This window comes from Streptomyces sp. NPDC047971, from assembly GCF_040653355.1.
In the GTDB taxonomy this organism is placed as follows: Bacteria; Actinomycetota; Actinomycetes; order Streptomycetales; family Streptomycetaceae; genus Streptomyces.
In genome coordinates, this window is sequence record NZ_JBEZNW010000030.1 from 1 (window position 1) to 54417 (window position 54417).

58 protein-coding genes and 1 tRNA gene (1 of these 59 only partly in view) are annotated in these 54417 nt (G+C 71.4%); 29 read left to right on the forward strand and 30 right to left on the reverse strand.

The features are described from left to right. Positions 1-144 precede the first annotated feature (144 nt). On the reverse strand, positions 145-1563 hold the full coding sequence (locus AB0D99_RS25185) for a M1 family metallopeptidase (RefSeq protein ID WP_362366436.1): 1419 nt from the start codon (positions 1561-1563) through the stop codon (positions 145-147). 159 nt (positions 1564-1722) lie between these two features. After that, a complete protein-coding gene (locus tag AB0D99_RS25190) occupies positions 1723-2265 on the reverse strand; it encodes a heme-binding protein (protein ID WP_362366439.1) in 543 nt (180 codons plus the stop codon). A 249-nt stretch (positions 2266-2514) separates the two neighbouring features. Between AB0D99_RS25190 and AB0D99_RS25195 the strand changes: the two genes are divergently transcribed. The 4 genes from AB0D99_RS25195 to AB0D99_RS25210 all read left to right on the forward strand — a co-directional run bounded on the left by AB0D99_RS25195 (position 2515) and on the right by AB0D99_RS25210 (position 6430). Next, positions 2515-3696, forward strand: a complete 1182-nt coding sequence (locus AB0D99_RS25195) for a sensor histidine kinase (RefSeq protein ID WP_362366444.1) — start codon at positions 2515-2517, stop codon at positions 3694-3696. Further along, positions 3693-4319, forward strand: coding sequence for a response regulator transcription factor (locus AB0D99_RS25200; protein ID WP_362366447.1), 627 nt, complete (start codon positions 3693-3695; stop codon positions 4317-4319). The genes AB0D99_RS25195 and AB0D99_RS25200 overlap by 4 nt, the downstream gene beginning before the upstream one ends. Before the next feature lie 68 nt (positions 4320-4387). Next, on the forward strand, positions 4388-5602 hold the full coding sequence (locus tag AB0D99_RS25205) for an FAD-dependent monooxygenase (RefSeq protein ID WP_362366450.1): 1215 nt from the start codon (positions 4388-4390) through the stop codon (positions 5600-5602). Positions 5603-5929: 327 nt separating this feature from the next. After that, the gene (locus AB0D99_RS25210) at positions 5930-6430 is read left to right on the forward strand and encodes a hypothetical protein (RefSeq protein ID WP_362366453.1); all 501 of its coding nucleotides are present in this window, start codon (positions 5930-5932) and stop codon (positions 6428-6430) included. A 19-nt stretch (positions 6431-6449) separates the two neighbouring features. Here the strand turns inward: AB0D99_RS25210 and AB0D99_RS25215 are convergent, their stop codons facing one another. Further along, positions 6450-7115 (reverse strand): pentapeptide repeat-containing protein, encoded by a 666-nt coding sequence (locus AB0D99_RS25215; protein WP_362366456.1) that lies wholly within the window; start codon positions 7113-7115, stop codon positions 6450-6452. 97 nt (positions 7116-7212) lie between these two features. Between AB0D99_RS25215 and AB0D99_RS25220 the strand changes: the two genes are divergently transcribed. Together AB0D99_RS25220 and AB0D99_RS25225 are read left to right on the forward strand one after the other, a co-directional pair. Beyond that, positions 7213-8388: an FAD-dependent oxidoreductase gene (locus tag AB0D99_RS25220; protein ID WP_362366459.1), complete on the forward strand. Its 1176-nt coding sequence runs from the start codon at positions 7213-7215 to the stop codon at positions 8386-8388. A gap of 49 nt (positions 8389-8437) precedes the next feature. Continuing rightward, the gene (locus AB0D99_RS25225) at positions 8438-9436 is read left to right on the forward strand and encodes a zinc-binding dehydrogenase (RefSeq protein ID WP_362366463.1); all 999 of its coding nucleotides are present in this window, start codon (positions 8438-8440) and stop codon (positions 9434-9436) included. 181 nt (positions 9437-9617) lie between these two features. On the opposite strand, the gene AB0D99_RS25230 is transcribed toward AB0D99_RS25225, so the two are convergent. From AB0D99_RS25230 to AB0D99_RS25240, 3 genes are all read right to left on the reverse strand, one after another. After that, positions 9618-10028: a Rid family hydrolase gene (locus tag AB0D99_RS25230; RefSeq protein WP_362366466.1), complete on the reverse strand. Its 411-nt coding sequence runs from the start codon at positions 10026-10028 to the stop codon at positions 9618-9620. A gap of 123 nt (positions 10029-10151) precedes the next feature. Then, complete coding sequence (locus AB0D99_RS25235) at positions 10152-10628, reverse strand: GNAT family N-acetyltransferase (RefSeq protein ID WP_362366469.1); 477 nt, start codon at positions 10626-10628, stop codon at positions 10152-10154. A gap of 19 nt (positions 10629-10647) precedes the next feature. Further along, positions 10648-11544, reverse strand: a complete 897-nt coding sequence (locus AB0D99_RS25240; protein ID WP_362366472.1) for an aminoglycoside phosphotransferase family protein — start codon at positions 11542-11544, stop codon at positions 10648-10650. Between the two features lie 250 nt (positions 11545-11794). Here AB0D99_RS25240 and AB0D99_RS25245 point away from each other — a divergent pair, with 250 nt between their 5' ends. Next, positions 11795-13195 carry an FAD-binding oxidoreductase gene (locus AB0D99_RS25245; protein ID WP_362366475.1) on the forward strand — a complete coding sequence of 467 codons (1401 nt, stop codon included), beginning with the start codon at positions 11795-11797 and terminating at the stop codon, positions 13193-13195. Positions 13196-13326: 131 nt separating this feature from the next. Continuing rightward, positions 13327-13620 carry a hypothetical protein gene (locus AB0D99_RS25250; protein ID WP_362366478.1) on the forward strand — a complete coding sequence of 98 codons (294 nt, stop codon included), beginning with the start codon at positions 13327-13329 and terminating at the stop codon, positions 13618-13620. A 122-nt stretch (positions 13621-13742) separates the two neighbouring features. On the opposite strand, the gene AB0D99_RS25255 is transcribed toward AB0D99_RS25250, so the two are convergent. Further along, positions 13743-14048 (reverse strand): hypothetical protein, encoded by a 306-nt coding sequence (locus AB0D99_RS25255; protein WP_362366481.1) that lies wholly within the window; start codon positions 14046-14048, stop codon positions 13743-13745. Positions 14049-14111: 63 nt separating this feature from the next. On the opposite strand from AB0D99_RS25255, the gene AB0D99_RS25260 reads away from it, so the two are divergent. Continuing rightward, positions 14112-14381 (forward strand): hypothetical protein, encoded by a 270-nt coding sequence (locus AB0D99_RS25260; protein WP_362366484.1) that lies wholly within the window; start codon positions 14112-14114, stop codon positions 14379-14381. A 94-nt stretch (positions 14382-14475) separates the two neighbouring features. On the opposite strand, the gene AB0D99_RS25265 is transcribed toward AB0D99_RS25260, so the two are convergent. Both AB0D99_RS25265 and AB0D99_RS25270 read right to left on the reverse strand, forming a co-directional pair. Then, positions 14476-14733: a hypothetical protein gene (locus AB0D99_RS25265; protein WP_362366487.1), complete on the reverse strand. Its 258-nt coding sequence runs from the start codon at positions 14731-14733 to the stop codon at positions 14476-14478. Continuing rightward, positions 14730-14978 (reverse strand): hypothetical protein, encoded by a 249-nt coding sequence (locus tag AB0D99_RS25270; RefSeq protein WP_362366490.1) that lies wholly within the window; start codon positions 14976-14978, stop codon positions 14730-14732. Before AB0D99_RS25270 ends, AB0D99_RS25265 begins: the two co-directional genes overlap by 4 nt. 445 nt (positions 14979-15423) lie before the next feature. Between AB0D99_RS25270 and AB0D99_RS25275 the strand changes: the two genes are divergently transcribed. Continuing rightward, entirely contained in the window at positions 15424-17160 is a 1737-nt protein-coding gene (locus tag AB0D99_RS25275) for an HNH endonuclease (RefSeq protein WP_362366493.1), read from the forward strand. A gap of 89 nt (positions 17161-17249) precedes the next feature. Beyond that, entirely contained in the window at positions 17250-17639 is a 390-nt protein-coding gene (locus AB0D99_RS25280) for a VOC family protein (RefSeq protein WP_362366496.1), read from the forward strand. A gap of 332 nt (positions 17640-17971) precedes the next feature. Here AB0D99_RS25280 and AB0D99_RS25285 read toward each other — a convergent pair whose 3' ends face one another. Then, on the reverse strand, positions 17972-18439 hold the full coding sequence (locus AB0D99_RS25285; RefSeq protein WP_362366499.1) for a hypothetical protein: 468 nt from the start codon (positions 18437-18439) through the stop codon (positions 17972-17974). Between the two features lie 152 nt (positions 18440-18591). After that, positions 18592-18668: transfer RNA gene (locus AB0D99_RS25290), tRNA-Thr, on the reverse strand. 182 nt (positions 18669-18850) lie between these two features. On the opposite strand from AB0D99_RS25290, the gene ugpC reads away from it, so the two are divergent. The 3 genes from ugpC to AB0D99_RS25305 all read left to right on the forward strand — a co-directional run bounded on the left by ugpC (position 18851) and on the right by AB0D99_RS25305 (position 21345). Next, positions 18851-19948, forward strand: a complete 1098-nt coding sequence (gene ugpC, locus AB0D99_RS25295) for a sn-glycerol-3-phosphate ABC transporter ATP-binding protein UgpC (RefSeq protein ID WP_362366502.1) — start codon at positions 18851-18853, stop codon at positions 19946-19948. A gap of 205 nt (positions 19949-20153) precedes the next feature. After that, entirely contained in the window at positions 20154-20567 is a 414-nt protein-coding gene (locus tag AB0D99_RS25300) for a hypothetical protein (protein WP_362366505.1), read from the forward strand. A 61-nt stretch (positions 20568-20628) separates the two neighbouring features. Continuing rightward, positions 20629-21345 carry a nucleotidyltransferase family protein gene (locus tag AB0D99_RS25305; protein ID WP_362366508.1) on the forward strand — a complete coding sequence of 239 codons (717 nt, stop codon included), beginning with the start codon at positions 20629-20631 and terminating at the stop codon, positions 21343-21345. Between the two features lie 137 nt (positions 21346-21482). Here the strand turns inward: AB0D99_RS25305 and AB0D99_RS25310 are convergent, their stop codons facing one another. The 7 genes from AB0D99_RS25310 to AB0D99_RS25340 all read right to left on the reverse strand — a co-directional run bounded on the left by AB0D99_RS25310 (position 21483) and on the right by AB0D99_RS25340 (position 29363). After that, positions 21483-23048, reverse strand: a complete 1566-nt coding sequence (locus AB0D99_RS25310) for a DoxX family protein (protein WP_362366511.1) — start codon at positions 23046-23048, stop codon at positions 21483-21485. 187 nt (positions 23049-23235) lie between these two features. Further along, a complete protein-coding gene (locus tag AB0D99_RS25315) occupies positions 23236-24330 on the reverse strand; it encodes a dTDP-glucose 4,6-dehydratase (protein WP_362366514.1) in 1095 nt (364 codons plus the stop codon). 125 nt (positions 24331-24455) lie between these two features. Further along, positions 24456-25415 (reverse strand): 23S rRNA (guanosine(2251)-2'-O)-methyltransferase RlmB, encoded by a 960-nt coding sequence (gene rlmB / locus AB0D99_RS25320; RefSeq protein ID WP_362366517.1) that lies wholly within the window; start codon positions 25413-25415, stop codon positions 24456-24458. Between the two features lie 88 nt (positions 25416-25503). Beyond that, positions 25504-26904 (reverse strand): cysteine--tRNA ligase, encoded by a 1401-nt coding sequence (gene cysS / locus AB0D99_RS25325; RefSeq protein ID WP_362366520.1) that lies wholly within the window; start codon positions 26902-26904, stop codon positions 25504-25506. Positions 26905-27276: 372 nt separating this feature from the next. Then, entirely contained in the window at positions 27277-27774 is a 498-nt protein-coding gene (gene ispF, locus AB0D99_RS25330) for a 2-C-methyl-D-erythritol 2,4-cyclodiphosphate synthase (RefSeq protein ID WP_362366523.1), read from the reverse strand. Next, on the reverse strand, positions 27764-28513 hold the full coding sequence (gene ispD / locus AB0D99_RS25335; protein ID WP_362366526.1) for a 2-C-methyl-D-erythritol 4-phosphate cytidylyltransferase: 750 nt from the start codon (positions 28511-28513) through the stop codon (positions 27764-27766). The genes ispF and ispD overlap by 11 nt, the downstream gene beginning before the upstream one ends. 367 nt (positions 28514-28880) lie before the next feature. Continuing rightward, positions 28881-29363: a CarD family transcriptional regulator gene (locus AB0D99_RS25340; RefSeq protein WP_003953493.1), complete on the reverse strand. Its 483-nt coding sequence runs from the start codon at positions 29361-29363 to the stop codon at positions 28881-28883. Between the two features lie 661 nt (positions 29364-30024). Between AB0D99_RS25340 and AB0D99_RS25345 the strand changes: the two genes are divergently transcribed. Next, positions 30025-30684, forward strand: a complete 660-nt coding sequence (locus AB0D99_RS25345) for a DUF461 domain-containing protein (RefSeq protein WP_362366529.1) — start codon at positions 30025-30027, stop codon at positions 30682-30684. A gap of 182 nt (positions 30685-30866) precedes the next feature. Here AB0D99_RS25345 and AB0D99_RS25350 read toward each other — a convergent pair whose 3' ends face one another. Continuing rightward, on the reverse strand, positions 30867-31547 hold the full coding sequence (locus AB0D99_RS25350) for a response regulator transcription factor (RefSeq protein WP_017242433.1): 681 nt from the start codon (positions 31545-31547) through the stop codon (positions 30867-30869). Beyond that, complete coding sequence (locus AB0D99_RS25355) at positions 31544-32773, reverse strand: ATP-binding protein (RefSeq protein WP_362366534.1); 1230 nt, start codon at positions 32771-32773, stop codon at positions 31544-31546. Before AB0D99_RS25355 ends, AB0D99_RS25350 begins: the two co-directional genes overlap by 4 nt. Before the next feature lie 264 nt (positions 32774-33037). Between AB0D99_RS25355 and phoU the strand changes: the two genes are divergently transcribed. After that, entirely contained in the window at positions 33038-33718 is a 681-nt protein-coding gene (gene phoU / locus AB0D99_RS25360; protein ID WP_362366537.1) for a phosphate signaling complex protein PhoU, read from the forward strand. A 544-nt stretch (positions 33719-34262) separates the two neighbouring features. Further along, positions 34263-34412, forward strand: a complete 150-nt coding sequence (locus tag AB0D99_RS25365; protein ID WP_362366540.1) for a hypothetical protein — start codon at positions 34263-34265, stop codon at positions 34410-34412. A gap of 118 nt (positions 34413-34530) precedes the next feature. Here the strand turns inward: AB0D99_RS25365 and AB0D99_RS25370 are convergent, their stop codons facing one another. Beyond that, entirely contained in the window at positions 34531-34998 is a 468-nt protein-coding gene (locus AB0D99_RS25370; RefSeq protein WP_362366543.1) for a GNAT family N-acetyltransferase, read from the reverse strand. A 92-nt stretch (positions 34999-35090) separates the two neighbouring features. Here AB0D99_RS25370 and AB0D99_RS25375 point away from each other — a divergent pair, with 92 nt between their 5' ends. After that, the gene (locus tag AB0D99_RS25375) at positions 35091-35600 is read left to right on the forward strand and encodes a hypothetical protein (RefSeq protein WP_362366546.1); all 510 of its coding nucleotides are present in this window, start codon (positions 35091-35093) and stop codon (positions 35598-35600) included. A gap of 176 nt (positions 35601-35776) precedes the next feature. On the opposite strand, the gene AB0D99_RS25380 is transcribed toward AB0D99_RS25375, so the two are convergent. Beyond that, positions 35777-36211: a hypothetical protein gene (locus tag AB0D99_RS25380; protein WP_362366549.1), complete on the reverse strand. Its 435-nt coding sequence runs from the start codon at positions 36209-36211 to the stop codon at positions 35777-35779. 46 nt (positions 36212-36257) lie between these two features. Next, positions 36258-36431, reverse strand: coding sequence for a hypothetical protein (locus AB0D99_RS25385; RefSeq protein ID WP_362366552.1), 174 nt, complete (start codon positions 36429-36431; stop codon positions 36258-36260). Positions 36432-36582: 151 nt separating this feature from the next. Here AB0D99_RS25385 and AB0D99_RS25390 point away from each other — a divergent pair, with 151 nt between their 5' ends. The 3 genes from AB0D99_RS25390 to AB0D99_RS25400 all read left to right on the forward strand — a co-directional run bounded on the left by AB0D99_RS25390 (position 36583) and on the right by AB0D99_RS25400 (position 39182). Further along, the gene (locus AB0D99_RS25390) at positions 36583-36801 is read left to right on the forward strand and encodes a hypothetical protein (protein WP_362366555.1); all 219 of its coding nucleotides are present in this window, start codon (positions 36583-36585) and stop codon (positions 36799-36801) included. Between the two features lie 513 nt (positions 36802-37314). Continuing rightward, a complete protein-coding gene (locus tag AB0D99_RS25395) occupies positions 37315-37929 on the forward strand; it encodes a helix-turn-helix domain-containing protein (protein WP_362366558.1) in 615 nt (204 codons plus the stop codon). After that, positions 37926-39182: an MFS transporter gene (locus AB0D99_RS25400; protein WP_362366561.1), complete on the forward strand. Its 1257-nt coding sequence runs from the start codon at positions 37926-37928 to the stop codon at positions 39180-39182. Before AB0D99_RS25395 ends, AB0D99_RS25400 begins: the two co-directional genes overlap by 4 nt. Positions 39183-39395: 213 nt before the next feature. On the opposite strand, the gene AB0D99_RS25405 is transcribed toward AB0D99_RS25400, so the two are convergent. Further along, a complete protein-coding gene (locus AB0D99_RS25405; protein WP_362366564.1) occupies positions 39396-40154 on the reverse strand; it encodes a phosphoglyceromutase in 759 nt (252 codons plus the stop codon). Between the two features lie 124 nt (positions 40155-40278). On the opposite strand from AB0D99_RS25405, the gene AB0D99_RS25410 reads away from it, so the two are divergent. Next, positions 40279-41793, forward strand: a complete 1515-nt coding sequence (locus AB0D99_RS25410; RefSeq protein ID WP_362366568.1) for an MFS transporter — start codon at positions 40279-40281, stop codon at positions 41791-41793. Here the strand turns inward: AB0D99_RS25410 and AB0D99_RS25415 are convergent. From AB0D99_RS25415 to mshA, 3 genes are all read right to left on the reverse strand, one after another. Then, a complete protein-coding gene (locus tag AB0D99_RS25415; protein ID WP_362366571.1) occupies positions 41783-43480 on the reverse strand; it encodes a glycosyl hydrolase family 28-related protein in 1698 nt (565 codons plus the stop codon). The two genes, AB0D99_RS25410 and AB0D99_RS25415, sit on opposite strands and share 11 nt — an antisense overlap. Positions 43481-43618: 138 nt before the next feature. Next, complete coding sequence (locus tag AB0D99_RS25420; RefSeq protein WP_362366574.1) at positions 43619-44113, reverse strand: YbjN domain-containing protein; 495 nt, start codon at positions 44111-44113, stop codon at positions 43619-43621. Continuing rightward, positions 44106-45449 carry a D-inositol-3-phosphate glycosyltransferase gene (gene mshA / locus AB0D99_RS25425; protein WP_362366577.1) on the reverse strand — a complete coding sequence of 448 codons (1344 nt, stop codon included), beginning with the start codon at positions 45447-45449 and terminating at the stop codon, positions 44106-44108. Before mshA ends, AB0D99_RS25420 begins: the two co-directional genes overlap by 8 nt. A 302-nt stretch (positions 45450-45751) precedes the next feature. Between mshA and AB0D99_RS25430 the strand changes: the two genes are divergently transcribed. The 3 genes from AB0D99_RS25430 to AB0D99_RS25440 all read left to right on the forward strand — a co-directional run bounded on the left by AB0D99_RS25430 (position 45752) and on the right by AB0D99_RS25440 (position 49577). Beyond that, the gene (locus AB0D99_RS25430) at positions 45752-46543 is read left to right on the forward strand and encodes a class I SAM-dependent methyltransferase (RefSeq protein WP_362366580.1); all 792 of its coding nucleotides are present in this window, start codon (positions 45752-45754) and stop codon (positions 46541-46543) included. A gap of 336 nt (positions 46544-46879) precedes the next feature. Next, positions 46880-47956 carry a C40 family peptidase gene (locus tag AB0D99_RS25435; RefSeq protein WP_362366583.1) on the forward strand — a complete coding sequence of 359 codons (1077 nt, stop codon included), beginning with the start codon at positions 46880-46882 and terminating at the stop codon, positions 47954-47956. 349 nt (positions 47957-48305) lie between these two features. Then, on the forward strand, positions 48306-49577 hold the full coding sequence (locus AB0D99_RS25440) for a fused response regulator/phosphatase (protein ID WP_362366585.1): 1272 nt from the start codon (positions 48306-48308) through the stop codon (positions 49575-49577). Between the two features lie 34 nt (positions 49578-49611). On the opposite strand, the gene AB0D99_RS25445 is transcribed toward AB0D99_RS25440, so the two are convergent. The 3 genes from AB0D99_RS25445 to AB0D99_RS25455 form a co-directional block, all read right to left on the reverse strand. Further along, positions 49612-49953 carry a DUF2516 family protein gene (locus AB0D99_RS25445; RefSeq protein WP_362366588.1) on the reverse strand — a complete coding sequence of 114 codons (342 nt, stop codon included), beginning with the start codon at positions 49951-49953 and terminating at the stop codon, positions 49612-49614. A gap of 96 nt (positions 49954-50049) precedes the next feature. Beyond that, on the reverse strand, positions 50050-50607 hold the full coding sequence (locus AB0D99_RS25450; RefSeq protein WP_362366591.1) for a hypothetical protein: 558 nt from the start codon (positions 50605-50607) through the stop codon (positions 50050-50052). Between the two features lie 33 nt (positions 50608-50640). After that, a complete protein-coding gene (locus AB0D99_RS25455) occupies positions 50641-51057 on the reverse strand; it encodes a helix-turn-helix transcriptional regulator (protein ID WP_362366594.1) in 417 nt (138 codons plus the stop codon). Positions 51058-51381: 324 nt separating this feature from the next. On the opposite strand from AB0D99_RS25455, the gene AB0D99_RS25460 reads away from it, so the two are divergent. From AB0D99_RS25460 to AB0D99_RS25475, 4 genes are all read left to right on the forward strand, one after another. Further along, positions 51382-52365, forward strand: a complete 984-nt coding sequence (locus AB0D99_RS25460) for a DJ-1/PfpI family protein (protein WP_362366597.1) — start codon at positions 51382-51384, stop codon at positions 52363-52365. A 290-nt stretch (positions 52366-52655) separates the two neighbouring features. Then, the gene (locus AB0D99_RS25465; protein WP_362366600.1) at positions 52656-53264 is read left to right on the forward strand and encodes an isochorismatase family protein; all 609 of its coding nucleotides are present in this window, start codon (positions 52656-52658) and stop codon (positions 53262-53264) included. 101 nt (positions 53265-53365) lie between these two features. Then, positions 53366-53962, forward strand: coding sequence for a dihydrofolate reductase family protein (locus AB0D99_RS25470; RefSeq protein WP_362366603.1), 597 nt, complete (start codon positions 53366-53368; stop codon positions 53960-53962). 133 nt (positions 53963-54095) lie between these two features. Next, positions 54096-54417: the 5' portion of a MarR family winged helix-turn-helix transcriptional regulator gene (locus tag AB0D99_RS25475; protein WP_362366606.1), read on the forward strand. It continues 164 nt past the right edge of the window; 322 of the gene's 486 nt are visible here — the first part of the coding sequence; it begins with the start codon at positions 54096-54098; its stop codon lies off the right edge, out of view.

Consider the following 54417-nt stretch of genomic DNA (forward strand, 5'->3'; position numbering starts at 1 on the left):
AACACCGACCCCAAGCCCTACATCTGGACCAAGACCGCGGACGAGATCCTCGAACGCCTCGCCTCATATCTGAACAGAATTCCTGACTCAGAAGATTAGGGCGTGTATCGAAAGTCCCGCCTGCCCCGCGACGCCTGGCACGCCCTAGTTCGGGCTCTTCGGCTTCCCCTCGCCGTTCAGCCACACGTCCCACACCCGGTCGAGGTCCTCCCCCGTCGTCTCCTCCGCGTACGCCGTGAAGTCGTCGGTGGAGGCGTTCCCGTGCCGGTGCTCCGCCGCCCAGCCGGACAGCAGCCCGAAGAAGGCGTCGTCGCCGACCTGCTGCCGGATCTTGTGCAGCACCATCGCGCCCCGCTGGTACACCGGCGGGTCGAAGAGGTTCTCGGCTCCCGGCGGATCGGACGGCGGGAAGGCCCAGTTCGCGTCGGACGCGTAGGCCGCCTCGAAGTTCACCTGCGCCGGCGTGGCCTCGAAGTCCTCCGCGTACAACCACTCCGCGTACACCGCGAAGCCCTCGTTCAGCCACATGTCCTTCCAGGTCGCGGGCGTGACCGAGTTGCCGAACCACTGGTGCGCCAACTCGTGCACCAGGATCTCGGCGGTGAGGGAGTCCTGCGGGAAGACGGGCCGCGTCTGGGTCTCCAGCGCGTAGCCGGCGTCACCGGTCCGCTCGACGATCGCGCCGGTGGAGGAGAAGGGGTACGGCCCGAAGTTCTCCTCCTGCCAGGCGAGGAGCTCGGGAATCCGGGCGAGCAGCGGGGCGCTCTTCGCGGCGACCGTCGGATCGGCCGCGGTGAGCACGGGCAGCCCGGAGGGCGTGGCCGACACCTGCGTACGGAACTTCCCGACGGCCACGGTCGCGAGGTAGCTCGCCATCGGCTCCGCGGAGTGCCAGACGGAGGTGGTGCGGCCGTTGGCGGTCCGCTCCGAGGTCCGCACGCCGTTGGAGATCGCCTGCGTGCCCTGCGGCACGGTCAGCGTGATGTCGTAGGTCGCCTTGTCGGACGGGTGGTGGTTGCCGGGGAACCAGGCCATGGAACCGACCGGTTCGCCGAGTGCGAGCGCCCCGTCCGCGGTGGGCAGCCAGCCCTCCTGCGAGCCGTCCGCGTCGGTGATCGTCGCGGGCCGGCCGGAGTACACGACCGTCGTACGGAAGACCCCGCCCCGGTCGATGTCCTCGCGCGGGCGGAGCGTCAGCTCGTTCCCGGCCCGGTTGACGGAGGCCCGGTCGCCGTCGACCGTGGCGGAGTCGACGGTGAGACCGTCGAGGTCGAGGTTGAAGGCGCTCAGGTCCTGGGTGGCACGGGCCGTGATCATGGCGGTGCCGTCGAGACGGCCGCTCTTCGGGTCGTAGACGAGGTCGAGCGCGTAGTGCGTGACGTCGTAGCCGCCGTTGCCGAGCTTGGGGAAGTACGGATCGCGCAGCCCCGCCGCGCCGGGCGTGCCGCGCACCCCGCCGATGTCCACACCGCCACCACCGCCGTCCCCGCCGCCGGAACAGCCGGCGAGGACGAGCAGCGCGGCCACGGCTGTGGCCAGGGCGGCCCGGCTCCGTACATCCACCTTTCGATCTTAGGCAGGGGGACGCGGGGCCGCCGGGCGGGCGTACGGCATCGGTGGCGCCGGCGGGGGTCCGGGCGCCACCGACGGGGGTGACTCGCCGGGGGTGACCGGCGGACGGATCCCGTGACCGGGAGCCGTGCGCCGCACCGGCCCGTCGTCCTACTTGTCGAGCGCCGCGGCGCCCGCCTTGGCGAACTTCTCGTCCAGGTCGCCGCTCGGCGCGCCGGCGACACCGATGCCGGCGATCGGCGCGCCCTTGGCGGTGACCGGGACGCCGCCGCCGAGGAACAGGGTGCCGGGGATGTCCTTCAGGTTCGGGGTCTGGGCGAGGCGGCCCGCGAGGACGGACGTGGGGGCGTTCCAGGAGACCGCGGTGAACGCCTTGCGCTCGGCCGACTCGTAGGACTGCGGGCCGGCGCCGTCGCCACGCAGGGTGACGATGGTGTTGCCGTTGCGGTCGACGACCGCGACGCTGACGCGCTGGTTCTCGTCCTCGGCGGCGTCCAGGGTGGCCTGCGCGGCCTTGGTGGCGGCCTCGATCGTCAGGTGCGTGGTCTGCTGCAGGTTCTGGTTCGACGCGTCGGCCTTGGCGGCGACGGCCGGAGCGGCGGCAGGGGCGGAGGCGTTCGCGGAGACGGCGCCGAAGGTGCCGGCGGCGACGACGGCGGCGGTGGCGGCACCGAAGAGGATCTTCTTCTTCATGGAGGCTCCTTGAGGCAGGGACGGTCTGAGGCCGTGGCGGTGGTCGAGGCGAGTCGTTCGTTCGCTCTGCCATCGATCCTCCGGCCGTTTCCGGGCCCGTACGGTCCACGGACCGGCTGCCCCCGTCGCGCATGATGGACGACGGGGGTGTCAGCCGATCGGTTGATGCCCGCGTGGTCCTCTCGGGCCAGGATGGAAACGCAGACCCAGGTCAGAGCGGTGGCCGGGCGCCTGACGGAGAGGGACGCGATGGAGCAGGACCCGGACGCCCGCTGGCTGGCGCGGGTCATGCACATCGCCTTCTTCCTCCTCCTCGGCGCCTCGCTGGTCCGCTTCCTGCTGCGGCACCCGTGGGAGGACCGCAGCCCCTGGATCGTCGCCCTCTCCGGCGCCCTCGCGGCCCTCTACCTCCTCGGCCCCGTCCTCGGCACCCGCGCCACGCCCCGTCGGATCGCCTGGCTCTTCACGGTCGTCGCGGTCTGGATGCTCCTGGTGGTGCTCGCGCCGAGCTTCGCCTGGTGCGCGGTGCCGCTCTTCTACACCGGTCTGCGCACCCTCCCGCCGCGCGCCGCGCTCGTCCTGGTCGCGCTCCTCACCGTCTTCGTGGTCACGGCGCAGGTCCAGCTCTCGAACGGCGGCTTCGACCCGAACCTGATCGTCGCCCCGCCGGCCGTCGCCGCCATCGCGACCGCCGTCTTCGTCCACGCGCAACGGCAGGCGGAGCGGCAGCGGACGCTGATCGACGACCTGATCCGCACCCGCCGCGAACTCGCCGCCATCGAACGCCGCGAGGGCACCCTCGCCGAGCGCCAGCGGCTCTCCATGGAGATCCACGACACCCTGGCGCAGGGCCTGTCCAGCCAGCAGATGCTGCTCCAGGCGGCCGAGCGCACCTGGGACGCGGACCCGTCGACCGCCCGCCGCCACGTCCGTACCGCCGAGTCGATCGCCGAACGCAACCTCGCCGAGGCCCGCCGCTTCGTCCACGACCTGGCCCCGGCCGACCTCGCCGAGGGCGGCGGCCTGGAGGAGGCGCTGCGCATGCTGGCGGGGCGCGAGTCCGCCGTGTTCCGCGTCGACGGCGCCCCGGTCCCGCTGCCCGAGCGGGTGCAGTCGGCGCTGCTGCGCATCGCCCAGGGCGCCCTCGCCAACGTCCGCGAGCATGCCGCCGCCACCTCCGCCGCCCTGACCCTGACCTACCTCGACGACCAGGTCGTCCTCGACATCGCCGACGACGGCCGCGGCTTCGACGCCGGGCAGCGGGCCGGCGGCCCGGGCGGCGAACGCGGCGTGCGCGGCCACGGCCTGCCCGCGATGCGGGTGCGGGCGCAGCAGCTCGGCGGCACACTCACCGTGGAGTCCACCCCCGGCGAGGGCACGGTGCTCTCGGTCGCGATCCCCCTGTCGACGCCCCTGGAGGCCGGCGCATGACCGTACGGATCCTGCTCTGCGACGACCACGCCGTCGTCCGCGCGGGGCTGCTCGCCCTGCTCGGCAGCGCCCCCGACATCGAGGTCGTCGGCGAGGCCGGCAGCGGCGAGGAGGCCGTCGCGATGGCCGCCAAGCTGCGCCCCGACGTCGTCCTGATGGATCTTCAGCTCGGCCCCGGCATCGACGGCGTCGAGGCGACCCGGCGGATCGCGGGGTCCACGTCCGGCGTCCACGTCCTCGTCCTCACCACCTACGACACCGACGCGGACATCACCCGCGCCATCGAGGCGGGCGCCACCGGCTATCTGCTGAAGGCCGAGCGGCCCGAGGAGCTGTTCGCCGCGATCCACTCGGCCGCCCAGGGCCGTACGACCCTCTCCCCGCCGGTCGCCAGCCGGGTCATGGACCGGATGCGGGGTGCCGCGGGGCCCACCCTCACCGACCGGGAACGGGACATCCTCGGCCAGCTCGCGCACGGCCTCGGCAATCGCGAGATCGCCCGGGCGCTCTTCATCAGCGAGGCGACCGTGAAGACGCACCTCGGCCGGATCTACGCCAAGCTCGGCGTGGACACACGTGCGGGCGCGGTCGCCGTGGCGAAGGAACAGCGCCTGCTCCCTTGACGCTGCTACTCTGCGTTGCCTTTCTATCGCAGAGTGTCAGTTCGTCTCGTCTCGTTGTGGGAGCGCGTGTGAAGATCGCCTGCGTCGGCGGTGGGCCCGCCGGCCTGTACTTCTCGATCCTGATGAAGCGACAGGACCCGTCCCACGAGATCACCGTCTACGAACGGAACGCGGCCGGCTCCACCTACGGCTGGGGCGTGACCTACTGGGCCGGGCTCCTCGACAAGCTGCGGGCCGGCGACCCGGAGTCGGCGCGCGCCATCGACGAGGCGTCCGTCCGCTGGACCGACGGCGTCGCCATCGTCCGCGACGAACGGACCGTCCACCGCGGCGACAAGGGCTTCGGCATCGGCCGGCGCCGCATGCTGGGCCTCCTCGCCGAGCGGGCCGCATCGCTCGGGGTGCGTGTGGAGTTCGAGCACGGGATCGCCGGGCCCGACGCCCCCGAGCTCGCGGACGCCGATCTGGTCGTCGCCGCCGACGGGGTCAACAGCGTGCTGCGCGAGGCCCACGCCGCCGACTTCGGCGCCGAGCTCTCCCACGGCCGCAACCACTACATCTGGCTCGGCACCACCAAGGTCTTCGACTCCTTCAGCTTCGCCTTCAAGGAGACCGAGCACGGCTGGATCTGGTGCTACGCCTACGGCTTCAGCGGCGAGCAGTCCACCTGCGTCGTCGAGTGCTCCCCGCGGACCTGGACGGGGCTCGAGCTCGACACGATGAGCGAGGCGGACAGCCTGAACGCGCTGGAGAAGCTCTTCCACGACCTCCTGGACGGCCATCCGCTGATCGGCCGCGCACAGGACGACGGCGCCGCGCAGTGGCTGAACTTCCGCACCCTGACCACCCGCGCCTGGCACCGCGGCAACCTCGTGCTCCTCGGGGACGCCGCCCACACCACGCACTACTCGATCGGCGCCGGCACGACCCTGGCCCTGGAGGACGCCCTCGCCCTCGCCGACGCGCTGCGCGGGGGCGCCGGAGACCTCGACTCCGCCCTGACCCGCTACGGCCGACGGCGCCGCGCGGAGCTCCTCTCGGCCCAGAGCGCGGCGCGCTACAGCGCCCAGTGGTACGAGAACCTCCCCCGCTACATGCGTCTGGAGCCGCGCAAGATGTTCGCCCTCCTGGGCCAGCGGCACTCGCCTCTGCTCCCCCACGTCCCACCGCAGCTCTACTACCGGATCGACCGGGTGGCCGACGGCCTGGAACCCCTCCGCCGCCTGAAGCGCTGGCTGGGCCCCCGCCTGGCCCGCACCCTGCACGCCCGCTCACGGGCCTGAGCCGGGCGCGGGGCCCCGGGGCGCGAGGTCCCGGAGGGCGGGGTGCCGGGTCGGGGCGCTGGGTGCGGGGTCGGGCCCGTGGGCGCGGGCCCCGGGGCGCGGGGCCCGGAGGGCGGGGTGCGGGGTCGGGCCCGCAGGCGCGGGCCCCGGGGCGCGGGGCCCGGAGGGCGGGGCGCGGGGTCGGGCCCGCAGGCGCGGGCTCTGGGCCAAGGCACGTGGGCGCGGGCTCTGGGCCAAGGCACGTGGGCGCCTGGCCCCGGACCGCCGGGGGCTCCCGCCGCACCGCCCGTGCGCCCCCGGAGCCGGGCGCGTGGGAGCATCGTCTCCGTGCTCGACATCGGCTACTCCCTCTCCCGTCGCTTCCCCGACCCCCCGCAGACCGACTACCGCCGCGCGGACGTCCACGCCCTGCGCCACGACCTGTTCTGCGGGGACGTGTACCTCGCCGACCCCAAGGCCGACCGCGAGGTGTCCACAGCCTGGGGATGGGTGCCGGTGCTCGACTTCGCCTGGGCCCTGTGCGACATCGTCGAGCAGCTCGACCGCGACCCCCGTGGCAGCCGGTCCTCGCAGCCCCAGTACGCGGAGCTCGACTTCACCGAGTCCTCGGACCGGATGCTCTTCGAGCGCCGCTTCGGCTGGGTGGACGTGGAAGCCGACTGGATGCCCGGCGACGAGCCCCCGCTCACCTTCAACCACGGCGAACTGCGCCGCGAGGCCCGCGACTTCCTGCACGACCTGATCGCCGACCTCACCGACATGCACGAGGGCCTCGCCGACAACCCCGTGATCTGGGACCTCCAGGCCCGCTTCCCCCGCCTCCCGTAACCGCCCGACCCGCCGCCCCTCAGTCCTCCACCCGCACCCCCAGCTGCGCGGCGAACACCGGAGCCAGATCCAGCAGCTGCCCCGTGCTGATCACCGCCCCCGCCAGGGCGTCCACCCCGCGCGCGATCTCCAGACGCTCCACCGTCCGCAGATCGACGTCCTTCATCCGCGCCCCGCCGAAGTCCGCCCCCTTCAGCACGCAGTCCCGGAACTCGACCCGCTCCAGCACCGCGCCCCCGAAGTCGGGCTCGCTCAGCACACAGCCCTCGAAGACGACGTCCTTCAGCTTCGCCGTGCGCAGATTCAGATAGTCGATCTTCCCTCCCCTCACCAGGACCCTCTCGAACACCGCTCCGTGCAGCTGCGTCCCGCCGAGCCGCGCGTCCACGATCTCCACGTCCCGCAGCGTCGCCCCCGCCAGATCCGTCCCCACGCCCCGGATCCCGCTCAGCACGGAGTCCAGGAACCGCGCGGAGGTCAGCCGCGCCTCGTCCACCGCGCAGTCCCGCAGCGCACAGTCCAGGAACCGCGCCCCTCCCCCGTCCTGCCCGGCCAGATCGAGCCCCGCGAACTCCAGGCCGTCGTAGTCCCCGTCCGGATCGAGCCCCCCTTCGTACCCCTCCAGCGGCGGCAGCCGCACCTCCGGCCGACGCACGGCCGCCACCTTCTTCCTCGCTGTCGCCATGCACCCATGGTGACGTGCGCCACTGACAGCGCCCCGATGTCACAAACCGAGCGGCCCCCGCCGTCCCCTGTGCAAGACCGATACGAGGGAGCACGAGATGCAGGGGAACAGGAAGCACATCACCGTCGTCGGCGGCGGATTCGCCGGACTCACCGCCGCGATCACCGCGGCGGAGGCCGGGGCCGAGGTCACCCTCCACGAGGCCCACCGGACCCTCGGCGGCCGCGCCCGCACCGCCGACGGCCGCTACCGGACCAACGAGGGCCCGCACGCCATCTACAACGGCGGCCCCCACTGGACCTGGCTCACCCAGCGCGGCCTCCTCGGCCCCATCGCGTCCGTACCGCTGCGCGAAGCCGCCCGCTTCCGCTTCCACCGCGACGGGGCGCTGCGCCGCACCCCGCCCCTCGGCTTCCTCCGTCACGCCCTCCGCAAGGCCGCGGAGGCCCCCGTCGACACCGACTTCCTCACCTGGTCCACCCGCGTCGCCGGACCCGAGGCCGCCCGCCAGGCCGCCGCGTACAGCGCCGTCGCCCTCTTCCACCACGACCCCGGCTCCCTCTCGGCCCGCTTCGTCCAGGAACGGCTGCACCGGGCCGCCGCCCTGCCGCCCGAGGCACGCTTCATCCGCGGCGGCTGGGGCCGGCTGATCGACCGCATGGAGACCCACGCCCGGAACCTGGGGGTACGGATCGAGACCTCCTCCCGGCTCGACGAACTGCCGCTCGCCGACGGCCCGGTCGTCGTCGCCACCTCCCTCACCGCCGCCGCCCGGCTCCTCGGCGACCCCGGCCTGACCTGGGAGAGCGGCCGCACCGTCCTCTTCGACCTGGCGCTGCGCACCCGGAAGGGTGACCCGTACATCGTCTCCGACCTCGACGCCCCCGGCTGGGTCGAACGCTTCACCGCGCAGGACCCCTCCCTCGCCCCCGCCGGGGAGCAGCTGATCCAGGCCCAGCTCCCCATCGGCCCCGGCCGTTCCAAGGCCGACGGCATCGCCCACGCCGAGCGCCTGCTCGACCTCGGCTTCCCCGGCTGGCGCGAACGCACCGTCTGGCGGCGCGAGGCCGTCTCCACCGGCCGTACGGGAGCCGTCGACCTGCCCGGCACCACCTGGCGCGACCGCCCCGCGATCGACCGCGGCGACGGCGTCTACCTGGCCGGAGACCAGGTCGCCGCACCCGGAGTGCTGTCCGAGGTGTCCTTCACGAGCGCGGTCGAAGCGGTGTCCCTGGCGCTCCACACCAAGAGGCTTGACCTCAAGCACGCTTGAGGTCAGAGGCTGTCGTACGTCAAGGAGAACACCACCAGGGGAGCCCACCATGCGCGCCATCCGCCTCCACGCCTTCGGCCCGGCAGAGAACCTCACCTACGAGGAGACCCCGGACCCCGTCCCCGGCCCCGGCCAGGTCCGGATCGCGGTCACGGCGGCGGGCGTGCACCTCCTCGACACGTCCCTGCGCCTCGGGCAGTCCGGCCCCTTCCCCGCCCCCGCCGAACTCCCCACCATCCCCGGCCGCGAGGTCGCCGGCACGGTGGACGCGCTCGGCGAGGGCACCGACCCGAGCTGGCTCGGCAGACGCGTCGTCGCCCACCTGGGCATGGCCCCCGGCGGGTACGCCGAACTCGCCGTCGTCGACGCCGGCAAGCTCCACGCCCTGCCCGACACCCTCGGCGACGCCGAAGCCGTCGCCATGATCGGCACGGGCCGCACGACGCTGGGCATCCTCCAGTTCGCCGAACTCGGCCCCGACTCGATCGCCGTCGTCCCGGCCGCCGCCGGAGGCATCGGCACCCTCCTCGTCCAGTACGCGAAGAACGCCGGCGCGACCGTCATCGGCCTCGCCGGAGGGCCCGAGAAGACGGCCCTCGTACGGGAGAACGGCGCGGACCTGGCGGTCGACTACACGCAGCCGGAGTGGCCGCGGGAGGTCCGCGCCTTCCTCGGCTCCCGCACCGCCACGATCGTCTTCGACTCGGTGGGCGGGGACACCGGCCGCGCGGCCGTCGACCTCCTCGGAAAGGGCGGCCTGCACCTCGTCTTCGGCTGGTCCGGTGAGGGCATCCACAAGGGCGAACCGCTCACCTTCACCGCCGAGGAACTCTCCGACCGGGGCATCGGCTCCGAACAGGTCCTCGGCCCGGTCATGCTGCGGAAGGCCGGCGGCGACATCCGCAACCTCGAACTCGCCTCCCTGGCCGCGGCCGCCGAAGGCAGCCTCCGCCCGGCCGTCCACCGCTTCCCCCTCGCCGAAGCGGCGGCCGCCCACCACGCCCTGGAGACCCGGGGCACGATCGGCAAGGTGGTCCTGATCCCGTAGGCACGGGAACCGGGGCGGCGGTCCGGCCGCCCCGGCAGGTCCGGGCGGTGGTCCGGCCGCCCCGGCAGGTCCGGGCGGCGGTCCGGCCGCCCCGAAAGGTCCGCGAACGGCGCCCACCGGGGCAGTGGTCCGCCCGCCCCGGCACGTCCGCGAACGGCGCCGTGTGCCCGGCCCCGTGGGCCTACGAGTCGAGAACGGCGGCGACACCCTCGATCTCGACGAGCTGATCGTGGTAGCCGAGCACCGTGACCCCCATCAGCGTGCTGGGCACGTCGTGGTCGCCGAAGGCGTCCCGCACGACCTGCCAGGCGGTCACCAGATCCTCCTGGCGCGAGGACGCCACAAGGACCCGCGTACTGATGACGTCGTCCAACGACGCCCCGGCGGCGGCGAGAGCCACCCCCATGTTCTCGACGGCCTTCGCCGCCTGCCCCGCGTAGTCGCCCACCGCCGCCGTCGACCCGTCCTCGTTCAACGGACAGGCCCCGGCGAGAAACACGAGCCGGGCCTCGGCGGGCGCGGTCGCCGCATACGCGTACTCGGCCACATCGGACAGGGCGCTGGAGCGGATCAAGGTAATGGCACGGCCCACGGTCGTCACGTTCACGTTCCCCTCTGGCCTTCCGACCTTCCGGTCGTCACGGAAAGCGACCATCCTGCCGGCGCCCCCGAGGGCCTCGCCTCTCCTTAATCACCGCCGCCGTCCGGCCCGCTGTCACCCCTTCGCGCCCAGCACCGCGAGCGCGTCGTCCGTCAGCCGGTACACCGACCACTCGTCCTGCGGACGCGCGCCGAGCGACTCGTAGAAGTCGATGGACGGGGTGTTCCAGTTCAGGACCGACCACTCCAGACGCTCGTACCCCCGCTCCACGCAGATCCGCGCCAACTCCCGCAGCAACGCCTTCCCATGGCCGCCGCCCCGGCGCGCCGGCCGGACGTACAGATCCTCCAGGTAGATCCCGTGGACCCCGCGCCACGTCGAGAAGTTCAGGAACCACAGCGCGAAGCCCACCACCTCGCCCTCGTCCGACTCGGCGATGTGGGCGAACGCCGCGGGACGCTCCCCGAACAGCGCCTCGCGCAGCTGTTCCTCCGTCGCGCGGGCCTCCTCCAGCGCCTTCTCGTACTCGGCGAGCTCACGGACCATCGCGTGGATCACGGGGACATCGGCAGGTGTGGCGGTACGAATCATGGGGCCACCCTGCACCGGATCACCCCGCGCGGGCCAGCAGCGTCCGGGCGATGAGCACCTGTTCCTCGTCGAGCGCGGGCTCGCCGTCCTCCACGTCCCACAAGCCGTTCTGCAGCACCCGCCCGAACGTCCACGCCACCGCCCGGCCCCGGTCCAACCCCAGCGTCTCCGTCAACAGGTCGAAACGCCACAGCGTCTCCGCCGGATCCGGATCGAACGCGCTCGTCAGCGCCGGCAGCAGATCGAACCCCGGATCCCCCGCCAACGGCTTCGGGTCGATCGCGAGCCACGGCTCCCGCTCCCCCGCCAGGATGTTGTCGACGTGCAGATCCCAGTGGAGCAGCCGGTCCCCCGGCTCACCCACCACCTCCCGCACCGCCGCCGCGCAGTCCCGCAGCAGCCGCGCGTCCGACTCCCCCAGCCGCCCCGCCGCCTCCGGTACGGCCTCCAGCATCGCGGCCGCGATGTCCCCCAGCCCCCGCAGCCCCTCCGGCGCGGGGACCGCGACCAGCCGCGCGAGCAGATCCGCCAGGATCCGCGTCGCCTCCCGCGTGTCCTCGAGCGCCGACAGATGCCGGCCCTCGTCCAGCCGCTCCAGCAGCAGCGTCCCGGTCGCCGGATCGTCCGCGAGCAGGCGTACGGCCCCCTCGCCGTCCCACACCCGCAGCCCGACCGCCTCGCCCGCGCTCTCCTCGTCCAGGAGCTGCATCTTCAGCGCCGCCCGCGCCCCGTCGGACGCCCGCGCGACCGGCAGCACCAAGGACGCCATCCCGTACATCGAAGGCCCGGTCACCCGCAGCCCCCACCGGTCAAGGAACTCCTCCGCCCGCGCGGGCAACGCGGCGACGAACGCCCTCCCCGCCGCACCGTTGTACTTCGTCTGCGAGGCCACCAACTCCGCCGGAATCTCGATCACACGGCGACGCTATACACCCACAACCCACCGCACATCCGAAAAAAACCGGCCACCCCCGCGTACGGCCGCCCCTCACCCCGCACACCCCCGTGTCGCGGATCCAGGAGACGGTCCACGGGCAGGAAACGGTCCTTTCGGAACAACGAAATCCGCACCTCCGAACCCAGGTCGCACCCCTGCCCCGACCAGCCCGCCGAAAGACCCGGATCCGAGGGCGCAAGGCCCCCGGCCATCCAGTACCCTCCCGCCCATGGTCAGCAGGAGCAGCACCGTCAACGGCGGCATCTCGTTCTGGTACGCGCAGGAAGGCACCCCCGCGCCCCGCGAGCCGCTGCCCGGCGACACCACGGCCGACGTCTGCATCGTCGGCGGCGGCTACACCGGACTCTGGACCGCCTACTACCTCAAGAAGGCCGTCCCGTTCCTCAACATCACCCTCCTCGAAGCCAAGTTCTGCGGATACGGCGCCTCCGGACGCAACGGCGGCTGGCTCTACAACGGCATCGCCGGCCGCGACCGCTACGCCAAGATGCACGGCCACGACGCGGCCGTCCGCCTCCAGCAGGCGATGAACGCCTCCGTCGACGAGGTCATCACGGTCTGCGAGACGGAGAAGATCGACGCCGACATCCACCGCGGCGGCGTCCTCGAAGTCGCCCACTCCCCGGCCCAGCTCGCCCGCCTCAAGGACTTCCACACCGTCGAAGTCGCCTTCGGCGAGACGGACCGCGAACTCTACGGCGCCCGCGAGACCGCCGACCGCATCCGCGTCACCGGCGCCGTCGGCTCCAGCTGGACCCCCCACGGAGCCCGCCTCCATCCCGTGAAGCTGGTCAAGGGCCTCGCCGCGGCCGTCGAGGCGCTGGGCGTCACGATCCACGAGTCGACCCCCGTCACCGAGATCAAGCCGAAGCACGCGATCACCCCGTACGGCACCGTCCGCGCCCCCTACGTGCTGCGTTGCACCGAAGGCTTCACCGCGTCCCTCACCGGCCAGCGCCGCACCTGGCTCCCCATGAACTCCTCCATGATCGCCACCGAGCCCCTGACCGACGCCCAATGGGAGGCGATCGGCTGGAACGGCCTCGAAACCCTCGGCGACATGGCGCACGCCTACATGTACGCCCAGCGCACCGCCGACGGCCGCATCGCCCTCGGCGGCCGCGGGGTCCCGTACCGCTACGGCTCGAAGACCGACAACGACGGCCGCACCCAGCCCCAGACCATCGAGGCCCTCCGCGAGATCCTCATCCGCTTCTTCCCCTCCCTCGCCGGCCTCGGCATCGCGCACGCCTGGTCCGGCGTCCTCGGCGTCCCCCGCGACTGGTGCGCCACGGTGACCCTGGACCGCTCCACCGGCCTGGGCTGGGCGGGCGGCTACGTCGGCTCGGGGGTCACCACGACCAACCTCGCCGCCCGCACCCTCCGCGACCTCATCCAGCAGGACTCCGGCCAGTCCGGCCCCACGGACCTGACCACCCTGCCGTGGGTCAACCACAAGGTCCGCAAATGGGAGCCGGAGCCCCTGCGTTGGCTCGGCGTCCAGACCATGTACGCGGCCTACCGCGCGGCGGACCACCAGGAGTCCACCGCCCACACGGCGTCCACGTCCCCCATCGCCAACCTGGCCGACCGCCTCAGCGGCCGCTGAGGCGGTCGAGCCGGGCCTCCGTGTGCTCGATCGAGGGACCTTTCCTCACTCTGCGGAATCCCTCGATCACCCACGGCTAGGATCTCGGGCGTCGCCGCGGCCACGCGGCCAACCGAGACAGGGGCAATCGCATGGCCGTCATCGTCACCTTCGACCTCCCCGGCGCGGGGCAGGACCTCTACGACACGGTCATCGCGCGCGTGACCGACGGACAGGGCTTCACCCGGTTCGCGGACCTGCCGAACACGGGCCTCCTCTCGCATGCGGCGGGACCGGTCGACGGCGGGTTCCGCGTGACCGAGGTCTGGGAGAGCGTGGAGGCCCTCGAACACCACGCGAAGCTCTTCGGCCCGATCCTGGCCGACCTCGGCCACGCCGACCTGCGGCCCACGATCATCCCGGCGCACAACGTCGTCGTCCGATAGGTACTCGTCACACAGACGACCACCCGAGGGGCGACACGACCGACCGACACGGAACAGACCGACACCCGACGGCCGGACGCCCGACCGTCGGCGTCCCGCCCCATTCCCCCCACACATCCGACTCACTCACGATCGATCCACTCATTGAGCCGGATCCTCACCTGGTGGTTGTGATCGGTGTGCCAGACGACCTGACCACTCACGCGGTCTCCCAGCGCCGGAAGGCACGCGCCGGCCGGCATGGAACCGATGTCCGCGAGGCCGACGGCGTCGGGCACACCGTCGATACGCAGAAAGACCCCGAAGGGCCTGCAACCGACGACCCGCCCCTCGACCCGAGCCCCCACGGGCAACGCGGCCACCGTCGCCCCCCACGCCCGCCGAACCCCCTCAACGCTCGGCCCGTCAGCCCAGTCACCTTCACTCATGGGCCGATCCTCGCAGCGGAGCGACGGCGCTTCGGCGGGTTCGGTGGGGGCCATACTTCACCTGTGCGCATCGACGGACGCTCTCGACTGGCTCTCCGGGGCGGCATCTGGATCGGTGCCGTGCTCACCGCACCCTTGCTGCTCGTCGCCGGCGGCCCCATGTACGAGCGCTTCAAGCGCCACCTGTACCGCTCGGAGGGACGAGGGCTCCTGTCCAAGGAGGAGGGCTGGGTTCATCCGGGCTACTTCGTGGTGACGAACTCCCTGGTCCTGGCCCTGACCTGGCCGACCCGCCGCGACGGCCTGCTGCGAACGGTCCTACGGCGCTCATGAGTCACGACGGGGTTCGCTCAGCACTGTGGGACGCACCTGCCCTGAGCCGTGCTCGACGTTCATGAGAACCGGCAGCACCCGGTCTGGGCGCCCCTCAGCCCACTACTTCCATGCCCATGTGGCCCATGCGGCCCATGACGACGACGGAGCTGAGCTCTCCGCTCGCCGCACGGCCGAGCCAAGTCACGGAGAGCCCTTCAGCGGCGGAGAAGGTGATGAGGTGCGCGCCCCGTGCCTCATCACGGACCATCTCGAACTCGCCGTCTCCCAGGGCCTCTGTGACACGGGAAACGAGCGTGCCCGGGGCTGCCCTGCTTGGTTCATGTGGCGAGCGCACGAGATCCACGATCACTCGTACATGGTCGCCGCTTGAAGTGCTTGGGCGAAGAAGCGCCAGTCACCGTTCGTCGGCAGTTCGCGCCCGGTGATGCGGTGCCAGCCGTCCGCGTCTTCAACCCAGGCTGCCAACGCCTCCAGGAACCCGGCAAGGTCCGCGTTCTCCCACGAGTCACCGCCCTCGACACAGCTCTGGTGCAGGGAGCGGACGTAGGACGCCAGACCTTCTCTGCTGTCGACGTCATCAGGAGCAGGGGGCATGCGCGGCACCCTACTTGGCACGTCGTATCCCGCAGCGCACGGCAGCTGATTACCTCCGAGGGGCCTGCGCTCGGGCGGTACTACTCCTCGTCGCTGTGCTCCAGGACCAAGCCGACGGAGCCGTCCTCCAGGCCGTTGCTGTCCTCGAGGTGCAGGTGAGCCCCACCGGGGACGCCGTCGCCGGCCAACACGAGTAGATGCGAAACCGGCGTCTGAGGCCCGCGGTATTCGCTTCGATCTCCCCTGCGTCTCCGGCGGTCAGACGGATACAAGGCTGGTGCCCGCCCGTCTCTGTCCACGGATGGACCGCAATAGGTAACGGCGACAACCTGACGAAGCTGGCAGGATCGGGGGAACCAAAGCAGCGTCATCAGGGGGAATCTCGGTGGGAAGCCTGTTGCGTGTCGGCGACGTGTTTCGGTCCGCTCGAAACAGAGACCCCGCGGTGGCACTCATCGATGGATACCCGAACATCCATCACGTGACAGCCTCTGAGACTCTCGCTCAGATTCAACTCAGCAAGGGCATCAACCCGACTGCCAAGGTCACGACGCCTGACGGGCTTCGCCGTCCGTGCATCCTGATCCGTTCCAGTCCGTGGAAGGCCGGAACGGCGGAAACTCCCTGGCACGACGTGTTCGACCTGGACAACGGCCGCATACGCTACTTCGGAGACCACCGGGTCGACCACACGGTGCAGGTGGGATCCACCCAGGGCAATGCGGTACTGCTGGAGGCACTGGCGGAACATCAGGCAATCACTGCAGAACAGCGCTCGTCGGCCGTACCGCTGTTGGTGTTTGCCACGGTCACACGCAACAGAACACCCAAGGGGTACGTCGAGTTCTGCGGTGTGGCGGTCATCGACCACGCGGAGCAGATCGAGCAGCAGGCGGAGGGCGGGACGTTCCCCAACTACCGCTACGAACTTTCTGTTTTGGATCTCAGCGCGCATGACGATCGGGTCGACTGGGCCTGGATCGAGGCCCGAGGCAACCCCGACCTCTCGGCTGCCGACACGCTCGAGCTCGCTCCCCGTTCCTGGCGTCAGTGGGTGGAGCAAGGGCATACGGCGTTGCCCCAGGTCCGACGCCAGGTTCTCCAACCTGCCGGAGACGCGGGGTCGAGCCGGCGTCCGACCGAGAGCGGCCACAAGCCCGCGACGCAGCTCCCCACTCCACGCGGACCGGGCGGCTCTGGATCAGAGGCTCCTACACCGACCTGGTCGTCTGCTGAGCTCACGGTGAGCGTGCTCATGGACAGGTTGAGAAGCCTCAAGGTCCACAAGAGGAACGGTAAGCAGAGCAGGCACAAGCCGCTGGCCCTGCTGTGGGGCATCTCCAGAGTGGCAACGGGCAAGCCACACCTGGCACCTTGGCGAGAGTTCCGTGATGAAGTGGGCAGTCTGTTGGCCGAGTTCGGCCTTCCTGACTCATCCGTCACCCCGGAGTACCCGTTCTGGCACCTGCAGACCAGCCGACTGTGGGGGGTTCATGGCCTCCCACCCGAGCAGGCTGCCGTGGCCCACGCTGCAGCGTTCGACAGGCTCAATCCCGAAGGCGGAGTAACCGAACAGGCCTCGCGGCTGCTGGGGGATCCCTTCGTACGCTCCCAGGCGGTGGCTGTCCTGCGGGAGACCTACCTGGCCGACATCGATCAACATGCCTTGATGGAGCGGCTGGGATTGGCCGGCTACGAAAGCGCCGGCGGCGTCGAGGACTCCGCAGAGGATCACGTGAGGGGATCAGGACCCGCTGCACGGCGCACGGTTGCGTCCTCCCGGATCATCCGCGACGCCTCTCTGACGGCCAAGGTGAAGAAGTTGCACGGAGACCGCTGCCAGATCTGCAACCTACAGCTGTCGACCCGCTTCGGTACGTACAGCGAGGCCGCCCACATCCGTGGCCTTGGTCGCCCTCACAACGGCCCCGACGAACAGTCCAACCTGCTTGTCCTGTGCCCGAACCACCACGTCCAGTTCGACACACTGGCGATCTACATCGACACCGAGGGCACTGTCCGCTCGACCGCGGACGGCAGCCCCATCGGCCGGCTCCGCGAGCACCCCACCCACCGGCTCAGCGAAGCGCACCTTCGCTACCATCGAGCGCTCTGCGGCAGAGACGAGACTGGCCATGCTGCCCATGGTGCGGTCCCTGAGCTTGTCCCTCGACCTTCTTAGAGGTCGACTACGATCCATGACGACATCGCGTGTCGGTCACCGACTGGGTGAGGCATGGAGGTGTCGGGACATGCCTTCGGAGGCATTCCTTGTCAGTCGAGTTGAATCACACGATCGTCCACGCCCGGGACAACCGGGAGTCCGCAGAATTCTTCGCGAACCTGCTCAACCTCGAGATCACCGCCGAGTGGGGTCCGTTCATCGCGGTTGACCTGAGCAATGGCGTCACGTTGGACTTCACCACCATCCCCGCGGACGGCATCACCCCGCAGCACTACGCCTTCCTGATCTCCGAGGAGCAGTTCGACGCGGCGTACGCGCAGATCAGGCAGCGCGGCATCGAGCACTACGCAGACCCCCACCGGAAGCAGCCCGGCGCAACCAACCACAACGACGGCGGCCGCGGCGTGTACTTCATGGACCCGGCGGGCCACATCATGGAACTCATCACCGTGCCGTATGGCGGCTGGACCTCGTAACAATGCCCCTGAGGGCCGCACTCCAGCGCGGAGTGCGGCCCTCAACCGCTGCCTATGCCCATGTGATCCCAGCTGGAGCCCTGCATACCTGCCCCGCTCCGGCGCGAACCCTCAGCACCGAAGGAACGACGTCTTAGAAGCCAGGCGGCCCGCCTTCAACGAGCCGCCGCACTGGCAACGTACGGGCGAAGGCCGGTCGGGGCCTCGTCGTGGAGTCATTCGGGGAAGAGGTGCCACACCTTGCCGGCCGCCATCCCTAGGAGCGAACCAGTAGGTGGCACCTCGCTGACCTGCGCCTTCCCTGGTAGTCCTCGTCGCCGACCATTCCATGGTCAGCATGGGGTGGAGTCAGTGGAACCAGACGACGAGACGCACGTTCTCCGCACCGTGAACCTCGCTGAGGATGCGCATGACACTCCAGACTCGGCCCCAGTCCGTGTCGGCCCCTGCGGCTGGCGCGCGGGTCGTGTGCCGGAGGCGTCCGTCTCCTGCCAGTCGGCGGCCGACAGCTCGGCCCAGGTCACCCATGTCGTCCCGTACACGTCCTGAGGGCCGCCGTAGCCGGCGAACTCGCCCTTCAGCCCGTCCGAGGCGTCATCCGGAAGGCCACGGCCTTCAGCAAGCGGGCGGAAGCCGAAGGAGTTGCGGATTCCGAAGAGACAGGCCAGGCCGTCGTAGGCGTTGCCCCTGTTGAGCAGGAAGAGGTCAATGCCCGCTTCCCAGACGGTGTCCTCGTCGTCCGGGCCCCACAGCCGCGCCCCCGGTCTGCACTCGATCATTCCGCTGACATCGGTCGACATGGCACGATCCTGCCCGCGAGGCCCGGGGGCTGGCATCCACGTTTCGCACCGCGCGCTCGCGGTCGTCCCCGGCCGACCGCCCCCGCTCATGTCACCCGTGGATGTCGAAGACCCCCGACCAAGATCGGTCGGGGGTCTTCGTGTGTCCTGCCTGGAGCCCCCTGTCGGGTTCGAACCGACGACCCCCGCTTTACAAGAGCGGTGCTCTGGCCAGCTGAGCTAAGGAGGCAGCGAGTGCAGTGTAACCAACCCCCGCCCCGCCCAGGTCGGAAATCTCACCAGCCCGTGAGTGCTGACAGATCCGGAATCGCCAGGTAGCGTCACCCGCAGTCCGCTCCGGTGGACTAGACCTCAATCCTTCCTTTACTCGGATCGTCCGGCACGTTCCTGCCGGTGAAGGGATTCATCACCATGGCTTCTGTCACCTTCGACAAGGCGACCCGGCTCTACCCCGGTTCCGACAAGCCCGCCGTCGACCAGCTCGAGATCGAGATCGAGGACGGCGAGTTCCTCGTCCTCGTCGGCCCGTCCGGCTGCGGCAAGTCGACCTCCCTGCGGATGCTCGCCGGTCTCGAGGACGTCAACGGCGGCTCCATCCGCATCGGTGACCGTGACGTCACGCACCTGCCGCCGAAGGACCGGGACATCGCGATGGTGTTCCAGAACTACGCGCTGTACCCGCACATGACCGTCGCCGACAACATGGGCTTCGCCCTCAAGATCGCCGGCGTCAACAAGAGCGAGATCCGCGCCAAGGTCGAAGAGGCCGCGAAGATCCTCGACCTCACGCCGTACCTGGACCGGAAGCCGAAGGCGCTCTCCGGTGGTCAGCGGCAGCGTGTCGCCATGGGGCGCGCGATCGTGCGTGAGCCGCAGGTGTTCCTCATGGACGAGCCGCTGTCCAACCTCGACGCCAAGCTCCGCGTCTCGACCCGTACGCAGATCGCCAGCCTGCAGCGCCGGCTCGGCATCACCACCGTGTACGTCACCCACGACCAGGTCGAGGCCCTCACCATGGGCGACCGGGTCGCCGTGCTGAAGGACGGCCTGCTCCAGCAGGTCGACTCGCCGCGGAACATGTACGACCGTCCCGCCAACCTCTTCGTCGCCGGCTTCATCGGCTCCCCGGCCATGAACCTGGTCGAGGTGCCGATCACCGAGGGCGGCGTGAAGTTCGGCAACAGCGTCGTCCCGGTCTCCCGTGACGCGCTCGCCGCCGCCTCCGCCAAGGGCGACACGACCGTCACGGTCGGCATCCGCCCCGAGCACTTCGACGTCTCGGGCGCGACGAGCAAGGAGGGCCTGGCCGTCTCCGTGAACGTCGTCGAGGAGCTCGGCGCCGACGGCTACGTCTACGGCTCCGCCCGCGTCGGCGGCGAGGACAAGGACCTGGTCGTCCGCGTCGGCGGCCGCGCCGTGCCGGAGAAGGGCTCCACGCTGCACGTCGTGCCGCGCCCCGACGAGCTGCACGTCTTCTCCACCTCGACGGGTGAGCGCCTCTCCGGCTGACACCCTCACCGACGCCGTTCGGCCCCGTCCCCGCTTGCGGGAACGGGGCCGTTCGCGTACCAGACCGGCGTGTCGACAAATACCCCGGCAGAAACGCCAATTCGGACACCGGCGTCAACACGGGATTCGAAAAGACGCCTCGAACCATCCCTCGCGAGAGTGACTAAATGTCGCCATATCACTACCGGCCGCTACGCTCGCCTGCGTGACGCACACTGCCCGCCGTATCGGCCGCTCTCTCGCTCTCGTCCTGCCCGTCGTCCTGGTGCTCTCCGGGACGCTCGCGGTGTCCGCCGTTCCGTGGGCCGGCCAGGCCTCCGGGACCCAGATGCTCACCGCGTCCTCGGAGGACGTCTCCGTCCCCGCCAAGTCCCGTGCCCCGCAGGATATTCTGCGCGACCGCCTGCTCGCAGAACTTCAGGAGAAGGACCCCGGCACGGCGTTGACGCACCTCCAGCGCGAGGTGGAGAACAGCCCCTCCCTCGCCAAGCACTGCATGTCCATCGCCCGCGCCCTCGGCAAGGCCGCCGTGCGGCACTATGGCCCGGCCCGCGCCCAGTCCTACTCCCGCCCGGTCTGCGACACCTCGTTCGCGACCGGCGTGATGTACGCGAGCTGAGTCGCGAACCCACCCGCGACGCTGAACGGCTGCCTCACGGGGTGCGCATATCGTTCCCGGTATGAACACCTCTCCGACGCAGGCCGTGGTCCTGGCGGGCGGCCAGGGCTCGCGCCTGCGCCCGTACACCGACGACCGCCCCAAGCCGATGGTCGAGATCCCGGGCACCGGGACCCCGATCATCGGCCATCAGCTGTCCTGGCTCGCCGCCGAGGGCGTGACGGACGCCGTCGTGTCCTGCGGCCATCTCGCCGAGGTGCTCCAGGAATGGCTCGAGAGCGCCGACCTGCCGCTCCGCGTGACGACCGTCGTCGAGTCGGAGCCGCTCGGCCGCGGCGGCGGCCTCAAGTACGCCGCCGCGCATCTGCCTGAGCCCGGGCAGCCCTGGTACGCCACGAACGGCGACATCTGGACCCGTTTCTCCCTGCGCGAGATGGCCGAGTTCCACGCGGAACGGGACGCCACCGCCACGCTCGCCCTCGCCCGCCCCCGCATCCCGTGGGGCGCCGTGGAGACGGACACCTTCGGGCACATCACCGACTTCATCGAAGCGCCGCCGTCGCCGTTCCTCATCAACGCGGGCGTGTATGTCTTCTCCGCCGAGTTCACCGAGCTGCTCCCCGAGCGCGGTGACCACGAGCGCACCACGTTCCCCCGGCTGGCCCGCGAGCGCCGCCTGGCGGGCTTCCCGCTGCCCCAGGGGGCGTACTGGCGGGCGATCGACACCGCGAAGGACCTGACCGAGGCGGCGAAGGAGCTGGCCGCTCAGGGGGTGTGACAGCGGTTCGTACGCACGGGAAGGGCGGCACCACTCGGAAGTGGTGCCGCCCTTGTCGTGTGCGGGGCCGTACGGGGCGTGTGCGGGGCCCTACGGGGCGTCCGGGGCCGTACGGGGCGTCCGGGGCGTCCGGGGCGTCAGCCCAGGAGGCCGCCGATCGGGTTGCGGTTGCCGCCGGAGGTGGCGCCGCTCGTGGGGTCGGTGGTGCCGGTGCCGCCGCCGCTCGTTCCGCCCGAGCCGGTCGGGCCTGAGCTGGTGGACGGCGGGGCCGCCGGCCTGGACTGGCTCGGGGTGCTGTCGGTGCCGCGGGTGGCGGTGGGGCGGCTCTCCGAGATCCGGCCGGTCTCCCGGACGGTCTCGCTCGGCTCGGCCTTCTCCTCCTTCTCGCGCTCTCCGCTCGCGCCGGCCGTCGCGGACGGCTTGGGACGGGTGGAGGCGGACTGGGAGGGGCTGCGCTCGCCGGTCTCCTGCGGGAGGGACCGGCCGGGCAGGTGGTTCATCGGGTCGTCGTTGGGGCCGGGCACGGTGACCATCTCGGTGGACCGCACGGCGCCGCCGAGCATGGAGCCGAGGAGGAGCGTGAGGCCGACGACGACGGAGGCGACGAGCGCGCCGCGGCGCAGCACGCGGCGGCGGAGCTCCCAGAGTTCGGAGCGCGGTCCGAGGGTGCGCCAGGCTTCGCCGGCGAGGCGTCCGTCGACGGAGTAGACGGGGGCGCCGGCGATGATCAGCGGGGACCAGGCGGCGAGGAAGATGATGTCGGCGGAGTCGTAGACGGGGACGCTCTTCCAGCTGACGGTGAGGAGCAGCGCGGCGGAGAGCAGGGCGCCGATGACGGCCGCGACCCGCTGCCAGAGTCCGAAGACGGTGAGGACACCGACGACGACCTGGAGGAAGGCGACGGTGAGTCCGGCGCCGACGGGGTGCTGGAGGGCGAAGTCGCGGAGGGGCTCGGCGAGGGCCCAGGGGTTCAGCGAGTTGAGCCACTTGACCATGGAGCCGCGTTCGCCGCCGTCGAAGTAGACCGGGTCGCAGAGCTTGCCCATGCCGGCGTAGACGGAGATGAAACCGAGGAAGACGCGGAGCGGGAGGAGGACCACGCCGAGGTTCATCCGGCGCCCGGGGTAGTAGGCGTGGCGGACGGGATCGGCGCCGTGGCGGTGCGGGCGGATGAGGTGCTCGTCGGAGTCCCGGCCGTCGCCGTCCCGGTCGTCGCCGTAGGACGCGTCGTACGGACCGTCCTGCGGGCTTCCGCCGTACGGAGCGTCGTAAGCGCCTTCGGCGCGCCGCATGGGCGGCAGGAGCGGGGCGGGCTCGGCGGGGACGACGGGGGTGGGCATGGTGTCGTCGATCCGCGGGATGGCCTGGGTGATGCCGGCGTCGAGGGGTCCCGGGGGCTCCAGGGTGGAGACCGAGGACTCCCGTACGGCCTGGAGGAGTCCGGTGGCGCCGGGGTCGCCGGGCGCGGACTTACCGGTCCACACGACGGGTCGCCGGCGCCCGGCGGCCGCGCCCGCACGCGCTCCGGCGAGGGCCGGACCGCGGGAGGCGGCGGCGAACTTCGGCTGCTGGGCCGGCGCGAGCCGCACACGGAAGCTGGCGTGGTTCACGATGACCTGCGCGGGGTCGGAATCCACTTTGACCATGCTCAGCGCGGGCTGATCGTCGAACCCCGGCCGGGGCGTTCTGGTGTCCACACTCATCTAACCGAGTGACGCGGGTTTAGGACACTGCCTTGACGGACGGGAAATGTCCGAGGCCCGTCAAGATCAACGTCACCGCAGCGCACGACCGGGGCTCCCGGCGGGCGACCGGGTCCCCGGTGTGGCACATGCGTGCGGCAGGTTCCGTCGCACGTGGGGCTTCCCGTGACCGGGCCGGGCAACTCTCCTACGAAGGGGGCACGTTGCCGACGGCCGGAGCTGGGAGCCCGCTCGCGTGCTCGCTCTCCCGGTACCAGCGAACCGTCTCTGCGAGCCCCTTCCGGAGGTCGCCGAGGGGGACGTAGCCCAGTTCGTCGCGGGCCCGCGACCAGTCCACCGAGTACCGGGCGTCGTGGCCCTTGCGGTCCGCGACGTGCCGGACCCGATCCGGCGGGGCGCCGCATGCCTCCAGGAGCAGGGCGGTCAGCTCCCTGTTGGTCAGCTCGACTCCGCTGCCGAGGTTGTACACACGCCCGGCGCGCCCTCGGGTACGCACGAGTTCGATGCCCCGGCAGTGGTCGTCGACGTGGAGCCATTCGCGGACCTGGCTGCCGTCCCCGTACAGCGGGACGGTGTGACCGTTCAGGAGGCGGGTGATGAAGAGGGGGACGATCTTCTCCGGGAACTGGCGCGGCCCGTAGTTGTTGGAGCAGCGGGTGATCCGGACGTCGAGACCGTGGGTGCGGTGGTGGGCAAGGGCCAGGAGGTCCGAGGACGCCTTGGAGGCGGCGTACAGCGTCGTGGGCGCGAGAGGGGCGTCTTCCGTCCAGGATCCGGAGCTGATCGAACCGTAGACCTCGTCGGTGGAGACATGGACGAAGGTCTCGATGCCGTGCCGGACCGCCGCCTCCAGCAAGGTCTGGGTGCCGAGGGTGTTCGTGGTGACGAACGGGGTGCCGGACTCGTTGGAGCGATCCACGTGGGACTCGGCGGCGAGATGGACGATCTGGTCGTGCCGGGCGGCCAGTGACTCCACCAGCTCGACGTCACAGACGTCGCCGCGGACGAACGTCAGGCGGGGATCGTCGTCCAGTCCGGCCAGGTTCTGCCGGTTCCCGGCGTAGGTCAGCCTGTCGAGGACGGTCACCTCGATGCCGTCCGGGCCTTCCCGACCGTCCGGGCCTTCCCGACCGACCGGGCCTTCCCGACCGACCGGGCCTTCCCGACCGTCCGGGCCGTCCGGGCCGTCCGGGCCGTCCGGGCCGTCCGGGCCGAGCAGCATCCGGGTGTACGTCGACCCGATGAAGCCGGCACCGCCGGTGACCAGGATGCGTGTGCCCATGCTGCCCCCGCGGGAATGTAGGTGTGCACGGTACGCGCGCCGCCGGTCCACCGCGACGGAAGGTCGCGGCGAACCGGCGGGGACGGGTACCGGAGCCGTTCGGGCGGGCCCTGGTCGGGCGCGGCTCAGCCCTGGCGGCGGCGGGCGACCTCGTAGAGGACGATGCCCGCGGCGACGCCGGCGTTCAGGGACTCGGCGCCGCCCGGCATCGAGATGCGGACGCGGTAGTCGCAGGTCTCGCCGACCAGGCGGCCGAGGCCCTTGCCCTCGCTGCCGATGACGATGACGACCGGGCCGTCGAGCGCCTCCAGGTCCTCCACCGTGTGCTCGCCGTCGGCGGCGAGGCCGACGACCGTGAGGCCCTCCTTCTGGAAGCCCTCCAGCGCCCGGGTGAGGTTGGTGACGCGGGAGACCGGGGTACGGGCTGCGGTGCCGGCCGAGGACTTCCAGGCGCCCGCGGTCATGCCGGCCGCGCGGCGCTCGGGGACGACGACGCCGTGGCCGCCGAAGGCGGAGACGGAGCGGACGATCGCGCCGAGGTTGCGCGGGTCGGTGACCCCGTCGAGGGCGACGATCAGCGGGTCCTCGTGGGCGTCGTAGGCGGCCGCGGTGAGGTCCTCCGGGTGCGCGTACTCGTAGGGCGGGACCTGGAGGACGAGGCCCTGATGGTTCAGGCCGTTCGTCATCCGGTCCAGCTCCTGGCGCGGGGCCTCCATCAGGTTGATGTTGCCCCGGTCGCCGGCGAGCTTGAGGACGTCGCGGACGCGCTCGTCGTTGTCGATGAACTGCTGGACGTAGAGCGTGGTGGCGGGAACCCCGTCGCGCAGCGCCTCGAAGACCGGGTTGCGGCCGACGACCATCTCCGAGGTGCCCTTGGGGCCGCCGCGGCGCGGTGCGGGCCGCCGGGCGGCGGCGTGCTTGGCCTGGGCGTTGGCGATGCGGTTCTTCTTGTGACCCTTGCGGGCGGAGGCGGGCGGCGTGGGGCCCTTGCCCTCCAGGCCCTTGCGCCGCTGGCCACCGCTGCCGACCGTCGCGCCCTTCTTGTTGGACGTACGGCGGTTCCTGCGCTGGCTGTTCCCGGCCATGACTACCTAATCCTCGGTGTTGCGTACGCGGCTGCGTACATAGGTCTGTAAGTGAAGTGTGCCGCCCGGCTCCCCGAGCGGCACATCATCAGCGGTTGCCCAGCGTCCAGCGGGGGCCGTCGGGGCTGTCCTCGATGGCGAGTCCGGACTGGCCGAGCTGGTCGCGGATCGCGTCCGCGGTCGCCCAGTCCTTGCGCTCGCGCGCCGACTCGCGCTGCTGGAGCACGAGCCGTACGAGGGTGTCGACGACGCCGTGGAGCTCCTCGCCCCGGTCGGTCTCCTCGGCCCAGTGCGGGTCGAGGGGGTCCAGGCCGAGGACGCCGAGCATGGCACGGACCTCGGCGAGGCGGGCGATGGCCTCGTCCTTGTCGTCGGCCGCGAGGGCGCTGTTGCCCTGGCGGACCGTGGTGTGGATGATCGCGAGCGCCTGCGGGACGCCCAGGTCGTCGTCCATCGCCTCGGCGAAGGCCGGCGGCACCTCGGGGGCGGGCGGCACGGTCTTGCCCGCCTTCTCGGTGACGCGCTGGACGAAGCCCTCGATCCGCGCGAACGCGGACTCGGCCTCGCGCAGGGACTCCTCGCTGTACTCGATCATCGAGCGGTAGTGCGGGGTGCCCAGGTAGTAGCGCAGCACGATGGGACGCCAGTTCTTCACCATCTCGGAGACGAGCACCGAGTTGCCGAGCGACTTCGACATCTTCTCGCCGCTCATGGTGACCCAGGCGTTGTGCACCCAGTAGGAGGCGAAGTCGTCGCCGAACGCCTTGGCCTGGGCGATCTCGTTCTCGTGGTGCGGGAAGATCAGGTCGAGGCCGCCGCCGTGGATGTCGAAGGCGGAGCCGAGGTACTTGTGCGCCATCGCCGAGCACTCCAGGTGCCAGCCCGGGCGGCCGCGGCCCCACGGCGTCTCCCAGTCGGGCTCGCCCGGCTTGGTCGCCTTCCACATGGCGAAGTCGCGCGGGTCGCGCTTGCCGGTGATGCCTTCCTCGGTGGGCTGGCGCAGGTCGTCGATGTCCTGGTTGGAGAGCGCGAGGTAGCCAGGGAAGGAGCGCACGTCGAAGTAGACGCTGCCGTCGGCCTCGTAGGCGTGGCCGCGCTCGATCAGGCCGCGCATCATCTCGACCATCTCGGTGACATGGCCGGTGGCGCGGGGCTCGTACGTGGGCGGCAGGCAACCGAGCACGTCGTAACCGGAGTTGAAGGCGCGCTCGTTCTCGTAGCCGATGGACCACCAGGGGCGGCCCTGGTCGGCGGCCTTGGCGATGATCTTGTCGTCGATGTCGGTGACGTTGCGGACGAACGTGACGTCGTAACCGCGGTACTCGAACCAGCGGCGCATGATGTCGAAGTTCAGCCCCGAACGGATGTGTCCGATGTGCGGGGCGGCCTGGACGGTGGCGCCACAGAGGTAGATCGAGACACAGCCCGGTGTGAGCGGGGTGAAGTCACGGATCTGCCGGGCGCTGGTGTCGTACAGGCGAATAGTCACCACTCCAGGGTAGTGGGCGTGTGGTAGTGCCCCGCGACCGATCGTGGGTCGTGGGGCGGGATTTTTCCGGTGACGCGTCAGACGGGGTCACCCGGCGGAGCGGTCGGGCGCGTCGCGTGCCCCGGGCGCCCAGGCACCCGGTCGGGCTGGGGCGGCGTGGTCCGGTGCGCCCCGGACCGGCGGTACGTGCGGTACGAGCAGTACGTGCGGTACGAGCAGTACGTGCGGTACGAGCAGTACGTGCGGTACGAGCAGTACGTGCGGTACGAGCGGTACGCGTGGGGCGCCGGGCGCACGGCCCGCCGGAGTCGGCGGGCTCCCGCGGCCCGGCCCGCCGGCGTCGGCGGGCCGTGCCGCGGGTCGTCCGGTGGGTCAGGGGCGGCGGTAGACCAGCGCCGTCGCGAGGGCCGCCAGGCCCTCCGCGCGGCCGGTGAGGCCGAGGCCGTCCGTCGTCGTGCCGGAGACGGAGACGGGGGCGCCCACCGCCTCGCTCAGCGCCTTCTGCGCCTCGTCGCGCCGCTTGCCGACCTTCGGGCGGACGCCGATGACCTGGACGGCGACGTTGCCGATCTCGTACCCCTCGGCGCGGACGATGCGGGCGGCCTCGGCGAGCAGGGTGACGCCGGCGGCGCCGGACCACTCGGGTCGGGAGGTGCCGAAGTGAGCGCCGAGGTCGCCGATGCCGGCGGCGGAGAAGAGCGCGTCGCAGGCGGCGTGGGCGGCGACGTCGCCGTCGGAGTGCCCTGCCAGCCCGTACTCCTCGTCCTCCCAGAGGAGGCCCGCGCACCACAGCTCGCGGCCCTTCTCGAAGGCGTGGACGTCGGTGCCGATGCCGGTCCTGGGGATCGGGAAGGGGCTGTCAGAAGCCATCGTTGGCCCTCCTGCGGGCGAGTACGGCCTCGGCCAGTACGAGATCGAGCGGACGGGTCACCTTGAACGCCTCCTCGTGGCCGGGGACGACCACGACGGGCGCGCCGAGCCGTTCGACCATGCCGGCGTCGTCGGTGGCGCCGTCACCGGTGAGGGCGACGGTCGCGTGCGCGTTGACGAGGGTCTCGTAGTCGAAGCCCTGCGGGGTCTGGACGGCGCGCAGCCGGGCGCGCTCGGGGGTGGCCACGACGCTCTCGGGGTCGCCCTTCGTCTCCGCGGGCTCGACCTCCTTGACCGTGTCGGCGACGGGGAGCGCGGGGACGACCGCGACGGCCCCGTCCCGTACGGCCTCGATGACCGCGTCGACGGTGTCGACGGGGACGAGCGGGCGGGCCGCGTCGTGCACGAGGACCGTGGAGACGCCCTCGGGCAGCGCTTCGAGGCCGAGGCGTACGGATTCCTGGCGGGTGTCACCGCCGGGGACGACGAGGTAGTCGGTCCGCTCGGGCAGGGCATGCGCGTCGAGGAGGTTCTTGACCTCGGCCGCGCCGTCCGAGGGGGCGACCACGACGACGAGGGAGACGGCGCGCGAGGCGGCCATCGCCCGGACGGCGTGGATGAGCATGGGGGTGCCGCTCAGCGCGCGGAGCGCCTTGGGGGCGCCCGGGCCGAGTCGTACGCCCCGGCCCGCCGCGGGGATCACAGCGGCGGTGCGCGCGGGACGCGTTTCGTCTGTCATCGGTTGCACTCCGGCAGGTTTGTTTCCTCGGCCGACATGGGTATGGCCTTGGGGGTCCCCCCGGACGAAGTCTGGGGGAGTGCTGGACGCGACGCCTTGACCGGGCCCTTTCCGTGACGACGGTCGGGGCGTACCGCGCGGCACAGGGGATGTGGCACAGGAGGACGCGAGGGGGGCGGTTGTAGCAGCGCCGTCGACGGCCGGATCGCGAGGCGACGGACGTCGGGACGACGGTCATTCATGTGACGCCATGCATGTGACGCGGCGACGGGCGCGGTGGTTCGCAAGGACGCGAACATGCCGCAGCGCCCGGCGACAGTGCTGTGAGTCTTCCAGCACGTCAACGGGCACCGCGGCATCGCTTCATTCAGGACGCGAGGACCTCGTCGAGGAGAGCCTCGGCCTTGTCCTCGTTCGTGTTCTCCGCGAGGGCCAGCTCGCTGACCAGGATCTGCCGAGCCTTGGCGAGCATGCGCTTCTCACCTGCGGAAAGCCCGCGCTCGCGCTCCCGGCGCCAGAGGTCGCGGACTACTTCGGCGACCTTGATGACATCGCCGGAGGCGAGCTTCTCGAGATTTGCCTTGTAGCGGCGCGACCAGTTGGTCGGCTCTTCGGCGTACGGCGCACGCAGCACCTCGAAGACCCGGTCCAGCCCGTCCTGACCGACCACATCGCGAACACCGACGAACTCCGCATTGTCCGCCGGCACACGAACCGTCAGGTCGCCCTGGGCGACCTTGAGCACCAAGTAGGTCTTGTCCACGCCTTTGATCTGGCGAGTTTCGATGGCCTCGATCAGCGCGGCCCCGTGATGGGGATAGACCACGGTGTCGCCAACCTTGAACGTCATGTGACAGGTACCCCTTCCGTGGCTATCCAGGGTAACACGGATACGGCTTCTTCTGAATGGCGTTTTCGCAGGTCAGGGCATATCTCGGGGCTTGACAACAGCGACGCGAACGTGCTGCGGAGGGCTTGCGGAAGGCGGTATTCGCAGGTCGGAGCGGCTGCGCGGACGCAGAGAAACACGCACGTTACACCCACTCGGAGGGCTCCGAAGGAGGCGCGATGTCCCGTTTTGCCTGGTTCGCGTCGCCCCTCTCCGCGTACTCCGTTCGAGGATCGGTCACTCGTACGGATGCTTCCGGCATCGAATCCCGAATTGATCACCCGGGCGCCGCAACGGGTTTTTTCCGCGGAGCGGGCGGAGGAATGCGCGGGCGCCCGCCGAATTGATCAAGGCGGTTATGTGAACGGCGCGCCAATGGGGCGTGTTCCGGCCATCACCGAGGGCCGGTGGAGGGCACACGGAGCGCACCCGGAGGGCCTGGGGGCGCGAAGGCGGAGGGCCTGGGGGCGCGAAGGGGCGGGTCGGGTGCGGGACGGAGAGTGCGGCTCGGTAACCTAAGCGCGCTGACGCACCTTTAGCTCGCCCTTAGCCGGTTGGTCCTGAGCTCGACCCCAGCCGGCCGCCCTTAGCCCGTCCGTACGTCCTAGGAGTTGCCGCCGCCGTGAGCCGCAGCCTTCGACGCGGCGCCCTCGCCGCCACCGCCATCGTGATCTCGATCGCCGCCCTGTCCGCCTGTGGCGCCGGCAACAACGCACAGACGCTCGGAGTCAAGCCGGACAACGCCGCCGTCACCGTGGACGACGTCAAGATCCAGAACGCGCTCGTCATCACCCAGCCCGACGCGACCGTTCAGGGCCCCGCCGTCGTCTCGGCCACGGTCTTCAACAACGGCACCACCCAGCAGACCCTCGACGCGATCACCCTGCCGGGCACGCGCGCCACGGTGGTCCTGAAGCCCGCCGAGGGCTCCGGCCCGATCACCGTCCCCGCGGGCGGCTCGGTCGTCATCGGCGGCAAGGGCAACGTCACCGCGACGATCGAGGACGGCCGGCTCGCCGCGAAGAACGGCGACGCGCAGGAGGTCGTCTTCAAGCTCAGCAAGACCGGCGACGTGGGCCTGGAGGCGTTCGTCGTCCCGGCGACCAGCTACTTCAAGGACTTCGGCCCGACCGAGATCCCGAAGCCGCCGGCCACCTCGCCGACGGCGACCCCGTCCGCGTCCGAGGGAGCCGGCCACGGCGCCGAGGACGGCTCCACGGCCGGCCCGTCGGGCACGGCCACCCCGTCGGGCGACGCCAGCCACTCGTCCGCGGGTCACTGACGCGCGGCGCGACACAGCGCACGAAAGGGGCGCCCCACCGGATCACTCCGGCGGGGCGCCCCTTCTCGTACGCGTGCGGTTCGACGACGCCGCGGTTCGACGACTCCGCGGTTCGACCGCGCCACGGCTCGACCGCGCCGCGACGCCGCCTGCTGGGGCACGGCGGCGCGCACGTCGGCGGCCTACGGCTCGAACTTGTAGCCCAGGCCCCGGACCGTCACCAGGTAGCGCGGGGCGCCCGGGTCCGGCTCGATCTTCGCCCGCAGCCGCTTGACGTGGACGTCCAGGGTCTTGGTGTCGCCGACGTAGTCCGCGCCCCAGACCCGGTCGATCAGCTGCATACGGGTCAGGACACGGCCCGCGTTGCGCAGCAGCATCTCCAGGAGGTCGAACTCCTTCAGCGGGAGGTCGACCTTGCCGCCCGAGACCGTCACGACGTGGCGGTCCACGTCCATGCGGACCGGCCCGGCCTCCAGAGCCGCGGGCGTGACCTCCTCCGGCTCACCGCGGCGGCGCAGGACCGCGCGGATGCGGGCGACCAGCTCCCGCGAGGAGAAGGGCTTCGTCACGTAGTCGTCGGCTCCTATTTCCAGGCCGACGACCTTGTCGATCTCACTGTCCTTGGCGGTCACCATGATGACCGGGACGTTCGAGCGACCGCGCAGCTGGCGGCACACCTCGGTACCGGGCAGCCCCGGCAGCATCAGGTCGAGGAGGACGAGATCCGCTCCGTTGCGCTCGAACTCGTCGAGACCGTCGGGCCCGGTCGCGGCGACCGCGACCTCGAAGCCTTCCTTGCGGAGCATGTACGACAGGGCGTCGCTGAAGGATTCCTCATCCTCGACGACGAGCACTCGGGTCACGGAAGGACCTCCGGGGCAGGGAGCGGTTCGGTCATGAGATCGGGGGTGGGGGAGGCGGAGCGGCGGCGGTCCCGTTCCGCGGCCGCCTCGGGCAGCCGCAGAGTGAAGGTGGAGCCCTGGCCTTCGGTGCTCCAGACCGTGACCTCCCCGCCGTGCGAGGCGGCCACGTGCTTGACGATGGCCAGGCCGAGGCCCGTGCCGCCGGTGGCTCGGGAGCGGGCGGGGTCGACGCGGTAGAAGCGTTCGAAGACCCGCTCCCGGTCCCTCTCGGAGATGCCGATGCCCTGGTCGGTCACGGCTATCTCGATCAGGTCTCCGCCGGGGGCGGCCACGCGGCGGGCGGCGATGCCCACGCGCGTACGGGCCGGTGAGTAGTTGACGGCGTTCTCGACGAGGTTGCCGAGCGCCGCGGCGAGCTGGCCGCGGCTGCCCCAGACGTACAGGTCGGCAGTGCCTCCGGAGACCATGGTGATCTGCTTGGTGGATGCGGTGTGCCGGGAGCGGTCGATGGCCTCGGCGACCAGTTCGTCCACCCGTACGGGCTCGGAGTCCTCCAGCGGGTCGTCGTTCTGCACCCGGGAGAGGTCGATGAGTTCCTGTACGAGATTGGTGAGCCGGGTCGCCTCGATCTGCATGCGGCCGGCGAAGCGGGTGACCGCCTCGGGGTCGTCCGAGGCGTCCATGACGGCCTCGGAGAGCAGGGAGAGCGCGCCGGTCGGAGTCTTGAGCTCATGACTCACGTTGGCGACGAAGTCGCGCCGTACCGCTTCGATACGCCGGGCCTCCGTCAGGTCCTCGACCAGGAGCAGCACCAGGCGGGAGCCGAGCGGTGCCACGCGGGCGGAGACGGCGAGGGCCTCGCCGCGTCCGGTACCGCGCCGCGGCAGGTCGAGCTCGACCTGCCGTATCTCCCCGTCGCGGCGGGTGTCGCGAGCCATGTTGAGCATGGGCTCGACGGCCAGCTTTCCGCCGCGGACCAGGCCGAGGGCGTACGCCGCCGAGCTGGCCTTGACCACGGAGTCGCTCTCGTCGAGAACGACCGCGGAGGAGCGCAGCACCGACAGCACGGTGTCGACACCGGGCGGGAGCACGGCGTCGGTGTGCAGGGAGGTCCGGGTGGGTCGCGCCTGGTCGCGCTCGCTCCAGCGGAACGCCAGCATGGCGATCACGCCGGTGCACACCCCGGCGATCGCTGCCAATGCGGCGACCGCCGCGTTCACGTCCATGCCATCCAGGTTATGCGGGGTCCCGGACACTCTCCCAGCCGTCCGAGTGGCTGCTCGAACAGTCGTCGCCCAGAGTTCACCGAGGGGACGGTGCCGGTTCATTTGAACCGTTGAGCACAGGTGCCTGCGTCGCTCAGAGTTCACCGAGGGGAAAGAGGTCATTCACTTGAGGTGGGAGCTCCTGACTTGTCGGGGGCCGAACGTGGGAGCGTGGGGGTCCGAAGCCCCACCCGGACCCCGGACGCTTGTGAGAAAGGGACATCGATGCGGGACGCGTACCACGAGGAACTTGACTCGATCGGCGAGGGCCTGGTCGAGATGGCCCGCCTTGTCGGGTCGGCGATCGGGCGCGCCACGACGGCGATGCTCGACGCGGATCTGAAGCTCGCGGAGAGCGTGATCGCGGCGGACCAGAAGGTCGACGATCTCCAGCACGACCTGGAGGCCCGGGCCATAGCCCTGCTCGCGCGGCAGCAGCCGGTGGCGACGGACCTGCGGATCGTGGTCACCTCGCTGCGGATGAGCGCGGACCTGGAGCGGTCGGGCGACCTGGCGCAGCACGTGGCGAAGCTGGCGCGGCTCCGGTTCCCGGACACCGCGGTCCCGCGTGACCTGCACGCGACGATCCTGGAGATGGGTCAGCTGGCGCAGCGCCTGATGGCGAAGGCGGCGGAGGTCATCATCACGAAGGACGTCGACCTGGCGCTCCAGCTGGAGCACGACGACGACGAGATGGACCTGCTGCACCGGACGCTGTTCCAGCACCTGATGGACGACCGCTGGAAGCACGGCATCGAGACGGCCGTGGACGTGACGCTGCTGGGCCGGTACTACGAGCGGTTCGCGGACCACGCGGTGTCGGTGGCGAAGCGCGTCGTGTACCTGGTGACGGGCGAGCACGCGGACGAGCTCCAGCAGGCGGAAGCCCCGGTCGAAGGCGCGTAGCCCTCGGGCGGGCGGCGGGACGGGGGTGCCTGGGCGGGGCGGGTGCCGGCTGTGGGGGGCGGTGCCCCTCCGGGCCGGGCTGGCGAGTGCTGCCTGGGGGCGGCTGGTGGGTGCCGGCTGTCCGGGGGCGGCGCCGGGTCGGCCGTCCGGCGGCGGCTGCCGGGTGCCGGCTGGCCGGCGGCGGCTGCCGGGTGCTGCCTGTGGGTGCTGGCAGGCTCCGGGCTCGGGCGGGCCGTGGGCCGGAATGGTGTCGTGGACGGGTCGTGCGCGTGGATGCGCCGTGCGCGTGGCGCGAACGCTCGCCGGTTGTGCGCGGAGCGCTCGGCACGTCCTGTGCACGGCACGTCCTGCGCTCGGCACGTCCTGCGCTCGGCGCGTGCTCCTCGCGGAGCGGGGCGCTCGGGCGCGTACTCCGCGCGGGGCGGGGCGCTCGGGCGCGTACTCCGCGCGGGGCGGCGCTCGCACTTCTGTGCGCCGTTGATGCGCCCGCTGACGTGGGCATGGAATGAAGGGGAGGCGACGTACGCCTTCGAGGAGGGACGCCATGCCTGAATCCGCCACCACCGACCCCCAGCAGGAGACGCCGCGCGACACGGTCTTCCTGCCCGTCCTCGGCGCCTGCGGCTGCGGCTCGGGCTGCGGCTGCGGCTGCCAGTCCGGCGGGCCGTGCCAGTGCGGGGGCTGCTCCGGCTAGGGCGCTCCTCCGGATCAGGTCGCGAGCCCGGCGGGATCCGGACGAGAGGGCCCAGGCGCGTACGACGAAAGGCCCCGCCCGGGCGTCCGGGCGGGGCTTCGTCGTACGCGCCCCGAGCTCACACCTCCAGCACGCCGACGATCTGCCCGCCGCTGAACTCGCCCGTCCTGCGGAAGCCGAGCTTCAGGTAGAACTCCTCGGGCCCCTGCTCCCCCGGCTCCCAGGTCACGTGGAACTGCCGCGCGCCGCGCCGCCGGATCTCCTCGCGGACGGCGTCGACGGCGAACCGTCCGTACCCCTTGGCCTGCCGGTCGGCCGCGATGTTCAGCCGCCACAGGCCGCTGCGACGGGCGTCCGGGTCGTCCTCCCGGGGCCAGTGGATGTCGATGAAGGCCATGAGGAAGCCGACGAGCTCGTCCCCGTCGAAAATCAGCCGGGGCCAGGCGGTCTCCCCGTACGCGTACGCCTCCGCGAGCGACTTCACGACCGGCGCGACGTTCTTCTCCTGGTGCGGGTGGACGCGCAGCGCGAGCGCGGCGTCGACGTTGTCGGGGGTGATCTTCTCGAGACGGAGCGTTGAAGGCATGGCCCGGAGGCTACCGACCGTCCGCGGGTCCCGTCCGCGCGATCGTCCCCGACCGCTGGTCACGGCAGGGGCGCGGGCCACAGGATGTGTCCGTGCTGACATGGACCCGCCGTCTGATCGCGACCGCCGCCGCTCTCGTCGCGATGCCCGCCGTCGCCGGCTGCTCCGTTCCGTCCGCCGGGGCGACCGGCGTCTCGGTGACGGCGGACGGGCAGCCGCTCGGTGTGATCCTCATGTGCCACGACCACATCGACGGCGCGACCCTCCACGCCGACGACGACGATCCCCAGTCGAACGACAGCACGGGGCGGTGGAGTCGGACGGAGCCGCTGAGCGGTTTCTCGACCTGGCCCCTGGCCACGGGCGACGACGGAGCGGTGGACGGCTGGACGGCCGAGGAACCCCTGGGCGCGCTGGACCCGAGGACGACGTACCGCATGTACGGCTGGACCACCGACCATTCCTGGGCCTCCGCGTCGGTCTCCTTCACCCTCGCGGAGCTGGAGGACCTGACACCCGGCCAGGTCCGGTACGAGATCGGGGACGAGGTGACGACCGCGTCGATCGAGGAGTTCCGGCGAACGGCCTGCGACCACTTCTGACCGGCCAGCCACCGACGCCGCCCACCCGGGCCCACGCCCGCGCCGGCCGCGGAGCGGCCCGCTCCCGCCACGTCGACCATGGAGCCGCCCCGCCGCCGGCCAGGGCGCCGACCATCGCGGCGACAGGCGTCTCCCTCTCCGGGTGCGGCTCCGTTTCCGGTTCCGAACACGGACTCCTACGCGACCCAGCAGTAGACGCTCTGATCCTGCTTCCGCGCGCTGCCGACAAGAGCGGCCAGTTCACCCAGGATGACTTCGGCGATTCCCTCGTCGATGTCTTCGCCGTCCTCCGCAAGCAGCTGAGCCCACGCGGCGGCGATCTCACGCAGCCGGGAGTGACCGGCGTCCACGAGCGCAGTGGACAGGCGAGGCGAAAGCACGAAGACGAGGCACCCGTCGTTGTCCTGACCGGCGACGACACGAGGCTCACCGGCTTCGACGAGCTCATCGATGCTGCCGCCCACCAGAAGGCATTCCCACTCGATCACTGCCTCTGTGGGATCGAAGTTGCCGAAGGAGAGGGACTCGTATCCCCGCCCCGGCCCCGTCCGGAGAGCCAGACCGGCTGATGTGTCGTCCGGTGCCACGAAGAACTTCACGATGATGCTCACCCGCGTGAGTGTGCCCGACCTCCACGCCCGCGCTCGCCGGCGAGTCCTAGCTGTTGTACGCCATGACGATTCCCATGATGACCAGGGCCACCACGAACATCACGATGCAGCCGCAGGCCGCGCCGGACGCCTCGTCGATGACGCCCTTGGGCTTGGGCTGCGACCGCTGGTGGTCCCTGATGCCCCGAGCCACCGCGCGCCTGATCTCGTCCTCGTTCACGCGAACTTCCCCCTGGTCTCGCCGCGTTGATCAACTCGCGCCAACCTACCTACTGGCACCGGAGAAGCGGACCGCCACCGGCGCCGTGACCGCAGATGTCCGGCAGCCGATAAAATGGACAAACAGTGCAGACCGAGGAGGCGCGGTGCTCATGTCGGTGCCCACGGGAGTCGGCGTCAGCGGTGACAGGGAGTGGGTCATCCAGAACGCGAAGGGGAAGAAGTTCGCCTGCGAATCGTCCGCGGACGCCTTCGCGGAGCTGCCCGAGTACGGCGAAGGAGCCGTCGTCCTCACCCGGCGCGTTGTGCGGGGGATGTTCATGACGAAGGTCGTCGAGGACTGGAAGCAGGTCGCACCGCCCGACCGCTGACGACGTCCCCGCACCCGAGAGCCTGGACCGTGCCGCGACGCGGAAGGGGGCCCGGAGCGGGAAAATGCCCCTGATCCGCGCCATGAGTCCAGGTCAGGGGCATGATCGCTTGGCGTGCTACTTCTTGCCCTGGGTCTCACCAACCGCGTTTCTGAGCTGGGGCGCTCCTCCTGCACAAGGCCCTGAGCTGCTGTCGAGCGGTTGCCATTGGTGGATGTTGGTGGGCTCGGGGCCCCTTTGACGGCCCAGAGACGGCCCAGAGACGGCACGTCCTGACCCGCAACTTCTCCTCGGAGCGAGCTTGGGGATTCGGTGGCCACGAGGTTCGGCCCCCGCGGCGCGCAGCACCCCTTGCCCTTATGGGCATGATCCGGTGCCGATCCGGCTGCGCGCCGCCACTTACCGATCCTCGTCATGACCCGGTCGATTTCTGAACGCGGCGGGCTACGTCGGACCTGAGAACACTTCACAACAACTCTTTTGAAAGAACTCTTGTAGGTCTACGCTCTGCGCATGGTCGCTCCCTCTGCTTCATCCGCTGAGCCCTCGGGGCAGGAGATCGAGCTCGACACCGCTGCCTTGCGCGTGCTCGCTCACCCTTTGCGTGTGAACGTGCTCGCCCTGCTGCGCGAGCGTGGTCCGTCCACTGCCACCCGGATCTCCGACGAGCTCGGCATCAACCCTGGCGCGGCGAGCTATCACCTGCGTCGCCTTGCCTCGGGCGGGCTCATCGTGGAGGAGCCGGACCGTGGCACCGGGCGCGAGCGGTGGTGGAAATCTGCTCATCGCCAGTCGATCCACGATCCCGCAGCCGCTCCTGCGGAGCAGCGCGAGGCCGGACGCGCGTACACGCACGCGGTTGCCCTTGCCGCTGCAGATCGTCTGCGCAGGGCTGCGCATGAGGTGCCGCTGCTTCCTCAACGGTGGCTCGACGTCACTACCTACAGTGACTTCCTTCTGTACCTGGCCCCGGGCGACGTGGACAGGATGAGCGCCGAAATCTTCGAGGTGATCTTGCGATATCGAGAGGGGGAGCGTGAGGCGACCGAAGGTGCTTCGCCGGTAGCGGTGCACGTGCAAGCGTTTCCGGTGCCTGGCACGGCGCTGCCGCCGGCCGGTGAGGCGTGAGCGCGCACGGCATAGCCGCGGTCGCGCGGCCCGCCTACCAGGATGCCAACGTTCTGCGCTGGCTTGCCGCGTATACGGCTTCGGTTGCCGGTGACGTTGTGTACTTTCTCGCCCTGTCCTGGGCGGCCGCACGCGTTGGGGGGCCGTCGCAGGTGGGCCTGGTGGTCGCGGCCGGGGCTCTTCCCCGTGCGGTGCTCATGCTGGGCGGTGGTGTGGTGGCCGACCGGTTCGGGCCGCGCCGGGTTGCTGTCGTCAGCGACGCGGTTCGCTGTGCGGTAATCCTCGCGGTCGCTGGGGCACTCATGCTGGCGTCCCCGGGTATCTGGCTGCTGGTCACGGTTGCGTTGATCTTCGGTGTGGTGGACGCGGTGTTCATGCCCGCGGTGGGCGCGCTCCCGCCGCGTATTGCCGCACCTGAGCAGCTCGCCCGGGTTCAGGGGATGCGCGGGTTGTCGATCCGCCTGAGCAATGCTGTCGGCCCCCTCCTGGCGGGAGCTGTCCTGGCAGTCGGCGGTGCGGCCGGTGCATTCACAGCGGCTGCCGCTCTCTTCGCGCTGTCGCTCGTCACGCTGCTCACCGTGCGGGTCACTCCCCTATCGGAGGAACGTCAGCGCGGCTCCGCCTGGCGTGAACTGGGCGACGGTCTGCGATATGTGCGCCGCCATCGGATGCTCGCCCCGCTGGTCACGGTGATCGGGCTGAGCGAGATGTGCTTCAGCGGTCCGGTCGCCACCGGCTTGGTGCTCCTGGCCGTTGAACGCGGCTGGGGTGCCTCGGGCATGGGGTGGATGGCGAGCGCGTTCAGTGTCGGAGCCGCGGCTTCGGCGTTGCTGCTCACCGTCTCTGCCCGGATACCGCGCGCCGGGCTGGCGATGTGTGGCACGTTGCTCGCCACCGCTGCGGGAATGGTCGCCCTGGGGCATGCGCCCTCACTGCCCATCGCCGTCATATCCGGTTCCTTGATCGGACTGACCAGCGGGGTCACGACTACCGTGACCCAGGCCCTGGTCCAAACAGAGACAGACCCTCACTACCTGGGACGAGTCACCTCGGTCACGACTCTGTGCACGCTGGGCCTTGCGCCCGTGCTCTTCCCTGCAGTCGGCATCACGGTGGCCCTCTGGGGAGCGGAGGTGTTCTTCATCGGGTGCGGTGCGATCTGCCTGCTTGCCGCAGCGCTCGGCCTCTCAGTCCCCGTGCTACGACGCGCCGAACTCAACCCGCCCAGGCCCGCATCGCCGGCTGGCCGGTGACGCGACTGGACCGGCTCACGTGTCCATACGCTGCGGGTGTACGCGCACTTGATGCCGAGCAGTCGCGAGCGCACCCGTAGCGCCATCGCCGCGGTCTACGGCGGCCCGGACGAGCCCCGCCTCACCGCCTGACGGCCCACAAACGGCCCACAGGCAGAACAAGGCCCCCACTCGCGGAGAAACCGCAGGTGGGGGCCATGATCGCGCGAAGGGTTACTTCTTGCCCTGGTTCTTCACGGCCTCGATCGCCGCGGCCGCCGCCTCCGGGTCGAGGTAGGTGCCGCCCGGCTTCAGGGGCTTGAAGTTCTCGTCCAGCTCGTAGACCAGCGGGATGCCCGTCGGGATGTTCAGGCCCGCGATGTCCGCGTCCGAGATGCCGTCCAGGTGCTTGACCAGGGCGCGGAGGCTGTTGCCGTGCGCCGCGACCAGGACCGTCTTGCCGTCCAGGAGGTCCGGGACGATCCCGTCGTACCAGTACGGCAGCATCCGGTCGACGACGTCCTTCAGGCACTCCGTGCGGGGACGGAGCTCCGGGGGGATCGTCGCGTAGCGCGGGTCGGCCGACTGGGAGAACTCCGTGCCGTCCTCGAGCGCCGGCGGCGGGGTGTCGTACGAGCGGCGCCAGAGCATGAACTGCTCCTCGCCGAACTCCGCGAGCGTCTGCGCCTTGTCCTTGCCCTGGAGCGCACCGTAGTGGCGCTCGTTCAGACGCCAGGAGCGGTGGACCGGGATCCAGTGGCGGTCGGCGGACTCCAGCGACAGCTGCGCCGTGCGGATGGCGCGCTTCTGGAGCGAGGTGTGCAGTACGTCGGGCAGCAGGCCGGCGTCCTTCAGCAGCTCACCGCCGCGGACCGCCTCCTTCTCGCCCTTCTCGGTGAGGTTGACGTCCACCCAGCCGGTGAACAGGTTCTTCGCGTTCCACTCGCTCTCGCCGTGGCGGAGGAGGATCAGCTTGTACGGTGCGTCGGCCATGCGCCCGAGCCTAATCGACGCCTGACGATTGACGCGCACCGTCAATTCGCTGGCGTCCGACGTATGAGATGCGTAAGTTACGAGCGCCGCTAGAGGTACTTACACACACGGGGGCCGGCCACACATGTCCATCGACTCGCTCAGGCGATCAGCGCGCGCGACCGTCTCCGGTCTTCCCGGCGGCTTCTGGTGGCTCTGGCTCTCCACCCTGGTCAACCGCACCGGCGCCTTCGTCCTCACCTTCCTCTCCCTGTACCTGACCCAGGAGCTCGGGCACTCGGCCTGGTACGCCGGACTCGTCCTGGCCCTCCACGGCCTCGGCGGCGTCGCCGGTTCCCCGCTCGGCGGGACGCTCGCCGACAAGTGGGGCCGGCGTCCCACGATGGTCACCATGCACCTGGTGACGGCCTCCTGTGCCGCCGCCCTCGCGCTGGTCACCTCGGCCTGGGGCGTGGCCGCCGTCGTCCTGGTGATGGGCGTCTCCATGCAGGCCGTGCGCCCCTCCATCCAGGCCACCATCGCCGACATGGTCCCCGAGCACGACCGCCGCCGGGCCTTCGCCCTCAACTACTGGGCGCTCAACCTCGGTTTCGCCGTCGCCGCCCTCGGCGGTGGCGCCGCGCTCTTCCTCGGCTACCGCACCCTCTTCCTCGTCGAGGCCGTGGCCACCGTCCTCTGCGCCCTGATCGTCTTCCTGCGGCTGCCCGAGAGCCGCCCGGAAGCCCGGCGCGACCCCGCGGGCGAGGTCGTGGAGAAGGACCGCGTCAGCGTCCTGGACGTGCTGCGCGACGCCCCCTTCCGCACCCTCGTCCTCCTCAACCTCCTCGTCTGCCTCGTCTTCACCGCTCCCTGGGTGGGCCTCCCCCTCACGGTGGCCGAAGCCGGCCTGGAGCCCAGCGCGTACGGCCTGGTCATCGCCACCAACGGTGTGGTGATCGTCGCCTTCCAGCTGCTCGTCAACAAGGTCACCGAGAAGCGCTCGCCGGCGATGCTGCTCACGGTCTCCTCGCTGCTCTTCGCCGTCGGCACGGGCACCACCGTGCTGGCCGGCACGCCGCTGCTCTTCGCCGCCACCGTGGTCGTGTGGACCATCGGCGAGATGGTCCACGTCCCCACCAACGCGGCAGCCACCGCCAAGCTCGCCCCCGAGCACGCACGCGGCCGGTACCAGGGCGTCATGGGCATGTCCTGGGCCCTGTCCGGATTCCTCGCCCCGATCCTCGCGGGCTGGGTCGTGGACGGGCCGGGCACCGACACCCTGTGGGTGGCCTGCGGGATCATCGGCTGCGTCGCCGCCGTCGGCTATGCCACGCGGCTCCGCAAGGTCCTGGACGACGGGCCCGCGCCCGCCCCGCTGGAGGTCCGGACGGAGAACGGGTCCGACGGGCCCGGGTCCGCCACCGCCGCCACCGCCGCCACCGCCGTCACCACCGTCACCGCCGCGGGCAAGGCGGAGTCCGTCGCCACCACCGTGGACACGGTGGAGTCCGCCGCCCTCGCACCCGGCACCGCCGAGTCCCTCCCGCCCGTCACCGCCGAGTCCCTCGCACCCGTCACCACCGAGTCCCTCCCGTCCGCCGCGCCCGCCGCGCCCGCCGCGCCCCCGCGGAAGAGCGAGAGCGGCGCGGTCAGCGCCTGAGCGTCCGCTGGGCCTCGTACAGGTTCCGGGGGCGGATCGCCCCCGGAGCCCCGTACGCCTCCACGCGCGCGTGGAGTTCGCCCGCGAAGTCCGGCACGTCGATCTGGTCGAACTCGCGCACCTCGCTGATGCCGACCGTCGCGCTGTACGGGGCGATCGTGTCGATCTTGACGAGGCCCGCCCGGCCGTTGGTGACCGTCACGTTCCAGTGGGCGAAGCGGGCGCCGTACAGCGGGCCGGCCGAGGCGTCGCCTCCGTGCCTGCCGTTGTTCTCGACCGTGATCTCCGTCCGTACGTTGGCGAACGGCATCCCCCGGTGGGTGTCGAAGGTGCCCATCTCCATCACCCCGCGCGACCAGACGTTGTGGCTGGACAGGCCCTCCACGTTGATGCCGTGGAGCTGCGTGCCCGCCGGGGCGGGGGCCGTTCGGGCCGCGACGCGGAAGTCCTCGACGAGGTTGTCGTGCGCGCCCTCGCGACAGAAGTACGGGTGGTGGGAGCCCCGCCCCTCGACCCGGGTGCGCCGCAGCGTGCAGGCGGAGGCGGCGACGAGCCCGAAGCCGTTGTCGACATGGCGGACGACGACGTCCTCGGCCCAGCAGTCGTAGGCGCACTGGAAGGTGACGCCGTTGTAGCCCTTGTCGAGCAGGTGCGGTGACTGCGGTGTCTCGACCGCCTCCAGGGTCAGGCCCTCGACGCCTGCGTCGGTGAGCGGCTCGGCGAGGGTGGTCAGTCGTGGGTCCCACTCCGGACGGACGTCGAGCGGAAGCGGGCGCTCCAGCGTCACCTGGCGCCCCCGCACGGACATCACCCGCACCGGCCACTCGTACGGCACGTACGAGGTGAGCTTGGTCTTGTCGTCCCAGGAGTACGCCTGGGCGCCGGGGCCGCCGCCCGCCATGTGCTCCAGGAGGGTGTGGTCCGCGTCGTCGGCGAGACGGAGCAGAACGAGCTGTCCCCGGCGTAGGGCTGACGGTTCGTCGACGGTGACGGACCAGTCGCCGCGCCGGGCGGCGCGGACGGTGGTCAGGGTCCGCCATTCGTCGCGCTTGTTGCCGGTCCAGCCCTCGAAGGGCCAGGCCCGGTCGCGTATCGCGGCGACGAGGGAGGCGTGGCGGGTGCGCGGGGCGAGCCAGATGAGGCCGCCGGCCCAGGACCAGGAGGACTTGTCGCCTCCGTAGCGCGAGCCGTACGGGCCGACGAGCTCGGTGAGGTGCTTCGTCGCGAGCACCCTCGTACGGGCGGATCCGGCGCCGCGCAGCACGACACCGCTGTGGGCGATGCGGAGGAAGTCGTCGATGCGGTACGTGCCGGGCGGGAGGAGGACGGTGCCGCCGCCGCGCTCTCCCGCCTCGGCCAGCGCCCGGTTGATCGCGGGCGCGGAGTCGGTGGAGCCGTCGGGGGTGGCTCCGTAGGAGCGGACGTCGGCGACGACCGGCGGGCGGGGCTGCCGGGTGGCGCCGCCGCGTGCGCCGGCGCGGCCGACGTAGGGGATCTGAGGGTGGGTGTACGGGGAGTCCGCGTACTCCTCCCAGAGCGTGGAGGGCCCCGCCGGCCGGAAGGCGGTCGCCGAAGGCCCCGTCGGCGGGAACGGGGTGATCGACGCCCCCGCCGGACGGAAGCCGGTCGTGGCGGCCGCCCCCACCGCCACCGCGCCGCCCACGAACTGCCTTCTGTTGATTCCCATGAGCCCGCCTTTCATGGATGTGAACGTCATTCAGATGTGCGACGGCGGCGAGCATGGCACGGCCAGGGCGGGTACGGAAGGGGTCGTGCAGGCCGTGCAGGCCGCGGGGCTCCTCGATGGGAGCCCGGGGGCGAACCGTCAGTTCGAAGGCTTCTGGGTCAGATGAGTGAACGCGTCGAGGTTCCGGGTCGACTCGCCGCGCGAGACCCGCCACTCGTACTCGCGCCGGATCGCGCTCGCGAAGCCGAGTTCGAGCAGCGTGTTGAAGGAGCCGTCCGCCGCTTCGAGCACCGAGCCGAGGAGCCGGTCCAGCTCCTCGGGGGTGACGGCGGCGAGCGGCAGCTTGCCGGTGAGATAGATGTCGCCGAGGCCGTCGACGGCGTAACTCACGCCGTACAGCTTGAGGTTGCGCTCCAGGAGCCAGCGGTGGACCCCGGTCTCGTTCTCGTCGGGGTGACGAATGACGAAGGCGTTGAGCGAGAGGGAGTGCCGGCCGACGCGCAGCGAGAGCGTCGTGAACAGCTTGCGCGTACCGGGGAGCTTCACCACGTACGAGCCGGGCTCGGGTGACTCCCACTCCAGTTCGGCGTCCTTGAAGGTGTCCTCGATGACCCGCCGCACGTCCTCAGCCATGGTGCGAGCGTACGCGACGGCGATGATCGTGCATCGCGGCCGTGTACACGTCCGCCGTGCCGGAGGCCGCCGTGTCCCAGCCGAAGGACTCCGCATGCCGGGCCGCCGCCGCGCCCATCCGGGCGGACAGCGCCGGGTCGGCGACGAACCGGCCGAGCGCCCGCGCGTAGTCGGCCGGGTCGTGCCCGCTCACGAGGAACCCGGTGAGGCCGTCCCGCACCGCGACCGGAAGGCCGCCCACCGCGGCCGCGACCACCGGGGTGCCGGCCGCCTGCGCCTCTATGGCGACGAGCCCGAAGGACTCGCTGTACGAGGGCATGACCAGCACCGACGCCGCCCGGAACCAGTCCGCGAGGCGGTCCTGGCCCACCGGCGGGTGGAAGCGGACGATGTCCGCGATGCCCAGGCGGGCGGCGAGCTTCTGCAGCCCCTCCGGCTTGGCGAGGCCGCTGCCGCTCGGCCCGCCGACGACCGGCACGAGCATCCGCGACCGCAGCGACGGGTCCTCCTCCAGCAGCCGGGCCGCGGCCCGCAGCAGGATGTCGGGGGCCTTCAGCGGCTGGATGCGGCCCGCGAAGACGGGGATGAAGGCGTCGGCGGGCAGGCCCAGGCGCGCCCGCGCGGCCGCGCGGCCGTCGGCCGGGCGGAAGTGGTCGAGGTTGACCCCCGGGTGGACGACCGCGACCTTGCCGGGCTCCGCCTCGTAGAAGCGGACCAGCTCGTCGGCCTCCTCGGCGGTGTTGGCGATCAGCCGGTCGGCGGCGCGGACGATCTGCGTCTCGCCGATCACCCGGGCCGCGGGCTCGGGGGTGTCGCCGGCCGCGAGCGCCGCGTTCTTGACCTTGGCCATGGTGTGCATGGCGTGCACGAGGGGGACGCCCCAGCGCTCGGCGGCGAGCCAGCCGACATGGCCGGAGAGCCAGTAGTGGGAGTGGACCAGGTCGTAGTGGCCGGGGCGGTGGCCCGCCCACGCCTGCATCACGCCGTGCGTGAAGGCGCAGAGCTGGGCCGGCAGCTCCTCCTTGGCCAGCCCCTCGTACGGGCCGGCGTCGACGTGCCGGACCATGACGCCCGGCGCGAGTTCGACGACCGGGGCGAGTCCACCGGTGGTGGCCCGGGTGAAGATCTCGACCTCGATGTTGATCGCGGCGAGTCGCTTGGCCAGCTCCACGATGTAGACGTTCATGCCGCCGGCGTCGCCGGTGCCCGGCTGGTGGAGGGGCGAGGTGTGGACACTGAGCATGGCCACCCGGCGCGGGGTCCGGGGGCGTCCGGGGAGCCGGAGCCTGGGCGGCGTCGCCAGGGAGCCGGCGAGCCGGGACACGTACTGGCTCACGTCGTCGGTCCTTCCGCTGAGTGGGGGCGTAGCGGGCACTGCGGGGGTGGTGCGGGGTACCGCGTACTGCGGGGGTGGTGCGGGGTACTGCGTACTGCTGGGGTGGTGCGGGGTCTGCCTACTGCTGGGGTGGTGCGGCGTACCGCGTACCGCGCGGGTGGTGCGAGGTACTGCGGGCACGGCGAAACGGACGGCGCACAACGCCCTCCAAGCCGGACAACACCGGAATGGCACCATCCATTTCCGTTTTGCCAATTCATTGCCGTGTCGGTGCGGCGTGGCACGCCCCGTACCCTCGTCCCATGGCCCCCCGCACCACCCTCCCCATCGGCACGGCGACCCGCGGGACCACCAACCCCAACCGGCTGCGCCGCATGGACCGCTGGATCGCCGCCGTCCACGGGTCCGCCCTGCGCCGGTCCGCAGAGCCGCCGATCGCCGTCGACCTGGGCTACGGGGCCGCCCCCTGGACCGCCGTCGAGCTGCTCACCCGCCTGCGCACCGTCGACCCGCGCACCGAGGTCGTGGGGATCGAGATCGAGCCGGCCCGGGTCGCCGCCGCCGCACCGTACGAGCGGCCGGGCCTCACCTTCGCGCACGGGGGCTTCGAGGTCCCGGTAGCGGGCGAGGTCGCGCTGATCCGGGCCGCGAACGTGCTGCGCCAGTACGACGAGGGCGAGGTCGCCGCGGTGTGGGCGCGGCTGTGCGCCCGGCTCGCTCCCGGAGGGCTGGTGGTGGAGGGGACCTGCGACGAGATCGGGCGGCGCCACGTCTGGGTGGCGCTGGACCGGAGCGGGCCCCGGACGGTGACCTTCGCGACTCGCCTCGGCTCGCTGGAGCGGCCCTCCGACCTCGCCGAGCGGCTCCCGAAGGCGCTGATCCACCGCAACGTGCCGGGCGAGCCGGTCCACGCCTTCCTGCGGGACTTCGACCGGGCGTGGGCCGCGGCCGCTCCGTACGGCTCGCTCGGCGCGCGGCAGCGGTGGATCCGCGCCGTACACGATCTGGCGGCGGACTGGCCGCTGACGGACGGGCACCGGCGGTGGCGGCAGGGCGAGGTGACGGTCCGCTGGGAGGCCCTGGCCCCCCGCTGAGGCACCCCCGCCCACGCGACCCGCGCCCCCGCGACCCCGCGACCCCGCGACCCACGCGACCCGCGGCGCGCCGCACCCGGGGCGTCGGGACTCCCGGCCAGGGGTCATCGGCATTCCCCCGCCGGGAGGGACAGGCACGCCAACTGCCGGTGAAATCACGGTACGTCGGGAACGCAACTCCCCCCTCTCTCGTCCCCTGTGGGGGACAGTGACCCGAGAAGGGCCGGCATCCTCTGTTGCTTTCACGTTTCGCATGGCACCATCGCCAAGGTCAACGTGAAGTTACTGACGGTAAATCAGATTCGGGACTGTTCAGGGCCGTCCGAGGGGGAGCTTGTGAACCGACGCCGCTGCGCCACCGCCGCGATCACCGTGGTCTGCGCCCTGACGGTGCTGGCCTCACCCGCGCTGACCCTCCAGGCATCGGCCGCCCCGCGGCCGCCGGCGGCACCCTCGGCCCCGCTGCCGCCCGCCCCGCCGAAGAAGACCCTCGAAGAGGTGCGCAAGGAGATCGACGGCCTCTACCGGCAGGCCGCGGCCGCCACCGACGCGTACAACCTCGCCGAGGAGAAGGCCAAGGAGCAGTCCGCCGAGATCGTGGAACTGGCCAAGATGATCGTGGCCGGCCGGGAGAAGATCGACGCGCTCAAGGCGCAGGCGGGCGCGGCGGCCCGCGCCCAGTACCGCAACGGCGGGCTGCCGGAGGGCGCCCAGTTCGTCCTCACCGACGACCCCCAGCTCTTCCTCGACAACGCGGGCCGGCTGCGGCAGGGACAGAAGGCCACCTCGGACCTGCTCGCCGACATGACCAGGACCCAGGCCCAGTTGGACGTCTACGCCAAGGAGGCGGGCACCAACTGGACCAAGCTCGAGGCCAACCGCGTCAAGCAGGCCGAGGCGAAGAAGGACATCGACGGCAAGATCGCCGCCGCCAAGAAGCTGGAGGCCGAGCTGGCGGCCGAGGAGCGGGCGCGGCTGCTGCGACTGGAGGAGCAGGAGCAGTACCGGGCGCAGACCGCCTGGCTGAGCACCGGCGTCCTCAAGGGCCTGAGCGGCAAGGCCACCCCGCGGGGCAAGCAGGCGGTGGAGTACGCCACCGCGCAGATCGGCAAGCCGTACGTCTGGGGCGCCGAGGGCCCGGGCTCCTTCGACTGCTCGGGGCTGACCCAGCGCGCCTGGGGCGTGGCCGGTCGCTCCATCCCGCGCACGTCGCAGGAGCAGTGGAGGCTGCTGCCGCGCGTGGACATCAAGGACATGCGACCCGGCGACCTGATCATCTACTACAAGGACGCGAGCCACATCGGGATGTACGTCGGCAACGGCGCGATCGTGCACGCACCGAGGCCGGGCCGGGACGTGACGCTCGCCGGTGCGGGTTCGATGGAGATCCTCGGAGTCGTCCGCCCGGAGTGATGCGCGCCGTGCGTGGCCCCGCACGGCGGCCCTCCGACGGGAGGCGACGCCGTCCGCTGTGGGAGGTTCTGGCGGCAGGCGGACCAGAATGGCCCCTTCCGCCCGGGGAACGCCAGGAGTGAGAGGTTCCGCACCCTCGTCGGGGGCGGTTCCGGCGCCGTGAGGCGTGATGTTCATCATGGCCTCGAAGGCAACAACCTCCCTATGCGCGGCATATGCCAAGGGCTTGTCGGCTCTCGAGGCGTGATCGCCATTCCGTTGCCCGCCGGGGTACCGCTATGGTCCCGGTCAGGCGGGACGCAGTTCGTCGTCCTGCCGCCCTCGGGGGGAGGGAAGGATTCCAAGACCGATGCCCGTACCCGTACCGCGACAGAGAAACGACTCTGCTGCGGCGACAGGCGCTGTCACCGCTGCCACGGCCACCCCGGCCGTCACGGCCGCGACCGGCACCGATCTCACCCTCCTGGTCGTCGAGGACGACCCGGCGGGTGCTCTCGCCGTACCCGAAATGCTCGACGCCGACGGGACCCGCGTCCGCATCCGCACCGCCCGCAACCTCACCGAGGCCGAACGGCTGCTGACCGACGACGTGCACTGTGTCCTGGTCGACCTGGCCCTGCCCGGCCCCCGCGCGGCCGGCGACGACCCCCTGGCGCCCCTGCGGCACGTCCTGCGGCTCGCCCCGCGCCACGCCGTCCTGGCCCTCGCGGCCTCGGCCGACGCGGAGCTGGCGGCGGAGGCCGTACGGGTCGGGGCCCAGGACCACCTCTTCCGCGAGGAGCTCGACAGCCGGCTGCTGAGCCGGGCGATCCGGTACGCGGTGGAGCGCAAGCGGGCCGACGCGGTGCAGGTGAAACTGGCCGAGTCGCGGCTGCGGGCCCAGGAGAACGCCCGCCTGGAGCGCGGGCTGCTTCCCACGCCCCTCCTGGAGGGCTCCGACCTGCGCTTCGCGGCCCGCTACCGGCCCGGCCGCTCGCGCGCCCTGCTCGGCGGGGACTTCTACGACACCGTCCGTACCCCCGACGGCACGGTCCACGCCATGATCGGCGACGTCTGCGGGCACGGTCCGGACGAGGCGGCGCTCGGGGTGGAGCTGCGCATCGCCTGGCGGGCGCTGACCTTCGCGGGCCTGTGCGGTGACGAGCTGCTCTCGACGATGCAGCAGGTCCTGGAGCACGAGCGGGAGAGCGAGGAGATCTTCGCGACGCTCTGCACGGTCGACATCGCCCCGGACGGGCGCCGGGCGGGCCTGTGCCTGGCCGGCCACCCCTCGCCGCTGATCGCCCGCCACGGCCGGGCGGCTCGGCTGCTGCCGTACGAGGACGGCGGCCCGGCCCTGGGGCTGCTGCCGCGCGCCCGCTGGCCGCGGCGCCAGGTGGAGCTGGGCGGGGCGTGGAGCCTGCTGATGTACACGGACGGTCTGATCGAGGGCCGCTCGGCGGGCCCGGGTTCGCCGCGGCTGGGTCAGGACGGGATGGTCGAGATGATCAACCGGCAGCTGGCGGAGGGCCTGCGGGGCGAGGAGCTCCTGGAGGCCGCGGTGACGGAGGTGCGCTCGCTGAACGGCGGGGAGCTGACGGACGACGTCGCGGTCCTGGCACTGGAAAGAGCCCGGGGGTAGTCCCCGGGCCCCTTGGGTCCACTCGCGCGAGGCGCTACCGGCCGCCGTTGTAGGGGCCGTACGGGCCGTCGCTGCTGGAGCCTCCGCGCCGACCGCCGCCCCCGCCCGAGATCTGCTTGATCGCGGGCCGGACGTCGACCATGAAGACGATGGCGGCGATGAGGCCGGCGATCTGCAGGAAGAGCATGCCCAGAACCAGGTTCAGGACGAGGTTGATGCTGAGGATGATCAGCCAGAACTTCTTGGTCTGCTTGTCGGCCGCGCGATACGCGTCCTCGCGTGCCATGGCGGCGAAGACGAACGAGACGAGGGCGAAGCCGAGGAAGACCACGTCGGTCACCAGTGAGAGACCGAGGTCGAATCCGTCGCGCAGCATGTCTGAACCGCCTAGTCGATGAAGTGAGCGCCTCGCGGCCAAGGTACCCGGTACAACGCACCGGGCACCCTGATTGGTGCCCCGACGGGCCCCGCCTTACTTCTCGGCGGCGGCGGTCTTCTTGGCGACCGGCTTGCGGGCGGTGGTCTTGCGGGGGGACTTCGGCGCGTCGGCCTTGGCCGCGGGCTCCTCCGTCTTGGTCTCCGTCTTGGCCGCCGGCTCGGGCTCGACGACGACGGCGATCTCGGTGATCTCCTCGGCCACCTCACCGCGCCACGCCTTCACGGCCTCCTCGCCGTGCGCGGCGACCTCCTCGTACTTCTCGCGCGCCTTCACCGCGTACTCGGCGGCGACGCCGACGCTCCGGAGCGCCAGGTCCTGGGCGGTCTCGCCGAGCTTCTTCAGGTCGGTGTCGAGGCTGCCGACGACCTCGGCGAACTTCGACTGCACGGTGGCCTGGGCGACCTTGGCCCGGTCGGTGACCTTGTCCTGAACGGCCTTCGGGTCGGTCTTGCGCACGGCGTCGATGCGCGCGGGCGCCTCGGCGGCGATCTGCTCGATCAGCCCGGGGACCTTCTTGGCCTGCTGGACGGCGAGGTCGGCGGTGCCGGCGGCGAAGTAGAGGGGGGTACGCAGTTCTTCGATGATGGCCATGGGTGTGGTCCTCCCGGATGTGTACGTACTAGCTCACGGTTCGTTCGGCATCGGAGGCGGCGTCGTCACCGTCGACGGTTCGGCGGCGCTCTCAGCGGCGTTCTCGGCGGCGTTCTCCTTGCGGAAGGAGTCGTAGATCTGGAGCAGCACCTGCTTCTGCCGCTCGTTGATCGAGGGATCGGCGAGGATGACGGCGCGCGTCTCCAGCTCGTCCCGTTCCTTCTCGTCGAGAATCCCGGCCCGCACGTAGAGAGTCTCGGCGGAGATCCGCAGCGCCTTGGCGACCTGCTGCAGCACCTCGGCACTGGGCTTGCGCAGCCCCCGCTCGATCTGGCTCAGATACGGATTGGACACCCCGGCGGCCTCCGCGAGCTGCCGCAAGGAGAGCTGCGCGGTGCGCCGCTGCTCGCGGAGGTACTCGCCAAGATTGCCGACGTTGAGTGATGCCATGCCCCGACGATGCCACCGCCCGCTAACTATTGCAAGCACCCGCTTGCAATAGTGTCGCGTGTCGCATTCCCGTCACTTCGGGAACTCACACGCCCCCGGTCGGTGCCCGACTTCCCCGGCGCCCGCCCCCTACCCGCCCCCCCCAACAGCCCGGCCGCCCATGGTCGGCGCGGCACGGCCGCCGCCCATCCCCCGGCCGACGGAGACTCCCTGCGGAGACGAACACCTCGCGTCGACCCCGGTCATCGGGACCGCCGAGGCGATGGCCGGATGTGACAGAGAGCCGTCATTGCGGTCATCGGGCGCCGTCGCCACGATGGACGCATGTCCCCCACACACCGTGTCGTCATCGCGGTCTTCCCGGACGTCGACCTGCTCGACGCCACCGGCCCGGCCGAGGTCTTCGCCCTGGCCAACCGGGAGACGGGCGGCCGGGCGGGCTACGCGGTCCGACTGGCGGGCCCCGGCGCCGAACCGGTCGTCACCTCGGCCGGCGTACGCCTGGTCCCGGACCTGACCTTCGCCGAGGTCGGCGCCGCGGTGGACACGCTCCTCGTGCCCGGCGCGGTGGACCTGGGCCCGGACGGTCCGGTGGCCCGGGTCGACGACCTGGTCGTGGAGTGGGTCAAGGCCACCGCGCCGCACGCCCGGCGCATCGCCTCGGTCTGCGTGGGCGCGCATCTGCTCGCCGCCGCCGGGCTGCTCGACGGACGGCGGGCGACCACGCACTGGTCGACCGCGGCACAACTCGCCGCCGAGCACCCTCGGGTGCGGGTCGACGCCGACCCGATCTTCGTCCGCTCCGGCCGGGTGTGGACCGGGGCCGGCATCAGCACCTGCATGGACCTCGCGCTCGCACTGGTCGCCGAGGACCACGGCGAGGAGCTGGCGCTCGCTGTCGCCCGGCACCTCGTGATGTACCTCAGGCGGCAGGGCGGCCAGAGCCAGTTCAGCGTGCCGCTGAGCCGGCCGGCGGCGGCTCGCAGGGACATCGACGAGCTGCGCGCGTTCATCACGGAGCACCTCGACGACGATCTGTCGGCGCCAGCGCTGGCCGAGCGCATGTGCCTGAGCGAACGTCACTTCGCCCGTGTTTTCCGCCAGGAGACGGGCACCAGCCCCGCCGCCTACGTGGAGGCTTCCCGGGTCGAGGCGGCCAGGCGCCTGCTGGAGACCACGGACCAGCCGCTGGAGCGGATCGCGTCAGCGGTCGGGATGGGGTCGGTGGAGACGCTCCACCGCGCGTTCCGCAAACAGATCAGCACGACCCCGGCCTCCTACCGCCGCCGGTTCCGCACGACGTCCTGACCTGCCCGATGTCCTGATCTGCCCACATCCTGACCTGCCCACGTCCTGATCTGCCCACGTCCTGACCTGCCCGTCGTGCCGATCCGGACGACGTCCGATTCCCACGCCCTGCCCGATGCCCTGATCCGCAGGACGTCCTCGATCCACCACACCCCACACAACGCCCCGACCTACCGTCGTCCTGATCCGGACGACGTCCTCGATCCCCTCCCCAGACCCGGCGAGTCGCCGCGACCGTGGCCTCGCCATGCCCGCACACCCGACAACCCTCCGAAAGGAACCGTCCTCTCATGAACGCCTCCGCGACCCTCCGCAGCGTCATCGGCCTCGACGGCACGTTGCCCCGCCTCGGCGACACCACCCTGATCATGATCGACTTCCAGAACACCTACCGCACCGGCGTCATGGCCCTCGAAGGCGCCGAGCCCGCCCTGGCCGCCGGGGCCCGGCTGCTCGCCGCCGCCCGCGCGGCGGGCGCGCCCGTGGTCCACGTCGTCAACGACGGCGGCGAGGGCACTCCGTACGACATCCGTGCCGAGATCGGCTCGATCAGCCCCGAGGTGGCCCCGGTCGAGGGCGAGCCGGTCGTCGTCAAGCAGGTGCCCAACGCCTTCCACTCCACCGAGTTGGAGAAGACCCTGCGCGACCTGGGCGCGGGGCCCGACCTGGTCCTGGCCGGTTTCATGACGCACATGTGCGTCACCTTCACCGCCCAGGGCGCCTTCAACCTCGGCTACCGGCCCACCGTCGTCGCCGAGGCGACCGCCACCCGCGCCCTGCCCGCGCCCGACGGCGGCACGGTGTCCGCGGACGCGCTCCTGACGGCGAGTCTGACCACGATCGGCGACCTCTTCGGCCTGGTGGCGCCGACCGTCGAGCACCTCACCGGCGGGGTGTGACGCGCATCACTCCACCGAGGTCGTCGAAAGCGATGAGTTCCGGGCGGGCCGGGTGTCTCCATTGACGTAACCAACCGGAGCGAAGAACAGGAGCACCTGCCATGCGCATCGTGATCAGCGAGTTCATCAGCCTCGACGGCGTCGTTCAGGCACCCGGCGGCCCCGAGGAGGACACCGATGGCGGCTTCGCGCACGGCGGCTGGACGCACCCCTTCTTCGACCCGGAGGTGGTCGGCGGGGCCTTCGCCGACGCGGTGACCAAGGCCGAGGGCCTGTTGTTCGGACGGCGTACGTGGCAGAACATGGCCGCGGCGTGGCCGGAGCGGGCCGGCGACCCCTTCGCCGACCGGCTGAACGCCCTGCCGAAGTACGTCGTGTCCCGCACGCTCGCCGAGTCCGAGCTCAGCTGGAACAACACCACGCTGATCCACGGCGACGAGGCCGTCGCCGCCGCCCGGAAGCTGCGCGAGGCGGACGGCGGCGACCTGGTGGTCATGGGAAGCCCCAGCCTCGTCCGCACCCTGCTGAGCGAGGGCCTGGTCGACGAGCTCCGCCTCATGATCATGCCGGTGCTCGTCGGCGGCGGTAAGTCGATCTTCCCGACGGACGGCGACCTGCACACGCTGCGCCTGGCCTCCGCGGTGACCAGCGAAGCGGGCGTCCAGGTGTGCACCTACCGCCGGGCCACGAAGGACTGAACCCCGGAACCGCCACGCCCCCTCGGCGCCCGGCGCGCGTGAGAGCCCGTGGCGGTTCGGGCTCGCCCCCCGTGGCGCCGTCGTTCGTTTGTCGATAATCCGTTACGGATCGACCTTCGCTACCCTGGCCGACATGACCGCCATGGCACCCACCCGCACCGAGCCCGACCTCTCCTTCCTCCTCGACCACACCAGCCACGTCCTGCGTACGCAGATGAGTGCGGAGCTCGGAGAGATCGGGCTCACCCCGCGCATGCACTGCGTCCTCGTCCACGCCCTCGAGAAGGAGCGGACGCAGGCGCAGCTCGCCGAGATCGGGGACATGGACAAGACCACGATGGTGGTGACCGTCGACGCGCTGGAGAAGGCCGGGCTGGCCGAGCGCCGGCCGTCCAGCACCGACCGGCGGGCCCGCATCATCGCGGTCACCGAGGAGGGGGCGAAGGTCGCCGCCG

Excerpts from the sequence above, each read along its gene's own strand:
- AB0D99_RS25370 (WP_362366543.1), bottom strand. The coding sequence starts at position 34,998 with ATGCCTTCAACGCTCCGTCTCGAGAAGATCACCCCCGACAACGTCGAC.
- AB0D99_RS25365 (WP_362366540.1), top strand. The coding sequence starts at position 34,263 with ATGCCTGAATCCGCCACCACCGACCCCCAGCAGGAGACGCCGCGCGAC.
- AB0D99_RS25415 (WP_362366571.1), bottom strand. The coding sequence starts at position 43,480 with ATGGGAATCAACAGAAGGCAGTTCGTGGGCGGCGCGGTGGCGGTGGGG.
- AB0D99_RS25455 (WP_362366594.1), bottom strand. The coding sequence starts at position 51,057 with ATGGCATCACTCAACGTCGGCAATCTTGGCGAGTACCTCCGCGAGCAG.
- AB0D99_RS25440 (WP_362366585.1), top strand. The coding sequence starts at position 48,306 with ATGCCCGTACCCGTACCGCGACAGAGAAACGACTCTGCTGCGGCGACA.
- ugpC (WP_362366502.1), top strand. The coding sequence starts at position 18,851 with ATGGCTTCTGTCACCTTCGACAAGGCGACCCGGCTCTACCCCGGTTCC.
- AB0D99_RS25255 (WP_362366481.1), bottom strand. The coding sequence starts at position 14,048 with ATGAGTGAAGGTGACTGGGCTGACGGGCCGAGCGTTGAGGGGGTTCGG.
- AB0D99_RS25465 (WP_362366600.1), top strand. The coding sequence starts at position 52,656 with ATGAACGCCTCCGCGACCCTCCGCAGCGTCATCGGCCTCGACGGCACG.
- AB0D99_RS25445 (WP_362366588.1), bottom strand. The coding sequence starts at position 49,953 with ATGCTGCGCGACGGATTCGACCTCGGTCTCTCACTGGTGACCGACGTG.
- AB0D99_RS25235 (WP_362366469.1), bottom strand. The coding sequence starts at position 10,628 with ATGATTCGTACCGCCACACCTGCCGATGTCCCCGTGATCCACGCGATG.
- phoU (WP_362366537.1), top strand. The coding sequence starts at position 33,038 with ATGCGGGACGCGTACCACGAGGAACTTGACTCGATCGGCGAGGGCCTG.
- AB0D99_RS25430 (WP_362366580.1), top strand. The coding sequence starts at position 45,752 with ATGGCCCCCCGCACCACCCTCCCCATCGGCACGGCGACCCGCGGGACC.
- AB0D99_RS25285 (WP_362366499.1), bottom strand. The coding sequence starts at position 18,439 with ATGTCGACCGATGTCAGCGGAATGATCGAGTGCAGACCGGGGGCGCGG.
- AB0D99_RS25450 (WP_362366591.1), bottom strand. The coding sequence starts at position 50,607 with ATGGCCATCATCGAAGAACTGCGTACCCCCCTCTACTTCGCCGCCGGC.
- AB0D99_RS25225 (WP_362366463.1), top strand. The coding sequence starts at position 8,438 with ATGCGCGCCATCCGCCTCCACGCCTTCGGCCCGGCAGAGAACCTCACC.
- AB0D99_RS25410 (WP_362366568.1), top strand. The coding sequence starts at position 40,279 with ATGTCCATCGACTCGCTCAGGCGATCAGCGCGCGCGACCGTCTCCGGT.
- AB0D99_RS25195 (WP_362366444.1), top strand. The coding sequence starts at position 2,515 with ATGGAGCAGGACCCGGACGCCCGCTGGCTGGCGCGGGTCATGCACATC.
- AB0D99_RS25250 (WP_362366478.1), top strand. The coding sequence starts at position 13,327 with ATGGCCGTCATCGTCACCTTCGACCTCCCCGGCGCGGGGCAGGACCTC.
- AB0D99_RS25340 (WP_003953493.1), bottom strand. The coding sequence starts at position 29,363 with ATGACGTTCAAGGTTGGCGACACCGTGGTCTATCCCCATCACGGGGCC.
- AB0D99_RS25245 (WP_362366475.1), top strand. The coding sequence starts at position 11,795 with ATGGTCAGCAGGAGCAGCACCGTCAACGGCGGCATCTCGTTCTGGTAC.
- AB0D99_RS25310 (WP_362366511.1), bottom strand. The coding sequence starts at position 23,048 with ATGAGTGTGGACACCAGAACGCCCCGGCCGGGGTTCGACGATCAGCCC.
- AB0D99_RS25305 (WP_362366508.1), top strand. The coding sequence starts at position 20,629 with ATGAACACCTCTCCGACGCAGGCCGTGGTCCTGGCGGGCGGCCAGGGC.
- AB0D99_RS25315 (WP_362366514.1), bottom strand. The coding sequence starts at position 24,330 with ATGGGCACACGCATCCTGGTCACCGGCGGTGCCGGCTTCATCGGGTCG.
- ispF (WP_362366523.1), bottom strand. The coding sequence starts at position 27,774 with ATGGCTTCTGACAGCCCCTTCCCGATCCCCAGGACCGGCATCGGCACC.
- AB0D99_RS25270 (WP_362366490.1), bottom strand. The coding sequence starts at position 14,978 with ATGCCCCCTGCTCCTGATGACGTCGACAGCAGAGAAGGTCTGGCGTCC.
- AB0D99_RS25405 (WP_362366564.1), bottom strand. The coding sequence starts at position 40,154 with ATGGCCGACGCACCGTACAAGCTGATCCTCCTCCGCCACGGCGAGAGC.
- AB0D99_RS25395 (WP_362366558.1), top strand. The coding sequence starts at position 37,315 with ATGGTCGCTCCCTCTGCTTCATCCGCTGAGCCCTCGGGGCAGGAGATC.
- AB0D99_RS25215 (WP_362366456.1), bottom strand. The coding sequence starts at position 7,115 with ATGGCGACAGCGAGGAAGAAGGTGGCGGCCGTGCGTCGGCCGGAGGTG.
- AB0D99_RS25355 (WP_362366534.1), bottom strand. The coding sequence starts at position 32,773 with ATGGACGTGAACGCGGCGGTCGCCGCATTGGCAGCGATCGCCGGGGTG.
- AB0D99_RS25190 (WP_362366439.1), bottom strand. The coding sequence starts at position 2,265 with ATGAAGAAGAAGATCCTCTTCGGTGCCGCCACCGCCGCCGTCGTCGCC.
- AB0D99_RS25420 (WP_362366574.1), bottom strand. The coding sequence starts at position 44,113 with ATGGCTGAGGACGTGCGGCGGGTCATCGAGGACACCTTCAAGGACGCC.
- AB0D99_RS25220 (WP_362366459.1), top strand. The coding sequence starts at position 7,213 with ATGCAGGGGAACAGGAAGCACATCACCGTCGTCGGCGGCGGATTCGCC.
- rlmB (WP_362366517.1), bottom strand. The coding sequence starts at position 25,415 with ATGGCCGGGAACAGCCAGCGCAGGAACCGCCGTACGTCCAACAAGAAG.
- AB0D99_RS25460 (WP_362366597.1), top strand. The coding sequence starts at position 51,382 with ATGTCCCCCACACACCGTGTCGTCATCGCGGTCTTCCCGGACGTCGAC.
- AB0D99_RS25390 (WP_362366555.1), top strand. The coding sequence starts at position 36,583 with ATGTCGGTGCCCACGGGAGTCGGCGTCAGCGGTGACAGGGAGTGGGTC.
- AB0D99_RS25470 (WP_362366603.1), top strand. The coding sequence starts at position 53,366 with ATGCGCATCGTGATCAGCGAGTTCATCAGCCTCGACGGCGTCGTTCAG.
- ispD (WP_362366526.1), bottom strand. The coding sequence starts at position 28,513 with ATGACAGACGAAACGCGTCCCGCGCGCACCGCCGCTGTGATCCCCGCG.
- AB0D99_RS25200 (WP_362366447.1), top strand. The coding sequence starts at position 3,693 with ATGACCGTACGGATCCTGCTCTGCGACGACCACGCCGTCGTCCGCGCG.